Annotated in this window: 56 protein-coding genes and 2 pseudogenes (1 of these 58 cut by a window edge); 27 read left to right on the forward strand and 31 right to left on the reverse strand. The window is 63.0% G+C overall.

The window, feature by feature from the left end; genetic code table 11:
- Positions 1–142: 142 nt before the first annotated feature.
- Positions 143–388 (reverse strand): hypothetical protein, encoded by a 246-nt coding sequence (locus tag X760_RS61185; protein ID WP_023720508.1) that lies wholly within the window; start codon positions 386–388, stop codon positions 143–145.
- A 49-nt stretch (positions 389–437) separates the two neighbouring features.
- Entirely contained in the window at positions 438–2,438 is a 2,001-nt protein-coding gene (locus X760_RS61190) for a protein-L-isoaspartate(D-aspartate) O-methyltransferase (RefSeq protein WP_023720509.1), read from the reverse strand.
- A 299-nt stretch (positions 2,439–2,737) separates the two neighbouring features.
- Between X760_RS61190 and X760_RS61195 the strand changes: the two are divergent.
- Together X760_RS61195 and X760_RS61200 are read left to right on the forward strand one after the other, a co-directional pair.
- Positions 2,738–5,225: pseudogene (locus tag X760_RS61195) on the forward strand (phosphoketolase family protein).
- Positions 5,225–6,406, forward strand: a complete 1,182-nt coding sequence (locus X760_RS61200; RefSeq protein ID WP_023720510.1) for an acetate/propionate family kinase — start codon at positions 5,225–5,227, stop codon at positions 6,404–6,406. Before X760_RS61195 ends, X760_RS61200 begins: the two are co-directional and overlap by 1 nt.
- 48 nt (positions 6,407–6,454) lie before the next feature.
- Here the strand turns inward: X760_RS61200 and X760_RS61205 are convergent, their stop codons facing one another.
- Both X760_RS61205 and X760_RS61210 read right to left on the reverse strand, forming a co-directional pair.
- Positions 6,455–7,537, reverse strand: coding sequence for a histidine kinase dimerization/phosphoacceptor domain -containing protein (locus X760_RS61205; RefSeq protein WP_023720511.1), 1,083 nt, complete (start codon positions 7,535–7,537; stop codon positions 6,455–6,457).
- Positions 7,538–7,670: 133 nt separating this feature from the next.
- Positions 7,671–7,886, reverse strand: coding sequence for a KTSC domain-containing protein (locus X760_RS61210; protein ID WP_023720512.1), 216 nt, complete (start codon positions 7,884–7,886; stop codon positions 7,671–7,673).
- 129 nt (positions 7,887–8,015) lie between these two features.
- Between X760_RS61210 and X760_RS61215 the strand changes: the two genes are divergently transcribed.
- Positions 8,016–8,618, forward strand: a complete 603-nt coding sequence (locus X760_RS61215) for an alpha-ketoglutarate-dependent dioxygenase AlkB (RefSeq protein ID WP_023720513.1) — start codon at positions 8,016–8,018, stop codon at positions 8,616–8,618.
- Between the two features lie 55 nt (positions 8,619–8,673).
- Here X760_RS61215 and X760_RS61220 read toward each other — a convergent pair whose 3' ends face one another.
- Positions 8,674–9,138 (reverse strand): NUDIX domain-containing protein, encoded by a 465-nt coding sequence (locus X760_RS61220; RefSeq protein WP_023720514.1) that lies wholly within the window; start codon positions 9,136–9,138, stop codon positions 8,674–8,676.
- A gap of 125 nt (positions 9,139–9,263) precedes the next feature.
- Between X760_RS61220 and X760_RS61225 the strand changes: the two genes are divergently transcribed.
- The 4 genes from X760_RS61225 to X760_RS61240 all read left to right on the forward strand — a co-directional run bounded on the left by X760_RS61225 (position 9,264) and on the right by X760_RS61240 (position 12,587).
- The gene (locus X760_RS61225) at positions 9,264–10,097 is read left to right on the forward strand and encodes a Ku protein (RefSeq protein ID WP_023720515.1); all 834 of its coding nucleotides are present in this window, start codon (positions 9,264–9,266) and stop codon (positions 10,095–10,097) included.
- Positions 10,098–10,190: 93 nt separating this feature from the next.
- A complete protein-coding gene (locus tag X760_RS61230) occupies positions 10,191–11,591 on the forward strand; it encodes a PAS domain S-box protein (RefSeq protein ID WP_348633240.1) in 1,401 nt (466 codons plus the stop codon).
- Positions 11,592–11,666: 75 nt separating this feature from the next.
- A complete protein-coding gene (locus X760_RS61235; protein WP_023720517.1) occupies positions 11,667–12,038 on the forward strand; it encodes an avidin/streptavidin family protein in 372 nt (123 codons plus the stop codon).
- A 132-nt stretch (positions 12,039–12,170) separates the two neighbouring features.
- Positions 12,171–12,587 (forward strand): HD domain-containing protein, encoded by a 417-nt coding sequence (locus tag X760_RS61240; protein WP_023720518.1) that lies wholly within the window; start codon positions 12,171–12,173, stop codon positions 12,585–12,587.
- 31 nt (positions 12,588–12,618) lie between these two features.
- Here the strand turns inward: X760_RS61240 and X760_RS61245 are convergent, their stop codons facing one another.
- A complete protein-coding gene (locus X760_RS61245; RefSeq protein ID WP_245278642.1) occupies positions 12,619–12,960 on the reverse strand; it encodes a DUF427 domain-containing protein in 342 nt (113 codons plus the stop codon).
- 307 nt (positions 12,961–13,267) lie between these two features.
- Between X760_RS61245 and X760_RS61250 the strand changes: the two genes are divergently transcribed.
- The 3 genes from X760_RS61250 (at position 13,268) to X760_RS61260 (ending at position 16,281) form a co-directional block, all read left to right on the forward strand.
- On the forward strand, positions 13,268–14,026 hold the full coding sequence (locus X760_RS61250) for an endonuclease/exonuclease/phosphatase family protein (RefSeq protein WP_245278643.1): 759 nt from the start codon (positions 13,268–13,270) through the stop codon (positions 14,024–14,026).
- A 64-nt stretch (positions 14,027–14,090) separates the two neighbouring features.
- Positions 14,091–15,491, forward strand: coding sequence for a phospholipase D family protein (locus X760_RS61255; protein WP_023720521.1), 1,401 nt, complete (start codon positions 14,091–14,093; stop codon positions 15,489–15,491).
- Between the two features lie 472 nt (positions 15,492–15,963).
- Positions 15,964–16,281: a DUF768 domain-containing protein gene (locus X760_RS61260; RefSeq protein ID WP_023720522.1), complete on the forward strand. Its 318-nt coding sequence runs from the start codon at positions 15,964–15,966 to the stop codon at positions 16,279–16,281.
- A gap of 20 nt (positions 16,282–16,301) precedes the next feature.
- On the opposite strand, the gene X760_RS61265 is transcribed toward X760_RS61260, so the two are convergent.
- From X760_RS61265 to X760_RS76515, 13 genes are all read right to left on the reverse strand, one after another.
- On the reverse strand, positions 16,302–16,556 hold the full coding sequence (locus X760_RS61265; RefSeq protein ID WP_023720523.1) for an oxidase: 255 nt from the start codon (positions 16,554–16,556) through the stop codon (positions 16,302–16,304).
- Positions 16,553–17,179, reverse strand: a complete 627-nt coding sequence (locus tag X760_RS61270) for a cytochrome c oxidase subunit 3 (RefSeq protein ID WP_023720524.1) — start codon at positions 17,177–17,179, stop codon at positions 16,553–16,555. The genes X760_RS61265 and X760_RS61270 overlap by 4 nt, the downstream gene beginning before the upstream one ends.
- Before the next feature lie 8 nt (positions 17,180–17,187).
- Positions 17,188–18,825: a cytochrome c oxidase subunit I gene (gene ctaD / locus X760_RS61275; RefSeq protein ID WP_023720525.1), complete on the reverse strand. Its 1,638-nt coding sequence runs from the start codon at positions 18,823–18,825 to the stop codon at positions 17,188–17,190.
- Complete coding sequence (gene coxB / locus X760_RS61280) at positions 18,822–19,793, reverse strand: cytochrome c oxidase subunit II (RefSeq protein ID WP_023720526.1); 972 nt, start codon at positions 19,791–19,793, stop codon at positions 18,822–18,824. Before coxB ends, ctaD begins: the two co-directional genes overlap by 4 nt.
- Positions 19,790–20,542, reverse strand: a complete 753-nt coding sequence (locus X760_RS61285) for an SCO family protein (protein WP_031194452.1) — start codon at positions 20,540–20,542, stop codon at positions 19,790–19,792. The genes coxB and X760_RS61285 overlap by 4 nt, the downstream gene beginning before the upstream one ends.
- Positions 20,539–20,991, reverse strand: a complete 453-nt coding sequence (locus tag X760_RS73790) for a hypothetical protein (RefSeq protein ID WP_023720528.1) — start codon at positions 20,989–20,991, stop codon at positions 20,539–20,541. The genes X760_RS61285 and X760_RS73790 overlap by 4 nt, the downstream gene beginning before the upstream one ends.
- Positions 20,984–22,120, reverse strand: coding sequence for a hypothetical protein (locus X760_RS0138660; protein ID WP_023720529.1), 1,137 nt, complete (start codon positions 22,118–22,120; stop codon positions 20,984–20,986). Before X760_RS0138660 ends, X760_RS73790 begins: the two co-directional genes overlap by 8 nt.
- The gene (locus X760_RS61290; RefSeq protein ID WP_023720530.1) at positions 22,117–22,650 is read right to left on the reverse strand and encodes a cytochrome c; all 534 of its coding nucleotides are present in this window, start codon (positions 22,648–22,650) and stop codon (positions 22,117–22,119) included. The genes X760_RS0138660 and X760_RS61290 overlap by 4 nt, the downstream gene beginning before the upstream one ends.
- A gap of 2 nt (positions 22,651–22,652) precedes the next feature.
- Positions 22,653–23,180, reverse strand: a complete 528-nt coding sequence (locus tag X760_RS61295) for a DUF3341 domain-containing protein (RefSeq protein ID WP_023720531.1) — start codon at positions 23,178–23,180, stop codon at positions 22,653–22,655.
- A complete protein-coding gene (gene nrfD / locus X760_RS61300) occupies positions 23,177–24,544 on the reverse strand; it encodes an NrfD/PsrC family molybdoenzyme membrane anchor subunit (RefSeq protein ID WP_023720532.1) in 1,368 nt (455 codons plus the stop codon). The genes X760_RS61295 and nrfD overlap by 4 nt, the downstream gene beginning before the upstream one ends.
- A complete protein-coding gene (locus X760_RS61305) occupies positions 24,537–27,503 on the reverse strand; it encodes a TAT-variant-translocated molybdopterin oxidoreductase (protein WP_023720533.1) in 2,967 nt (988 codons plus the stop codon). Before X760_RS61305 ends, nrfD begins: the two co-directional genes overlap by 8 nt.
- The gene (locus X760_RS61310; protein WP_245278644.1) at positions 27,487–28,077 is read right to left on the reverse strand and encodes a cytochrome c3 family protein; all 591 of its coding nucleotides are present in this window, start codon (positions 28,075–28,077) and stop codon (positions 27,487–27,489) included. Before X760_RS61310 ends, X760_RS61305 begins: the two co-directional genes overlap by 17 nt.
- Before the next feature lie 159 nt (positions 28,078–28,236).
- Complete coding sequence (locus X760_RS76515; protein ID WP_156948136.1) at positions 28,237–28,401, reverse strand: hypothetical protein; 165 nt, start codon at positions 28,399–28,401, stop codon at positions 28,237–28,239.
- Between X760_RS76515 and X760_RS78065 the strand changes: the two genes are divergently transcribed.
- The 3 genes from X760_RS78065 to X760_RS61320 all read left to right on the forward strand — a co-directional run bounded on the left by X760_RS78065 (position 28,402) and on the right by X760_RS61320 (position 31,428).
- Complete coding sequence (locus X760_RS78065; RefSeq protein WP_245278646.1) at positions 28,402–28,446, forward strand: hypothetical protein; 45 nt, start codon at positions 28,402–28,404, stop codon at positions 28,444–28,446.
- A 290-nt stretch (positions 28,447–28,736) separates the two neighbouring features.
- A complete protein-coding gene (locus X760_RS61315; protein ID WP_023720537.1) occupies positions 28,737–29,708 on the forward strand; it encodes an SDR family oxidoreductase in 972 nt (323 codons plus the stop codon).
- Positions 29,709–29,712: 4 nt separating this feature from the next.
- Complete coding sequence (locus X760_RS61320) at positions 29,713–31,428, forward strand: HAD family hydrolase (protein ID WP_023720538.1); 1,716 nt, start codon at positions 29,713–29,715, stop codon at positions 31,426–31,428.
- A gap of 47 nt (positions 31,429–31,475) precedes the next feature.
- Here the strand turns inward: X760_RS61320 and X760_RS61325 are convergent, their stop codons facing one another.
- The 3 genes from X760_RS61325 to X760_RS61335 are packed head-to-tail and all read right to left on the reverse strand — an operon-like array spanning position 31,476 to position 35,397.
- Positions 31,476–33,755: a xanthine dehydrogenase family protein molybdopterin-binding subunit gene (locus X760_RS61325; protein ID WP_023720539.1), complete on the reverse strand. Its 2,280-nt coding sequence runs from the start codon at positions 33,753–33,755 to the stop codon at positions 31,476–31,478.
- 3 nt (positions 33,756–33,758) lie between these two features.
- Entirely contained in the window at positions 33,759–34,781 is a 1,023-nt protein-coding gene (locus tag X760_RS61330; protein ID WP_023720540.1) for a xanthine dehydrogenase family protein subunit M, read from the reverse strand.
- Between the two features lies 1 nt (position 34,782).
- Positions 34,783–35,397, reverse strand: coding sequence for a (2Fe-2S)-binding protein (locus X760_RS61335; RefSeq protein WP_023720541.1), 615 nt, complete (start codon positions 35,395–35,397; stop codon positions 34,783–34,785).
- A 176-nt stretch (positions 35,398–35,573) separates the two neighbouring features.
- On the opposite strand from X760_RS61335, the gene X760_RS61340 reads away from it, so the two are divergent.
- Positions 35,574–36,017: a PPC domain-containing DNA-binding protein gene (locus X760_RS61340; protein ID WP_023720542.1), complete on the forward strand. Its 444-nt coding sequence runs from the start codon at positions 35,574–35,576 to the stop codon at positions 36,015–36,017.
- 10 nt (positions 36,018–36,027) lie between these two features.
- Here the strand turns inward: X760_RS61340 and X760_RS61345 are convergent.
- Together X760_RS61345 and X760_RS61350 are read right to left on the reverse strand one after the other, a co-directional pair.
- Positions 36,028–37,287, reverse strand: a pseudogene (locus X760_RS61345) (DUF763 domain-containing protein).
- 201 nt (positions 37,288–37,488) lie between these two features.
- A complete protein-coding gene (locus X760_RS61350; protein ID WP_031194456.1) occupies positions 37,489–38,193 on the reverse strand; it encodes an MgtC/SapB family protein in 705 nt (234 codons plus the stop codon).
- Positions 38,194–38,418: 225 nt separating this feature from the next.
- Here X760_RS61350 and X760_RS77290 point away from each other — a divergent pair, with 225 nt between their 5' ends.
- Positions 38,419–38,586, forward strand: coding sequence for a hypothetical protein (locus tag X760_RS77290; protein WP_023720543.1), 168 nt, complete (start codon positions 38,419–38,421; stop codon positions 38,584–38,586).
- Positions 38,587–38,616: 30 nt separating this feature from the next.
- Positions 38,617–39,615 (forward strand): ATP-dependent DNA ligase, encoded by a 999-nt coding sequence (locus X760_RS61355; RefSeq protein WP_023720544.1) that lies wholly within the window; start codon positions 38,617–38,619, stop codon positions 39,613–39,615.
- Between the two features lie 141 nt (positions 39,616–39,756).
- Here the strand turns inward: X760_RS61355 and X760_RS61360 are convergent, their stop codons facing one another.
- A complete protein-coding gene (locus X760_RS61360) occupies positions 39,757–40,284 on the reverse strand; it encodes a ferritin-like domain-containing protein (RefSeq protein ID WP_023720545.1) in 528 nt (175 codons plus the stop codon).
- A 169-nt stretch (positions 40,285–40,453) separates the two neighbouring features.
- Positions 40,454–41,185 (reverse strand): Crp/Fnr family transcriptional regulator, encoded by a 732-nt coding sequence (locus X760_RS61365; protein ID WP_023720546.1) that lies wholly within the window; start codon positions 41,183–41,185, stop codon positions 40,454–40,456.
- A 495-nt stretch (positions 41,186–41,680) separates the two neighbouring features.
- On the opposite strand from X760_RS61365, the gene X760_RS61370 reads away from it, so the two are divergent.
- Complete coding sequence (locus X760_RS61370) at positions 41,681–41,878, forward strand: hypothetical protein (RefSeq protein WP_023720547.1); 198 nt, start codon at positions 41,681–41,683, stop codon at positions 41,876–41,878.
- A gap of 148 nt (positions 41,879–42,026) precedes the next feature.
- Here the strand turns inward: X760_RS61370 and X760_RS75030 are convergent, their stop codons facing one another.
- Positions 42,027–42,191 (reverse strand): DUF3309 family protein, encoded by a 165-nt coding sequence (locus X760_RS75030; RefSeq protein WP_023720548.1) that lies wholly within the window; start codon positions 42,189–42,191, stop codon positions 42,027–42,029.
- 275 nt (positions 42,192–42,466) lie between these two features.
- Between X760_RS75030 and X760_RS61375 the strand changes: the two genes are divergently transcribed.
- Entirely contained in the window at positions 42,467–42,778 is a 312-nt protein-coding gene (locus tag X760_RS61375) for a hypothetical protein (RefSeq protein WP_023720549.1), read from the forward strand.
- 77 nt (positions 42,779–42,855) lie between these two features.
- Here X760_RS61375 and X760_RS61380 read toward each other — a convergent pair whose 3' ends face one another.
- On the reverse strand, positions 42,856–43,086 hold the full coding sequence (locus X760_RS61380) for a hypothetical protein (RefSeq protein ID WP_156948137.1): 231 nt from the start codon (positions 43,084–43,086) through the stop codon (positions 42,856–42,858).
- A gap of 281 nt (positions 43,087–43,367) precedes the next feature.
- Between X760_RS61380 and X760_RS61385 the strand changes: the two genes are divergently transcribed.
- Together X760_RS61385 and X760_RS61390 are read left to right on the forward strand one after the other, a co-directional pair.
- Complete coding sequence (locus X760_RS61385; RefSeq protein ID WP_245278645.1) at positions 43,368–43,886, forward strand: DUF4142 domain-containing protein; 519 nt, start codon at positions 43,368–43,370, stop codon at positions 43,884–43,886.
- Between the two features lie 237 nt (positions 43,887–44,123).
- A complete protein-coding gene (locus tag X760_RS61390) occupies positions 44,124–44,366 on the forward strand; it encodes a hypothetical protein (protein ID WP_023720552.1) in 243 nt (80 codons plus the stop codon).
- 100 nt (positions 44,367–44,466) lie between these two features.
- Here the strand turns inward: X760_RS61390 and X760_RS61395 are convergent, their stop codons facing one another.
- Entirely contained in the window at positions 44,467–45,309 is an 843-nt protein-coding gene (locus X760_RS61395; RefSeq protein ID WP_348633242.1) for a DUF1236 domain-containing protein, read from the reverse strand.
- A 96-nt stretch (positions 45,310–45,405) separates the two neighbouring features.
- Here X760_RS61395 and X760_RS61400 point away from each other — a divergent pair, with 96 nt between their 5' ends.
- The 4 genes from X760_RS61400 to X760_RS61415 all read left to right on the forward strand — a co-directional run bounded on the left by X760_RS61400 (position 45,406) and on the right by X760_RS61415 (position 48,703).
- Complete coding sequence (locus tag X760_RS61400; RefSeq protein ID WP_023720555.1) at positions 45,406–45,705, forward strand: DUF1236 domain-containing protein; 300 nt, start codon at positions 45,406–45,408, stop codon at positions 45,703–45,705.
- A gap of 313 nt (positions 45,706–46,018) precedes the next feature.
- Positions 46,019–46,867 carry a MetQ/NlpA family lipoprotein gene (locus X760_RS61405; RefSeq protein ID WP_023720556.1) on the forward strand — a complete coding sequence of 283 codons (849 nt, stop codon included), beginning with the start codon at positions 46,019–46,021 and terminating at the stop codon, positions 46,865–46,867.
- Positions 46,868–47,001: 134 nt separating this feature from the next.
- Positions 47,002–48,066, forward strand: coding sequence for a methionine ABC transporter ATP-binding protein (locus X760_RS61410; protein ID WP_156948146.1), 1,065 nt, complete (start codon positions 47,002–47,004; stop codon positions 48,064–48,066).
- On the forward strand, positions 48,047–48,703 hold the full coding sequence (locus X760_RS61415) for a methionine ABC transporter permease (RefSeq protein WP_023720558.1): 657 nt from the start codon (positions 48,047–48,049) through the stop codon (positions 48,701–48,703). The genes X760_RS61410 and X760_RS61415 overlap by 20 nt, the downstream gene beginning before the upstream one ends.
- Positions 48,704–48,735: 32 nt before the next feature.
- On the opposite strand, the gene X760_RS61420 is transcribed toward X760_RS61415, so the two are convergent.
- Together X760_RS61420 and X760_RS61425 are read right to left on the reverse strand one after the other, a co-directional pair.
- Positions 48,736–50,478, reverse strand: a complete 1,743-nt coding sequence (locus X760_RS61420) for a hydantoinase B/oxoprolinase family protein (RefSeq protein WP_023720559.1) — start codon at positions 50,476–50,478, stop codon at positions 48,736–48,738.
- Between the two features lies 1 nt (position 50,479).
- Complete coding sequence (locus tag X760_RS61425; RefSeq protein ID WP_023720560.1) at positions 50,480–52,564, reverse strand: hydantoinase/oxoprolinase family protein; 2,085 nt, start codon at positions 52,562–52,564, stop codon at positions 50,480–50,482.
- A 217-nt stretch (positions 52,565–52,781) separates the two neighbouring features.
- On the opposite strand from X760_RS61425, the gene X760_RS61430 reads away from it, so the two are divergent.
- The 3 genes from X760_RS61430 to X760_RS61440 form a co-directional block, all read left to right on the forward strand.
- Positions 52,782–53,666: a ferredoxin--NADP reductase gene (locus tag X760_RS61430; RefSeq protein WP_023720561.1), complete on the forward strand. Its 885-nt coding sequence runs from the start codon at positions 52,782–52,784 to the stop codon at positions 53,664–53,666.
- Between the two features lie 163 nt (positions 53,667–53,829).
- Positions 53,830–54,879 (forward strand): deoxyribose-phosphate aldolase, encoded by a 1,050-nt coding sequence (gene deoC / locus X760_RS61435; RefSeq protein ID WP_031194457.1) that lies wholly within the window; start codon positions 53,830–53,832, stop codon positions 54,877–54,879.
- A gap of 13 nt (positions 54,880–54,892) precedes the next feature.
- Positions 54,893–56,028, forward strand: the beginning of a protein-coding gene (locus X760_RS61440; RefSeq protein ID WP_023720563.1) for an aldehyde dehydrogenase family protein. The gene runs 1,237 nt beyond the window's last position; 1,136 of the gene's 2,373 nt are visible here — the first part of the coding sequence; it begins with the start codon at positions 54,893–54,895; its stop codon lies off the right edge, out of view.

The following is a 56,028-nucleotide window of genomic DNA, read 5'->3' on the forward strand; positions in this document are numbered from 1 at the left end:
CGCGACATTTTTTGCTGAATAGCGCCGAGGGGATCAAGGCGGCGCCCTCGTCCGCCAATTTGCGGCCACGAACGCTGCATCCGTCAGATCGGGGAACGGGAACCGGCGCCATACTGTCTTAACGTTAAGCGATCCCGCCGTTTCAGCGGTCGGCGCGATGCTTGTTGTGGGCGCTTTCCTGGTGCTCGCCGCGGATGATGTTGCGGTCGTCGGGATCGGCAATGTCCTTGGGGTCCGATCTGAGCTCGGCACCGCGCCGGAACGCCTCGCGCTCTTGCCTGGTCTTTTTCAAATCCGCTTCCGCGTCGAAATCCTTGCCAGCGTTTTTCGTGTTCTCGCGCTCTTCGATGATGCGCAATTGCTGCTCATGAGTCTTCTTTCCGGCCATTGGTGACGTCCTTCTTTCGATTTTCCGCTTCCCCCAGGGTCCAAATTCGCTACAGCCCGAAAGGATAGGTCTCGGGAAGGCCTGTCCCCGCATGTTCCGGCCCAAGCGGCGTCACGGCACTGGTTTCATCGAACCAGACGAAAGCATCGAACTGGCGGGCGAGCGAGGCATCCGCATAGTGGCTGTGCAACTCGGTCTCCGGCCGGTAGATAACGCCGATAAAGCGTTCCAGCCGGCGCTCCAGAAGCCGTTGGCGCAGCGTGTCGTCGCGCTCGAAATCGAGCAGGAAAGGCGAGACGCCGCTGTCATGGCAAAGCCGCTCATAGCTGTCGTTGTGGGAAGGACGAACCGGTTTCACTTCCATGTCGCCGTCCCAGTCGGTGGCGGCGGCCACCGTCCCGGAATGCGTGCTGAGCCCAATCAAGGCAACCTCGTCGCCAAAACGCTGGCGGCAGAGCTGGCCGATGTTCACTTCGTCTCTGACGATCCCCATCTCGGTATAGCGGGCATCGCCGATATGGGAATTATGTGCCCACACCACCGCCTTGGCGGCCGGGCCGCGGGCCTGCAGCAGGTGCTCCAGTGTTTCGAACATGTGGGTGTCGCGCAGGTTCCAGGACTGCGCGCCGCCGTAATACATGGTGCGGTAATAGCGTTCGGCGGAGGCGACCAGGCGGGCGTTTTGGGTGGCGTCGAGGAAATCGATGCCGTCCTGCTGCGCATAGTCGAGCTCTCTGGAAAGCAGTTCCCGGCATTGCTCGAGCACGGCCTTCTCGCATTTCTGGTAGCCGGAGGTGAGTGCGACACGGCCATAGGTGGCCGGGTCGTTCTGCCACGGCGTCAGGCAGCCATAGCGCTCGCGTGCGATCCTTGCCGCCTGCGGATCGATCCGGTCGAGATATTGCAAGACCGCCGCGATCGACCCGCCCATATTGTAGATGTCGAGGCCATAGAACCCGGCCCGCCGGGAGGATATCCTGATCCGCTCATTATGCTCTCGCATCCAGTCGACGAACGCCGCGACGTCGGTGTTGCGCCACATCCAGGTGGGAAAGCGCTGGAACGGCGGATCGGCGCCCGGCCGCGGTGGCCGGTGACGGACGTAGCGGTCGATCGCCGCGGCATCGGGCCAGTCGGCCTCGACCGCGACGATGGTGAAGCCATGCTTCTCGATCAGCCTGCGAGTGATCGCGGCGCGCGCGCGGTAGAACTCCGACGTGCCGTGGCTGGCTTCGCCGAGCAAGACGACGCGGCGGTCGGCAAACCGGTCGGACAGCGCACCGAAGGCGGGATCGTCGAAATCCGGAAGCGGTTCGGCGGCGGTCGCTATCATCTGCGGCAGGCTGCTTCTGCGCTGATGCCGGTGCGGAAGATCGGCCGCTATTTGGCTGTCGCTGCCTGGCTCGCCCCAGCCTTGCTCGCCGATCAGTGGAACAAACCGCACGCCGCCGAAATCCTCCTCGGTGTAAGTTGCTGCGCCAGTCCGGGTGACTTTGAGCAGGCGCTGCGAGTCGAATTCGTCGCCGACCGGGATGACAAGCCGGCCGGCGACGTCGAGCTGTTCTTGCAGGGCGAGCGGTGCGCCGGGCCCGGCGGCCGCAACCAGGATCGCATCGAAGGGTGCCGCCTCGGGCCAGCCCTTGGTGCCGTCGCCGGTGCGGACTTCGATATTGTCGTAGCCAAGCTTTTTAAACCGCTGCCTTGCCGTTTCAGCCAACGCGGCGTGGCGCTCGATCGTGTAGACGCGTTCGACGATCCGGCTCATTACGGCAGCCGCATAGCCCGAGCCGGTGCCAACCTCGAGGACGTGGTCACCGGCTCCGATCTCCGCCATTTCGATCATCAACGCAACGATGTAGGGCTGCGATATCGTCTGACCTTCGGCGATCGGCAGCGGCCCGTCCTCATAGGCAAATTCTTCAAAACCAGGCTCGACGAAAGCCTCGCGCGGCACCTCGCGCATCGCCTGAAGGACATTGCGGTCGCGAATGCCACGGCGGCTTAAGTGAATGTCGACCATTTGGTTGCGGGCATGGGAGAGATCGAGCATTTTTCTGCTCCTCCTATGGGCCTCCGCCACAATCGCCCAAGCTGCTCAAACGGCACTTTGGCCGGTCCATGTCCCAGGGCCTCGGCAGTCCGCCTGGATTCATACAATGCGGTGCACCTTCCTAACCGTTGGCAAGCCCCGAGGTTCCCCAAAGACCGACCCGCTTTTGTCGGGCTCGCCAGGTTGCAGGATCGGCAAGCGGCGCTGGCGGCCGCCCTAACTTATTTCGAGGCAAATCCTTTCTCCGGCGCGACGCCACCCCAGATAACGACGGACGAGGGTATTCCGGAGGCATTTCTATGAACGACGAGGCCCGCACCACTGCGCAAACAACCGGCCTTGACCAGATCGATGTGATGGACCGCTACTGGCGCGCCGCGAACTACATTTCGGTTGGCCAGATCTATCTGCTCGACAATCCGCTCTTGCGCGAGCCTTTGCTGCCCGAGCACATCAAGCCGCGGCTGCTCGGCCATTGGGGCACGACACCCGGCCTCAATTTCATCTATGTGCATCTGAACCGGATCATCCGTGAACGTGGTCTCGATGTTCTGTTCATCTGCGGTCCGGGTCACGGCGGCCCGGCAATGGTCGCGAACACCTGGCTCGAGGGGACCTACAGCGAGATCTATCCCGAGGTCGGCAAGGACGAAGACGGCTTGCGAAAGCTGTTCCGGCAGTTCTCGTTTCCCGGCGGAGTGCCGAGCCACGCGGCTCCGGAGACGCCCGGCTCGATCCACGAAGGCGGAGAGCTCGGTTATGCACTGGTCCATGCCTTCGGCGCCGCCTTCGACAATCCGAACCTTGTGGTCGCCTGCGTCGTCGGCGACGGCGAAGCCGAGACCGGTCCGCTCGCCGCGGCCTGGCATTCCAACAAGTTCCTGAACCCGGCATCCGACGGCGCCGTCCTGCCGATCCTGCATCTCAATGGCTACAAGATCGCCAGCCCGACGATCCTCGGCCGCATGGAAGACGAGGCGTTGCGCAGCCTGTTCCTCGGCTATGGCTACGAAACCTTCTTCGTCGAAGGTCATGAACCTGCTGCGATGCATCGGGAGATGGCCCGCACGCTCGATACCGTGCTCGACCGGATCCACTCCATCCAGGAGCCTGCACGAGCCGCGGGCTGGAAGGGAGAGCGGCCGCTGTGGCCGATGATCGTGCTGCGCAGCCCAAAGGGCTGGACTGGGCCGAAAGAGGTCGACGGTAAGAAGGTCGAGGATTTCTGGCGTTCGCACCAGGTACCGGTATCGAACGCACGCGGCGATGCGGCGCACCGCCAGATCCTCGAAGACTGGATGCGCAGTTACGAGCCGGAAAAACTGTTCGATAAAGGCGGCCATCTCCTGGCGGAGCTCGCGGCGCTGGCACCTACGGGGTCACGACGCATGGGCGCAATCCCCTACGCCAATGGCGGCCTGCTGAAACAGGACCTCGTGCTTCCCGACTGGAAAGGCCTGGCGCTCGACGTACCGCGTCCGGGCGGCACTGTGGGAGAGGCGACGCGCACGGTCGGAAGCTATCTTCGCGACGTGGTCCGCTTGAACGCCGAGGCCAGGAATTTCCGGCTGATGGGACCGGACGAGACATCCTCCAACCGCCTCGACGACGTGTTCGAGGTTACGGACCGCGTCTGGATGGAGCGGATCGAGCCCTACGACGTCCATCTTTCCCGTGACGGCCGCGTCATGGAAGTGCTCAGTGAACATCTTTGCCAAGGCTGGCTGGAGGGCTATCTGCTGACCGGCCGCCATGGCCTGTTCTCGTGCTACGAGGCGTTCGTCCACATTGTCGATTCCATGGTCAACCAGCACGCCAAATGGCTGAAGACCTCCGGCGAACTTGCCTGGCGCAAGCCGGTCGCCTCGCTCAACTACCTGCTGACCTCGCATGTCTGGCGGCAGGATCACAATGGTTTCAGCCATCAGGACCCGGGCTTTGCCGATTTCGTCGCCAACAAGAAGGCCGACACGGTCAGGCTCTATTTCCCGCCCGACGCCAACACGCTGCTGTGGATCACCGACCATTGCCTGAAAACCTACAACCGCATCAACGTCATCGTCGCCGGCAAGCAGCCGGCGCCGCAATGGCTGTCCGCCGAAGACGCGGAAGCGCACTGCAAGGCCGGTGCCGGCATCTGGGAATGGGCCGGGACGGTTGCCAAGGGCGAAGATCCGGATGTGGTTCTCGCTTGCGCCGGCGACGTGCCGACGCTGGAGACGCTTGCCGCAGCCGACATCCTGCGCTCAGGCATTCCGGACCTGCAGATCCGCGTCGTCAATGTCGTCGACCTGATGATTTTGCAGTCGAATTCCGAGCATCCGCATGGCTTTGCCGACGACAGATTCGACGCGCTGTTCACCAAAGCCAAGCCGGTCATCTTCGCCTATCACGGCTACCCCTATCTCATTCACCGCCTGACCTACCGGCGCGCCAACCACGACAACATGCATGTGCATGGCTTTCGCGAGGAAGGCACGACGACGACGCCGTNTGACCTACCGGCGCGCCAACCACGACAACATGCATGTGCATGGCTTTCGCGAGGAAGGCACGACGACGACGCCGTTCGATATGGTGGTGCTCAACCAGCTCGACCGCTATCATCTGGCGCTCGCCGCGATCGCGCGCGTGCCGGGGCTGGCCGAGCGGGCGAAGGATCTTGCCGCGGCGCTGCATGGGAAATTGGCTGACCACACGGCCTATGTCCGCGAACATGGCGAGGACATGCCCGAGATCCAGAAATGGTCCTGGCCACAGGACAGCGCGACGAGGGCCGGCGATTGATGCGACGATCGATCCTTGCGTTGAATGCCGGCTCGTCGAGCATCAAGTTCCGACTTTACGATCTTGCAGCGTCCGCCGAGCTGGATCTTGCCTCGCGCGGTTCACTGGATCTGGGCGATGCGCCAAGGCTGACCGCGAAAGCCGCCGATGGGGAGCTGCAGTGCGATCGGCCACTTGCCGCAGACGCATCACGCGACATGGGCATCGGCCAGATGCTGCAATGGATCGAGAACGAACTTGGCGGAAGGAAACTGATCGCCGCCGGACATCGCATCGTCCATGGCGGACGCGAGTTCGTCGAACCTGTCCGCCTGATGCCGACAATTATCGAGGCTCTCGACAGGCTGACGCCGCTTGCGCCACTGCACCAGCCGCGCAGCCTCGCGCCGATCCGGGCGCTTGCCGCGTTGCGACCCGACCTGCCGCAGGTCGGATGCTTCGACACGGCCTTCCATCGGACCATCGAGCCTCTGGTCAGCCGTTTCGCGCTGCCGCGCCACTATGAGGCAGACGGCATCCACCGCTACGGCTTTCACGGGCTTTCCTACGAATATGTCGCCGGCCGGCTCAAGCAGATATCGCCCGATCTGGCGGCGAAAAGAACCATCGTCGCCCATCTCGGCAACGGGGCGAGCCTGTGCGCCATGCGCGACGGGCGAAGCGTCGATACGACGATGGGCTTTTCGGCGCTTGACGGCCTGGTCATGGGCACACGCTGCGGCGCCATCGATCCGGGCGTGCTTTTGTACCTGCTATTGGAAAGAGGGATTTCGGGAGAGGCGCTGCAAGACATGCTCTACGAGGAATCCGGCCTGCTCGGCGTGTCCGGCATTTCCGGCGACATGCGCACGCTGGAAGCCAGCGACGACCGCCGGGCGCGCGAAGCGGTGGAGCTTTTCGCCTTCCGCGCCGCCAGGGAGATTGCCGCCCTCGCCAACACGCTGGGCGGGTTCGAATGCCTGGTGTTCACCGGCGGCATCGGCGAGCACTCGGCTCCGGCCCGCAAAGCGATTTGCGACAGGCTTGGCTGGCTCGGCGTGGCGATCGACGAGGCAGCCAACAGCTCCCATGCCGCGCTGATGAGCCAGGCGGAGAGCAAGGTCGAAGTCCGCGTCGTGGCGACCGACGAAGAAGGTGTCATCGCCCGCCACACGCGCAAGGTAATGGAGGGGCCCGGCTGATGCGGATGGCCTCGAATGACCCCGCTTGCGGCAGCCCTGCTCGTGCGGCTACGAAGCGAGCGCGGCCGATCTGTTGAAGACGATGGTCACTCGCGTTCCTTTGCCGGGGGTCGAGTCCACCTCGAACCGGGCTTTGGCGTTCTCGGTCAGCGATTGCGCGATCAACGCTCCGAGCTTGCCGGGTTTCGGCCAGGTCTCGCCTTCGGGCAGGCCGATGCCGTCATCGGCGACAACGATGCGAAAGCCGTCGCCGTCGACAACACTGCGCAGCGTGATTGTCCCGCCTTCGCGACCCAGAAAGGCGTGTTTCAGCGCGTTCGTCAAAAGCTCGTTGACCACCAGGCCGGTTGGCATCGCCACGTTGATGGACACGGGATAGGTGTCGACCTTCATATCCAGCCGGATGCCCTGCACGGCGTGCGACGTCATCACTGCGGAAGCGATCTGGCTGAGATAGACGCCGAGGTCAACTTCGGCCTTCTGTTCGTCGGCCGACAGCGCCTGATAAAGAATTGCGAGTGCATCGACGCGGCCGGCGAGACGCTCGAAGCGTTTCTGATCGGGTGACGCCGCGCTGCGGGCCTCCAACCTGATGAGAGCCGTGATCATCTGGAGATTGTTTTTCATCCGATGCTGCAATTCGCGCAGCAGCATGTCCTTTTCACGGATGCGTTGTTCGAAGGCCTCGCTGTCGCTTGCCTTGTGCGCGGTGACATCGACAAGGGCGACCAGTCGAAAGGACCGTCGCCCGCGCTCGTCCTCGATCAGGTTCGAATAAACGTCGACCATGACCGGCTCTGTGCCGGCACGTTGCATCCTGAAAGTCCCCGCGCGATCGATATCCTCGACGATGGCCCGGGCCAGCGGCCGGTCCTTGTATTCGCCCAAGCCTTGTCCGCTCAGCGCAGCCCAGTTGCGGCGCTCCAGCTCTGCGACGGAAACGCCTGACAGTTTCTGGAACTCGGAATTGACGTAAACAACACGTTCATCGCCGCCCAAATCGGAAATTGCGATCGCAATCGGCAGCTGGTCGAGGAACCTTTTATAACTGTCACTGTCCAGGGCGCCCGCCAGGTCGAGGTTGTCGAGCAATTGCTGGAGCTGCTCGGTTTTTTCGGCTTCGGCGGACATTCCAGGCTTTCGATGTTTCGGGTAGGACCATGGTCAATATCAGGTCGCTCGCCAACTGCGAAGTCCGCTCGTTGCCACCGCGCGGCGAGGCATGGCGGAAAGCCGAGATCGTGGTTGAGAAGCGGCTGAAGGCTCAGCTCGAATGGCTCTGCTCGACCAGATGGTATTTGTACCGGTCGCGAATATGCTCGTTGAAGAACCGGCCCTTCGCCGAGGCTTTGCGGAACGCGGCGTGGACTTGCGGCGGCACGTCCTCGTAATCATAGCGGCTTCCGCTCGGGACGAACCATACGGAGAGTACCCTCGTCGCCGGCTGGTAATCGATGTTTCTGATCGCAGTTGAAGGCATCCTCGACAGGTCCAATGCTCGGCAGTGCTCAATTCCATGCCGTCGTGGGAATAACCCTGCACGGAGAGCGAGGTTCCTTGCTGCCGAAGCAGCCTTGCCGCTACGGGCTGGCTTCACCAAATACGGTTGATGCCATCGCCCAAGACATCGGCTGCAGCCCGCCAGGGCGATCTCTTTGCCGCCGCCGCCGACCTGCCGGAAGGATTCCGCTACCGGCCCGAACTGATCACGCCGGACGAAGAAGCAGCGTTGGCAAGCCAGCTCGCAACCCTGCCTTTTCAGGCCTTCGACTTTCACGGCCATCTCGCAAACCGGCGGGTGGTCGGTTTTGGGCTGCGTTATGATTACGACCGGCGCGAAGTCGTCGAGGCGCCGCCGATACCCGGCTTTCTGCTGCCGCTCAGGGAAAAGGTTGCGGATTTTGCCCGCTTGCCCGCCGAGACCTTCGTGCAGGTTCTGATCAATGAGTACCGGCCGGGCGCCGGTATCGGTTGGCACCGCGACAAGCCTCACTTCGAGGCGGTCGCCGGCGTTTCCCTGCTGGCCGCGTGCAGCTTTCGCCTGCGCCGGAAAAACGGCACGCGATGGGACCGCAAGACGGTCACCGTCGAGCCAAGATCGGCCTATCTGATGACGGACGCCGCGCGCAGTGAATGGGAGCACAGCATCCCGCCGGTTGCCGAGCACCGCTATTCGATCACGTTGCGCACGCTGCGGCCGCAACGCGCTTAAAGCAGAGCGGTGAGGAAGCCCAAGCACTGCCCTTAAGAACTGGGCTGAAACAAATTCATCCGTCGCCATGCCGACTGGCAAAGTCCGCCAACATGGCGCGCTGGCCTTTCAGGATCTTATGGTTGGCTTCAGGCAGGGAGAACCAGCCCGCTCTGTCGACTTCGGCGAATTCCTTCATCGAGCCGGACCTTGGCGGCCATTCCATGACGAAGGTGTTGCTGCTGATGGCGTCGCTGTCGAAATCCGCCTCGACGCACCATGCGATGACGAGCTTGCCGCCCGGCTGCCGGTAGCTGCCAAGGTGTTCGAAACCTCCATCGATGGCGACGCCGAGTTCCTCTTCGGCCTCGCGTTTTGCCGCCGCTAGCTCGTCCTCGTTCTCGTCGATCAAGCCCTTCGGGATCGACCATGCGCCGTCGTCCTTCTTCGCCCAGAATGGGCCGCCCGGATGCACCAGCAAGACCTGGAAATGTCCTTCGCTTCGGCGAAAGATCAGCAACCCTGCGCTGCGTTTGGCCATTGCGCTATTCCCCTGACGAAAATGAAACGAACGTTCTCGTCCGGGCGGGCCTGTGGAATAGCCTGCCACGGCGGAACGATTTCCGCTCGCAGCCGTTCCGTCCGTTCGGCAAATGAGTGATCGACATGGCGACGCCACGAGCTGCCTGGAAGGGCTTTATGAAAGTCGGATCTGTTTCCTGTGGCGTCAAGATCATCGGCGCCGTCAGCGAGGCCGAGAAAGTGCATTTCAGGATCCTGAACCGCAAGGACGGTCTTCCGGTCAAGAGCGCCTATATAGACGAGGAGACCGGCGACACGGTCGAGGCGGCCGAGCAGGTAAAGGGCTACGAGGTCGAAAAGGGCGAGTTCATCCGCATTGAGCCGGACGAAATCAAGAAACTGAAGATGGTATCGCAGCATACGCTCGAGATCGGCGAGTTCGTGCCCGCCGCCGAAATCGACGCACGCTACCTCGAAAAACCCTACTATCTCGTTCCGGCCGACGCGCCCTCCACGGAGCCTTTCGCGGTGATCCGGGACGCCATGGCCAGGAAAAAGGTAGCAGCCCGCTCCTGCGTCGTACTGTACCAGCGTGGCCGAGAGGTGCTGATCCAGCCGCTGGGCAAGGGCATGGTGATGACTGAATTACGCAACCACAATGAAGTGGTCGCGGCGGACGCGGTGTTCGAAGGGCTGAAGGATCGCAAGGTCGATCCGGAGATGCAGGAAATCGCGCAATTGCTGATCGACAAGAAGCCGGCCAAATTCGACCCGTCGAAGTTCGAAGATACTTATGAACAGGCGCTGGTTGCGATGATCGAAGCCAAGCGCAAGGGCAAGAAACCGCCCAAGCCGGCACCCGAGCCGAGGACGAACGTCGTCAATCTCGCCGATGTTCTGCGCAAGAGCCTGGCGCAAGAAGGCGGCAAGGCTCCGAGCAAAGGTCCGGGAACGGCCGCGAAACGCAAATCAGCCTGAATGTCCGAAAGCAGACCGAACGGAACCGAAAACGCTCGCGCGCATTTAGATGACGAAGCAATCCGTCGGCAAGCCAAGCGGAGCGGGGGACTGGTGGACGTCGTTGAACTAAAGACTGGCGGAATCCCGCAAGTTTCCTCCGCCGATCTGATGCAGGCGTTGCCTGTGGCCGTCTACACCACCGACAGACAAGGCTACATCACCTTCTTCAACGAAGCCGCTGCCGATCTTTGGGGATATCGTCCGGTTATCGGCCAGGACCGCTGGTGCGGTTCATGGAAGCTTCGCCACCTCGACGGGCGACCGATGGCGCACGACGAATGTCCGATGGCCGTTGCCTTGCTGGAAGAGCGGGACGTTCGTGGGGGCCGGGCGATCGTCGAGCGGCCGGACGGCCAGTTCATCCCGTTCAGCGCGCACCCGGCCCTGCTTCGCGATGCGACCGGCGAGGTCGTCGGCGCCATCAACACCTTGCTCGACCTCCGCACCCAGGCGCTGGCTGACGACGTCGGCATAAGGCTCGCTGCCATCGTCGAATCCTCGATGGACGCGATCGTGTCGAAAGACCTGAACGGCATTATCACCAGCTGGAACGACGCCGCACAACGCCTGTTCGGCTACACGCCCGCCGAGGCGATCGGCCGCCCGGTGACGATCCTCATCCCGCCCGACCACCTGGATGAGGAAGCCATGATTATCAGCCGCATTCGCGCCGGCGAACGGATTCCCTCATACGAGACTATCCGGCAGCGCAAGGACGGCACCCTGGTACCGGTTTCGCTCACCATCTCGCCGATACGCGACGGCATCGGGCGTATCATCGGCGCCTCCAAGATCGCGCGCGACATCAGCCCGCATAAGGAGAGCGAACGGCGCATCCGCACACTCATGCGCGAAGTCAACCACCGCGTCAAAAACCAGTACTCGGTGATCGTCTCGATGATCCGCGAGACCAGCAAGCTGGCGGGGACGCCAGAGGCTTTCCTTTCACAGGTCCGGGAACGCATCATGGCGCTTTCGGAATCGCACGATCTGCTGGTCGATGCCGAATGGCGCGGCGCGACTATCGGCGAATTGATCCATGCCCAGACCAAGGCCTTCGCGACACAGGCCCGTCTGTCGATGAGCGGGCCGATGATCATGCTGCAGCCGAACGCCGTGCAATATCTCGGCATTGCCTTTCACGAGCTGGCCACCAATTCGGTAAAGCACGGAGCGCTGTCGCGCCATGACGGACGGGTCGAGGTCGAATGGACCGTGATGCCAGCCGCCGATGGCAGCGACGGCTTCCGCCTTGTCTGGCGGGAACTGGACGGGCCATTGGTGGATGAAAACACGCGACGCGGTTTCGGAACGGTTGTGCTCAAACGCGTCACGCCGCAGGCGCTCAGCGGCACCGGACGCCTGGAATTCGACAGGAGCGGCATCACCTGGACGCTGGAGGCGCCGCTGCACTTCGTGCAGATGTCGATGACTGGCATCGCGGCTGATTGAAGGCCGCTACACCGGCCGCGGCTTGGCGGCCGTGTGGCAACGCAATCCCTGTGGAGGCAATCAGGAGGAGCAACGATGAGTTGGCTGGGCACCTGGCGGAACCAGTACGGGTCGGTGGTCGAAATAACCGGCGAAGAAGGCGGACGGATCAGCGGAACCTTCAGGACGGCGCTGGAGGACAGCGCCTTCTTCGGCATGACGGTGCCGCTGTTCGGTGCCTGCCATGGAGACGTCATCGGATTCACCTGCGCGGCCGAAGGGCGGGTCGGAGCCGCAGCGGTGAGCTATACCGGCATCCTCAGGAACGGGAAGCTGGAGATGCTGTGGCACACTGTTGCCGATGCCGCTTTGTCGGCGGAAAAGGAAGGGGCGCCGGCCCGAGCCAGGAAACTCCCCGCCTGGCGCGCCTTTGGAACCAGCCTCGACAGTTTTGAACGCGTCTCCTGACGTGTCGCGCCTGCTGCGGCGGCATTCAGCACGCAAGTGAGGGAGCAGGGCGTCCCGTTGTGCATCGGAACTCGCGCTGACTATGGCGCGTTGGTGCGCCAGGAATGCGCTGTTCGTTACGGGGTCGATCCGATGAGCGTGCTGTATCGCGCGGCAAAAATCGCCGAACAGGCCCATGCCGCACAGGCGGACAAGACTGGAAGGCCTTATATCGAACATTGCCGCCGGGTCGTCGATGCCGTCGAAACGCTCGACCAGAAAGCCATCGCCTATCTTCACGACGTCATCGAAAAAGGCGACGGCTGGAACCGCGACCGGCTTGAGGCGGCCGGGTTTGGACCGTCCATCGTATCTGCCGTCGATGCCATGACGCGGCGGCCGAACGAGGACGATGCCGCCTTCGTTCGCAGGGCCGCGGCTAACCCGCTAGCATTGCCGGTCAAGCGCGCCGATCTCGCCGACAATCTATGGCAGGCACGGCAGATCGGTGCCTCGACGGCGAAATACGAAGACGGCCTGCGCATCCTCAAGGAAGAGTTCCCGAGCTGACGGAAAGCTGGCGGCTATCGCCGATGTGGGTCTACTCGGTGACGTGCGGCGTGTGCCGCTTGTCTTCCGCGGGATCGGCCTCGATCCGCGCCCGGTCGGGATCGAACGCACCATGGCGGGCGATCGCCAATGCCGGGGTGTCGGGCGTCTCGTAGGCCCACATGAAGTCTTCTGCCGACGAACCGACCGCATGAACACGCCAATAGCTTGCCGTGCCCTTCAGCGCGCCGTGGCTCGTTGTGTTCGTCTTCTCCAACAGGTCGAAATAGATGTCCTCGAAGGGGATGTAGAAAACCGGATCATGGCCGTCTTCATAGAGCAGCTTTGCCCGCTCGCTCGACGCGATAATGGCATCGGAGAACCGAACGGTCACAGTTCCATCGAACGGGACAATCCTGAGCGGGCCTGGGCGGGGGGCGGAATCTGCGGCTAAGGACTGCATTCGACTTCTCCGTTGACTGCGCTGCCTTCCCGAAACGTGTTGTTGCCCGTCTGAGTTCCAGACCGCGGGCGCGCCGAGGCCGGTGGTGGAACGGTTTTGCAAGGTCGTCGTTGTTTCAGACCTCCGCACGCGCCATAATCGCAATGGCCGCCACTCGCCGACTCAACCGCAAATGGACCACATGCTGGATCGATCGCCTACCCTCCCAAGGTCGCTTGGCGCTGCGCTGCGAAGGGAAGTGCCGCGGTTTACGGCACCCGGCAGTGAAATTTCATGCACCACGGTCGCATCCTACAATGTGCATAAATGCGTCGGCACCGACGGCAGGTTCGATCCGGAGCGGGTCGCGGCCGTGGTCAAGGAGCTCGATGCCGATATCATTGCTTTGCAGGAGGCCGACGAAAGGACCGGAAGCAGGCAGGGATTGCTGGATCTCGCAGCACTCGAGCGCGACAGCGATCTCGTCCCCACACATGTCCCGGAAAACCGCCGCAGCCATGGCTGGCATGGAAATCTGATCCTGGCGCGACGCGGCGTGGTCGAAAGCGTGAACCAGATCCGGCTGCCCGGCCTCGAGCCGCGCGGCGCGGTTATCGCGGACCTGGAGCTGAAGGGCGTCTCGCTCAGGATCATAGCCGCGCATTTCGGCTTGCTGCGGCGCTCGCGCTCGCAGCAAGCCAACGCGCTTGTCGAAGCCACGCACCCGGTTCTGCGGCCGACAATCTTGCTCGGCGATCTCAACGAGTGGCGCGTCCGCAACAGGTCTTCGCTGCTGGCCCTGCTGCCGCATTTCGGTCCGATCGATGCGGTTCTGCCGAGCTTTCCGTCGCGCTTTCCGCTGTTTGCGCTCGACCGCATCCTGGCCAGGCCGCCGCACCTCATTTCCAGCATCGAGGTGCACAAGACGCCGCTGGCGCAGCGCGCCTCCGACCATCTGCCCATCAAGGCCCGCCTGAACCTGGACGCGATAAGGCAGCCGCGACTGCAACCAGAATGAACCTGAAGGGTTGTTAGTCAGATTTTCAGATCGTTTGCTTCGCTGACGTTCGCCGGTGCATTTCATGGATACAGCCATTTCGCGGTTTGCCCAGGACAAGATCGCGGCCGGTAATAGCGGACTGCTGCTGATCGCCGACAATTATGACGCGTTTGCCGCGCGAATCCTTGCCGCGCGCAGTGCTACCAGCAGCCTCGACCTGATGTACTATCTCTGGCACGACGACCATAGCGGCCGGCTGCTTATGCAGGAGGTCGTCAAGGCGGCGGAGCGCGGTGTCCGCGTCCGCCTGCTGCTGGACGATATCAATCCGCGCAACAGCGACGCCGCTTACCTGGCGCTCAACAGCTACAAGAACATCGAGCTGAGGCTATTCAACCCCAGCGGCATGAGGAACGGCAGCATCTTTCGCTCGCTGGAGATGGTCGCCCGGCTGTTTGCGATGACCCGCCGCATGCACAACAAGGCCTGGATCGCCGACGAGAGCCTGGCCATCGTCGGAGGAAGAAACATCGGCGATGCCTATTTCGACGCTGCGGAGACGAATTTTCGTGATCTCGACCTGTTGCTTCTCGGTCCTGCCGTAGGGCAGACGATGCAGATCTTCGAGGCGTTCTGGAATTGCGAGGCGGCAAAGCCGATCCAACTGCTCAATCCGGCTACGGCGGGCTCGCGCGCCGATTTCCTCGACAATCTCGATGCGACCGCGGACGGCCAGCTTTTGAACAGCCTGCGTGCCTGGCGCACGATCACGGAGTTCATTGTAGCGCACAGCGACGTCTGCTGGACGAAAGGCGTTCGCGTCATTTCCGATCCGCCGGAAAAGGTGCGCGGCAAGAGCCGCAGGAACTGGCTGACAAAGGAGCTGCTTCCCGCTATCGCGGCGACCAGGCAGCGCCTCGAAATTGTCTCGCCCTATTTCATCCCCAGCCGCACCGGGTTGGCCATCCTGTCGAAGCTGGTGGACCGTGGCGCCGAGGTTGCAATCCTGACCAACTCGCTCGCCGCGACGGACGTCGCCGCCGTGCACGGCGCCTATGCCAAATACCGCCGCAAGCTGCTTAAAAAGGGTATCCAGCTTTTCGAATTGCAGCCATTCGACCGCCAGGCCAACATCTCCGTTTTCGGCTCAAAGGGAGCCAGCCTCCACACCAAGGCCTTCACGGTCGACGACACGTTGGGGTTTGTCGGTTCCTTCAATTTCGATCCGCGTTCGGTGTCGTTGAATGCGGAAATGGGCGTGCTTTTCCATGATACCAATCTGGTGATGGAGTTGCGCCGGCGGTTCGAGCGCGAAAAGTCGGCGCAGACGAGCTACCAGCTGGTCTTGGACAAAGGCGCCTTGCGGTGGCTCGGCATGGCGGATGGCGAGATGCGGCAATACTCGCATGAACCCGAGGCCAGTCTCTATCGGCGCATCGTTGCAGCGCTGGTTGGATGCCTGCCTATCGAATCGCAATTGTAGAGGCGACGGATTTGCCGGAACGGAACTCTTTGCTGGAACGGAACTCCGGGATGACGAGTTGTAACCGTTGTCCGGAGCATGCCGATGAAGACAACGATATACAGTTTTCTTGCCGAGCTCTTGCCATTCTGGATGGCGCATAAACGCAAAATGCGCGCCGACCGTGTCGCTGAGCGGCCGACACGATCTGCCGCAGATGACGATGTTCGGCCGTCCGGCGACCCGAATCGCGCAACACCAGCGCGACGGCGCAACGCGTCTTAGGGCGGGATGCCTTCAAATTACATCCCGCTCCAACTGTCTGGTTAGCCGCATTTCTGCGACGCCAAATGATTTCCCTGGCTGCAAAACTCTAGCTCCTTGGCGATCACGCTATTGTCAAGTATCGCTATTCGAAATCCGGCGTTGCCAAGCATCCATTTTGCAGCACGTACGTTAATGGCACTACAGTTTGCCGCTACAGGTGAGCCCCATGAGTGATAGTGCGATAGAATTCTTGCAGGACTGGATTCACGAAAACGTTCATGTGCCGCCGCCTCCGATCAGGCTTGAAAGAGAGGCGGAAATCCTCGCCAGGGAATGCGAGGAAGAGGCGGCCGACGCCGGCGTACCCATCGAAGACATCGAGGAAGAGGTTGGCGACCTCAAGGATCTGCTCGTCGCCAAGCTTGAAGACGCAGCCGAGGACGAGGCCCGGCATCTGAATGGCGATGGCCAAAGGGCTTCCATGCCGGCGGCCGAGCAAAAGCCGTCCGTGCAAAGCCGTTCCGGAGCCGCTGTAAGGGTATGAACGAGGTGCGCCGCTTCGGCCTATTGTCCGATCAGCGTCAGCCCGAACAGGATCATCAGCCAAAGCCCGGCAGCAGCGACCGCAAGACACGGCAGGACGCCGGCGCTGGCCAGATGCATGAACAGGATGGCGATGACGGCAGCCTTGGCCGCGGCGATCGTCAGGTTGAGTGCCGAATTGAAGGCGCCAAGCGCCAGGAAGGACGAGCCGACAGTCAGGGCCAGCAAGGCCAGAAGCCCGACATAGGCAAGCGTGAGTTTGCGGAACTCGCTCATCTGTTGATCAGATAGAGGACGGGGAACAGGAAGACCCAGACGATATCGACGAAATGCCAATAGAGGCCGATTGCCTGCACGCGGCGGAACCGGCTGGCCTCGATCGTGCGCGGCCACAGAGCGAGGATGCCGCCGATGACGATTACGCCGCAAATCAGATGCAAGGCATGCAGTGAGGTCATCGCGAAATAGAGGCCGAAGAAGAATTCGGCATGGACAGGATCCGGGCCCTTATAGATGAAAGGCGCGCCGAGCACCGGCGCCAGCCCTTCGCCGAATTCCCTGGCGTACTCCGTCGCCTTGATCGCCAGGAAGACGACGCCGAGCAGCGCCGTCGCAGCCAATGCCCGGCCGGCGGCGCGCCATCGCCGCGCGGCCGTGTACATATGGGCGAGCGCCATGGCGAAACTGCTGGTGATCAGGACGACGGTATTGGCCGTGCCCAGTGGCAGCGACAGATGCTTCGCCGCGCCGGCGAAGGCGTCGCCATAACTCAACCGGGCAAACATGAAGACGAGCAGGATGGCGCCGAACAGCATCGCCTCGGAGCCGATGAACACCCACATGGCAAAGCTGGCGGCTGCCGTTTCGCGAGCCGGCGGGTCGAAGGCGATGCTTGTCATCGGTGACTTCAAACCAGATCCTCCACCGGGTCCGACCGTTTCTCGGTCAGGCCTTTCATCGGATAATCGTAGGCTGGCCTGGTGACGGTCGGCATGCGATCGAAATTATGCGCCGGAGGCGGCGAGCTTGTTTGCCATTCGAGCCCGGTGGCTTGCCATGGATTATCCGGCGCCCGCGCGCCTCGAAACAGCGACCACGCCAAATAGAGCAGCGGCATCAGATAGCCGATCGCCAGCACCACGGCGCCTGCCGACGACAGGATGTGCCAGAAAGCGAATTCCGGCGGATAGGTATGGTAGCGCCGCGGCATGCCCAAAAAGCCGAGCACATATTGCGGAAAAAAAGTCAGGTTGAAGCCGATGAAGGTCACAGCCGCGGCTATACGGCCCCAAATCTCCGAATACATGCGGCCGGTGAGCTTCGGCCACCAGAAATGCAGCCCGGCCATGTAGGCGGTCACCATGCCGCCGACCATGATGTAGTGGAAATGGGCGACGACGAAATAGGTGTCGTGAACGTGGACGTCGACGGCGAGGGCGGCAAGGAAAAGGCCGGCCAGCCCGCCAAAAGTGAATAGCGCCAGGAAGAACAGGGCATAAAGCATCGGCGTCTCGAAGCTGATTTCGCCCTTGCGCAGCGTCAGGCTCCAGTTGAACACCTTTATCGCCGATGGGATCGCGACGCAGAAGGACAGGAACGAAAACACCACGCCGGCATAGGCCGACTGCCCGCTGACGAACATGTGGTGGCCCCAGACGAGAAAGCCGAAGACGGCGATCGCCATTGAAGCCAGGGCGACGGCCTTGTAGCCGAACAGTGGCCGGCGGCTGAAGCACGGCAGCACTTCCGAGACCACCCCCATGCCCGGCAGGATCATGATGTAGACGGCGGGGTGCGAGTAGAACCAGAACAGATGCTGGAACAACAGCGGATCGCCGCCGAGGTCGGGATTGAAGATGCCGATGCCGAAGACGCGCTCCAGCACGATGAGGATCAGCGATGCTGCAAGCACCGGCGTTGCCAGCACCATCACCAGGCTGGTGGCGTACAGCGTCCAGACGAAGATCGGCAGCCGGAACCAGGTGAGGCCGGGCGCCCGCAAGGTGTGGACGGTAACGATGAAATTGATGCCGGTCATGATTGTCGAAAAGCCGACGATGAAAACGCCAAATGCCGCGGTCGAGACAAAGCCGTTGGCATAGAGCGTCGACAGCGGCGTGTAGAAGGTCCAGCCGGTGTCGACGCCGCCCAAAAGCACCGAGGCGAGCGCGAACAGGCTGCCGAACATGAAGACATACCAGCTGGCCAGGTTGAGGCGGGGAAAGGCAAGATCGCGCGCGCCGATCATCAGCGGCAACAGGAAATTGCCGAGCGTCGCCGGGATCGACGGCACCAGAAAGAACCATACCATGATGATGCCGTGCAGCGAAAACAGCCGGTTGTAGACATCGTCGGAGACCAGGTCGCCGGCCGGCGTCGCAAGCTCGATGCGCATCAGCACGGCAAACGCACCGCCGAGGAAGAAGAAGGCCGTCAGCGAGACGAGATAGAGCCACGCTACCCGTTTGTGGTCGGTTGTCAGCAGCCAGGCGCGCGGCCAGGCACCCTCACTGAGATAGTTTGCCGGCGCCAAATCGCGATTCATTGCGGCGCCTCGCTGTTTGCCGCCGGGAACGAGGGAAATTGGAACGAAAGCGACTTGAGATAGGCCATCAGCATCTGCAACTCGGCTTCATCGACCAGACCGTCGAAGCTCGGCATCACCGGCTGGTAGCCGGCGGCGATTTCCTTGTTCGGGACAAGGATCGAATCGCGCAGATAGCGTTCGTCGGCGATGACCGTCTGCCGGTTCGCCAGCGCCACCGGCCGGCCGAAAATCCCATCGAGGCCGGGCGCCCGCACCTTACTGGAATTGCCATGACAGCCGGAGCAGCCGAGCGCGCGGAACAGTTTCCCGCCGCTCGCGGCGAGGCTTTCGCCTTCATCTTGGCTGCCCAGCCACGACGCATATTGCTCCGGAGCCAGCACCGTTACCCAGCCGCCCATTTCGGAATGCTGGGTGCCGCAATATTCGGCGCAGAACAGATGGTAGCGGCCCGGTTCGGTGGCAATGAACCAGACGTTGGTGGTGCGTCCCGGCACCGCATCCTGCTTCACCCGAAAGGCCGGCACATAGAAGGAGTGGATGACGTCCTGCGATGCCAGCGACACCACCACCGCCTTGCCGACCGGCACGTGCAGCTCGTTGATCTCACGCTGGCCGCCGGAATGGCGGAACTCCCACATCCATTGCTTGCCGAGGCCGGCGATCTCGATAGCGTCCGGCGGCGGATGGTCGCGCCGCACAAACAGGACTGCGCCCCAGCCGAAGAAGATGAAGGCCATCACCAGGCTGGCAATGCTCCATGTCATCTCCAGCGGCAGGCTGCGGGCACGCGCCCCGGTACGGTCGGCGGCGGAGCCGACGCGATATTTGACGGCGTAGCCGACCACGAGAACGGTCAGGAACAGGCCGAGCGCGGCCGCGAAGGCCAGCAATGTATAGAACAACGCATCGATGCTGCTTGCGATCGACGAGGCTTCCGGCGGGAAAAACCGGATACCGAAGCTCACGCCCGCCTCCTGCGCGCCAGCTGCAGTATGGCCGTCGCCAACCCCACCACCATCACGATGCTGGCGAGCTTCAAGGCAGCCCAAATCGCCGGCGTATATTGCCCCTTAGAGGTATCGAAGCCGGCGCAGAGCAGGAAGGCATGATCGGCGATCGAGCCGAGCTTGCCGGAAGATGCCTCGACAAGGGCAAGCTTAAGATCGCGCGGCGTGAAGCTCAGCGCCGGCAGCACCTGCGCTATCCGGCCTTTCGGCGTCAGCGCGATGACGGCGATCGGATGGGCGAACTGGTCGATCCTGGCGCGTGTGTCGAAGCTGATGCCAGCCTCCGCCGCAAGGGCGGCACCGGCGCCGTCGGCACTGGTCAGGAACCGCCATGCCGACAGGTTCCTCGCGTCGGCCACAGCGGCGACGGTGGTTTGCGCATCGCTCGCATCACCGGCCGTGTCGGCGGCATCGATCGAGACGAACAAAGCGCGATAGGTTTCGGGATCGAGCGACGTCTTTTTCAAATCCGAAGCGACCGCCTGTTGGGTCACACCACAAAGGTTCGGACATTTGTCATAGCCGAAAATCAGCAGCGCCGGCCGGCCCGCAAGCGTTTGGCCGATCGTGCGCTGCACGCCGGATGCATCACGAAACACCCGGTCGAGGCTGAGCTGTGCGCCGATTTCGGGATCGAAGGCCGGGCGTGCGACGGCCGTGGCGGGCAGCGCCACGAGGAGGGAAAAAGCGGTTAGCCAAGCCTTCACGGCCTGCCTCCCTGGCCTGGCGCGGTCCGGCAGCGAGCGGCCTGTGGCGCGCGTGGTATCTCGGCCTCGACCAATCCGCAGTCGGCGCCGGCGGCCGCCGGCGGCTGCCCCCAGTTCGGCAAACCGTGGCTGACGATCGCCCACATGGCGTCCTCGATCGGAATGCGGGCAATGCCGGCGGTGCGGTCGACCCAGCCGACTTTGTTCAGTGCCTGCTCCTCCGCCTTGCGGAAGGCGGCTAGGTCGTCTTCCGGAAAGCGCTGCAAGGCGGGACTGGCTCGGTTGCCGGCCGACGATGGCCCCGGCAGCGGCCACAACGGTCTGGTGTCGAAGACGAGCCCGAGGACGATGGCTGATGCCGCCAGGAACAGCAGCAAGCCGGCCGCGAAGGCAAGCAGCGCGCCCGGCCAGATATCGCGCGTTTCGGGATGGCGGGCCGCCCTAGCCATGCGCCGGCCCCCGGCGCCAGAAGCCGATACCGTCCGGCCGGCCAAGCACGAAAAGCAGCAGCGCAAGCCAGAGGCCGCCGGCTCCTGCCAGCGCGGCAAGGTCGCACCAGAACGCTGTCACACCGCCACCGGCAAGCGGCGGTCTGATCCGCCACAGGACATCGACATAATGGCCGGCCAGCACGATGCCGCAGATCCACAGAAGGCCGGCATGGCTGCGCTTTAGATCCCGGCTGAGCAACCCGGCAAAGGGGATCGCGAATTGCAGCGCAATCAGCAGCCAGAGCAGATATTGCCAGCCATTGCTGCTGCGAATGAGGTACCAGCGGATCTCGTTCGGCAGGTCGCCGCCCCAGGTCACCAGCCATTGCATGAACGACAGGTAGGCCCATAGCAGCACGAAGCCGAACAGCATGTTGGCCAAATCCTCGCTCAGCGCGACATCCTCCTCGCCGCCCGGCATGACCTCGATCGAGCGGTTCGCACACAGCACCGTCATTGCCAGAGCGTAAGCGCCGACGACTTCGGCGGATGCTTCCAGCAGCGCATAGATCGTCGAGGAGAACTCCGGCTCGAGCGAGAGCATCCAGTCGATGGCAAAGATCGTCACCGTCAGCCCATGCGCAATCAATCCAGCGGCATAGGCCTTGCCGCGGCCGGCGCTGCCGCGGCCGCTATCGGTCGTTGTCCAGTCGAGCACGCGCCACGCCAGCACCAGCCAGATCGTAGCGCAGGCGGCAAAGCGCAACAAAAAGAACGGAACGTTCAGATAAGAGAATTTCAGGCGCACCGTCTCGGGCAATGCAGCCGCATCGGCACTCGCCCAGGGAAAGACCAGGTCGAGCCTGGGCAGAACCGGCAGCAGCAGAAGCAGCGCCAGCGGCAGCGTCGTGACCAAGCCGCGTAGCGGCTGGCGGATTGCCTCGCCCCAGCGGCCACCGGTCAGCCCATGCACCATCAGGATGGTCAGCGCACCGAGCGGCAGGCCGAGCAGGAACAGCGCCGCAGGCAGCCAGCCGGCCAACATGGCTCTGAGGTCGAAGGCCAATCCCGCGGCGCAAAGCACAAGTCCGGCGGCGGCCACGGCAAGCGCCGGCAAAATCAAACGTTCGGTGGCAAGCCGCATCATCGATCTGGCTCCGCATTGAGCTCGGCGCGGAGGCTTTCCGGCAGTTCGGCAATTGGCGCCTCGCGCGAATATTGCAGGGCGCGGATATAGGCGACGATCGCCCAGCGGTCGGCAGGCGGGACGCGCGCCGCGTAGGAAAACATGGCGCCATAGCCGTAGCTGATGACCTCATAGAAATGCCTGTCACTCGCCTTGCGCAGCGCGTCCTGATGATAGGTGGGCGGCGCTGGAAAGCCACGCTCGACGACTATGCCGTGGCCGTCGCCGGTGCGGCCGTGGCAAGGCGAACAGAAGATGTCGAAGCGCTGCCGGCCTCGCCGCAGCAGCGTCATGGTGACCGGATAGGGAAACGTGTCCGGCACCGGCGAAAGATCGGCATCGCGTGCGACCGTGTCCTCGGCCGGCGCCCGCGCCGACATGCCGTTGGCGAACTGGTTGCTCTTTTCGAGCGGATCGTAGCGCGGCTGGTCCTCCATGTCCTGCCGGCAGCCGGCGAGCAGCAAGGCTGCCGCCAGCAGACTCGTGCGCATGTTCACGCCTCCACCTCCTCGACGGTTTCGGCGCCAAGCCGGGTCAGCTGGCCCTTGGTCACGCCCTTGCGGAACTTCGGATCGGCGGCTTCGACGAGCAGGTAGAACTTGCCGCCGCGCGCGTAGGTGAAGCTCGTGGCATTGAAGACCGGGTGGTAATATTCGGGCAGGCGATTGGCGGCCAGCCCGCCGAAGAATGCGGCCAGCGCGGCGCCAAGTATCGCCGCCTCGAAGGCAATGACGAGAAAGGCCGGCCAGGAATGCAGCGGCCGGCCGCCGACATTGAGCGGATAGTCGATCTCGACCGAATAGAGGATCAGCCTGTAGACAAACACCGCGCCAGCGACGGCGCCGCCAAGGATGGCCCACGGCAAGCGCGTCTTGCGCATGCCGAGCATCTCGGCCAACCCACGCACATGGAATGGCGAGAACGCGTCCATGCGCCGGTAGCCACGCGCCCGCATGGTGCGGACCGCCTCGGTCAGCGCTTCGGGATCGGCGAAAGCCGCGATGACGCCGTAAAGTCTCATCCTGCGCTGCCCCTTTCCTCGGCCAGCTCCTCGACCTCGAAGATGGTGATGGCCGGGAGGATGCGGATGAACAGGAAGACCAGTGCTAAGAAGGTGCCGATCGAGCCGAACAGGATGCCGAAGTCGAGCCACCTCAATGACTGCTCGCCCCAGGACGACGGCAGGTAATCGCGGCTTGGCCCGGTGACGACGATGACATAGCGCTCGATCCACATGCCGACGTTGATGATGAGTGCAATGGCGAACAGCCCCGGCATGTTGAGGCGCACCCGTCGGAACCAGAGCAATTGCAAAACTGCGCCGTTGCAGGCGAGCATGGCCCAGAACAGCGGCGCATAAGGTCCGAAGGCGCGCTGCCACATCATCGTGCGCTCGTAGATCTCGCCCGAATACCAGGCGAAGAAGGCCTCGGACGCGTAGCCATAGATGACGATCATGCCGGCGGCGATCATCAGCTTGGCGGCATTGTCCATGTGCCGCAGCGTGATCAGATCCTGGACCGAAAACGCCCAGCGCAGCGGGATGGCGATGGTGAGCACCATGGCGAAGCCGGACAGCAGCGCTCCGGCAACGAAATAGGGCGGAAAGATCGTCGAGTGGAAGCCCGGCGGGATGGCGAAGGTGAAGTCGAGCGAGACGATCGAATGCACCGAGACGACCAGCGGCGTGGCCAGTGCCGCCATCAGGAAATAGACCGTCTGATAGCGCGCCCAATGAAAGGCCGAACCGCGCCAGCCGATTGCCAGTATGCCGTAGAACAGCTGCGCCGGGCGCGATTTCGCTCGGTCGCGCAGGACGGCGAGATCGGGCAGCAGGCCCATATACCAGAACATCAGCGAAACGCTGGCATAAGTGGCGATCGCCGCGAAATCCCAGACCAGCGGGCTGCGCCATTGTGGCCAGTGCATATGGGTGTTGGGCAGCGGCAGCAACCAGTAGAAGAACCACGGGCGGCCGAGATGCAGGATCGGGAAAAGCCCGGCCATTGCAACGGCAAACAGCGTCATCGCCTCGGCAAAGCGATTGATCGAGGCGCGCCATGGCTGGCGCAGAAGCAGGAGCACGGCCGAGATCAGCGTGCCGGCATGGCCGATGCCGATCCACCAGACGAAATTGCCGATCATCGTGCCCCAGACGACGGGGACGTTGATGCCGTAGGCGCCAACGCCGACCGAGATCAGATAGGTGATCGAATAGAGGAAGATGAGGACGAAGACGAAGCAGGAAAAAAAAGCTGCCCAGAAATAGCGCGGCAGCCTGCCGTCGAGGACGATCGCACTGATACGGCCGCTGATCTCCGGAAGGTCGTGCCTGCCACGCAGAACGGGCAATGCGCCCGGTTTTGCAGCAAAAGCCTCAGCCATCGGCTTTCCCGCCCGACGAGAGACGGCCATTGATATTTTTGATCTTGCCGAGATAGGTGGTGCGCGGTCGCGTATTCAGCTCCTCGAGCAAGGCGTAGTGATGCGGTGCCGCTTTTTCCTGCGCCACCCTGGCGCCCTTGCCGTTGAGATCGCCGAAGACGATCGCCTGCGTCGGGCAGGCCTGCTGGCAGGCGGTCACCACTTCGCCGTCGGCTATGGCGCGGTTTTCGGTCTGAGCCTTGATGCGCTTTTCGGAAATGCGCTGGACGCAGTAGGTGCATTTTTCCATCACGCCGCGCGAACGGACGCTGACGTCTGGATTGTGCACGGCCTGTTCGGGTCCCGCCGCATCCTTGTCGAATTCCTGGAAGTCCAGGAAGTTGAAGCGCCGCACCTTGTAGGGGCAGTTCTGCGAGCAATAGCGCGTCCCTATGCAACGGTTATAGACCTGCGCGTTGAGCCCGTCATGGGTGTGGGTGGTGGCGTTGACCGGACAGACGACCTCGCACGGCGCCTTCTCGCAATGCATGCAAGGCACCGGCTGGAAAAAGACCTCTGGATCGTCGGGCGGGCCGGAATAGTAGCGGTCGATCCGCAGCCAATGCATCTCATGGCCGAGTGCCGACTCGTCCGGCCCGACGGTGGCGATGTTGTTTTCCGCCTGGCAAGCAGAAACACAGGCCATGCAGCCGATGCATGCCGACTGATCGATCGACATGGCCCAGGCTTCCTGGCTGTATTGCCAGTCAGGATAGAGCGACTCGCTTGGCGTCGGCGGCACGCCGTCGCGCACGAAGTGCGGATTTTTGCGAAAGGCATCGAGCGAGGCATGGCGAACGATCGCCCTGCCCTCCATCGCCTGGTGGTGTTGTGTGGTGATGACCCGTGCGCTGCTGTCGCGCGGCGTGATCATGGCGCCATCGACGATCCAGGGAGCCTCAGGGCTTCGCAGCCTGTACGCGTCGTGGCCGTCAGCGAGTGCTGCCACCGAACCGAGCTTCCGGCCGAAACCCAGAGCAAGCGTCACGGTGTCGTCGGGATGGCCAGGCATGATCCAGACCGGCGCATCGATGTCCATGCCGTTCGAGGCGATGTTGACGACCCGGCCGTTTTCCACCTGAAGCCGTCCTGATGTCGCCGGCGACATCAGGGCTGCGTTGCCCCAGACGATCTTGCTCAGCGGCCGCGGCAGCTCCTGCAGCCAGGACGAATTGGCATTGCGTCCATCGCGCAGCCAGGGATCGGCAACGAAACGGATTTCGACGCCTTTTGCCGCTTCGATGCGCGGCTTCAGGCCGCGCAAATCCGGGGGCATCGCGACATCGGCTGGAATGCTGGCACTGCCGGACACAAAGCCGTCGCGAAGCGCCTTTCGCCACGCAGGATCGTCCAGTGTCTGCGCCCAGGTCCGGCGGACGAGCTGCAGCGCAGAAACAGCTAATTCACCGCCAAGCACGGCGAGGAGTTCATGCACGGTCCGCCCCCGGTAAAGCGGCCTGATCAGCGGCTGCACGATCGACGCGGTTCCGTCATGGGCGCGCAGGTCACTCCAGCTCTCGAGATCATGCGCAGCAGGGATATGCCAGTGTGCGACGAAGGCGGTTTCGTCGCGGTGGAGACCCCAGTGGACAAGAAGCTTCAGCTGCGAAAACACGTCGTGGACATCAAGTCCCGCAGGCGCAGTGTGGAGAGGATTGGCGCCAAGTATGACAACGGTGTCGATGTCCCGCGCGGCGATCGCCTGGCAAAGTGCCGCGAGGTCGCCCTCGATGGGCATCGCGTCGGGCGGCTCGATCAGTTCCACGGTGTTGCCAAGCGCACCAAGCCGCGCATTCATGGCAAGAGCGGCGGCATGGACGAACGGCGTTTGATGGGCGCCCGGCACGATCAGCGCCGAGCGGCCGGCCGCCTTCAGGTCGTTCGCGGCGGCAGCCAGCCAGGTCGGGTCCAATGCCAAGGCGCTTGGCGCCGCTTCGCCGCCAAGCACGGCGCTCAGCGCCGCTGCGACGGTTTCGACCTCGCTCGGCCGCACCGGCCGGCGATGATCGGCGGCAGCGCCGGTGATCGTCGGCGTCGACTCCACCGCATAGAGCCGGCTCATCGTATCGTCCGCCCGGCGCACGCGGCGTCTTGCAGCGAAATCACGGGCGTAGGCGAGACGACCGGGGCCTTCGCCCAGGAAATCCGCGTCGAGACTGAAAATCACGTCGGCGCGATCAAACCGGCAGACCGGTGCAAGCGCCCTGCCGAACAGGATCTGTGTGGCTTCGGTGCCGGACGGCGTCGCCAGGGGATCGTGCCGGAACAGCCTCAGCCTGGGATAGCGCGCGCGCAGCGCCTCGAGCTGCGCCTTCATGGTGGGCGAGGTCGTTGCTTCGATCAGCAGCGCCGTGCCAGCTCCAGCGAGCCGCGAGGTGAGCTCGGCCATGTCGGCAAGGAAGTCGTCATAGGCTGCGGGTTCGCCATGCTTCAGCGGCATGCGCGAGCGATCGGGGTCGAACAGCGACAGCACCGCCGCCTGCATGACAGCGTCCGTCGCGCCGCGCGAGGCCGGATGGTCGGGATTGCCTTCCACCTTGGTCGGCCGGCCCTCATGGCTTTCGACCCCCGCACCGATGCCGTAGCCGTCGCTCGACAGCGTGGTCGCGTAATAAAGCGGCCGGCCGGGAACGATGTTTTCCGGCTGGCGGATATAAGGCAGGATGTCTTCGGCCCGGCTGCAGGCGGCAAGCCCGGCCAGCGACAGCGATGCACCCATCAGCTTCAGCAGCGTGCGCCGGTCGAGCCGCGCCGGGATGCGCTCGGCGATCGAAGGAAATTCGGCATCGACGAAGCGGCGGAATTCCGGTGTATCGGCGAGTTCGTCGAGGCTCCGCCACAGCTCCGGACCAGGCGAAAGCCGTTCGCGCAGGCCGGCCATGTCTGGAGCCGCAATCGGCTTGTCAGCGGTGGCAGACATAACAGTCGGTCATGGTCTCGGGGTGGATATCGAGAAGGCTGATGAGCGACCGGCGGATTTCGGCGATGCCGGCCGGCGGCTTCCAGTGCATCAGGAACACGTCCTGCGGCGGACGCAAATTGGGCTCGGGATCGCGATGGCATCCCAGGCACCATTCCATCGACAGCGCGTGCGCCCGCCGTATCAGCGGCATGTCGTCGACCTCGCCATGGCACGTCTCGCAGGCGACGCCTTTGGCGATATGGATCGAATGATTGAAATAGACGAAGTCGGGCACACTGTTCACCCGCTGCCACTGCAATGGCTGCCCGGAGGCAAGGCTCGCCCGTACCGGCGCCAGCATGTCCGCGTTGGTGAAGAGCTGCGAATGGCAGGTCATGCACACCTCCGTCGCCGGCAGACCAGCCGATGACGAAGTCTCGACGCCGCTATGGCAATAACGGCAATCGAGGCCGAGCTCGCCGACATGGTGCCTGTGGCTGAACGGCACTGGTTGCGCCAACGGCCGGCCAACGCCGGTGACGAAGTCCGAACGCAGGATGGCGGTACCGCCGAGAGCCGCAAAGATGGCCATGAAACACGCGCCCCACAGAGCGAAGCGTGAAATGCCGTTGGCGCTCCTTGAAAAGACCTGCGGCATCCCCTCGCCGATTTCGCATCCAGCAAACCGTATCCACCCCCCAAGCCCCCTAACGGCGGCTGCGGGGGTAAGTTCCGGCTGGGGGAGCCGAGATCACAGAATGGTTACCCCGCCCTGGCCCTTCAGGTCGGGCTGACCGGAAACCATCGAACCCTCCATGCGTTCGGATGAGGTCACCTTTTGTTCACCCGGATAAGCATCATGACCATCCACGATCCCCAACCCACTCGCCGCCGGTCCTGAGGCGATGCCGCCCATGTGCATTCGCCGCTGGGCGCGCGCGGCATGAATCTCGGCATCTAGGACGCCGCATCATTCGCCAGGCGTTTCGTCGAAGGCACGCTGGCCGGCTACACAAGCGAACGCCACCCGATAGGGCGACGGTGGATCACCCTCAGCGAGCGCATCCTGTCAATGGCCCAGTCGGACAACGGCATCATGCAAAGCTTCAGGAACGCGGCCTTCAGCGTCGGCCGTCTGCCGCGGCTGCAACGGCCGCTGCTGGAGCGGGTCGCCGGGCTGAAGGAATGACGTGGTCGCATAAACCTTTTCGCCGGACGTGCGTTGTTGGGTTTCAAGCCAGGGAGATGACCATGCAGATGAAATCGGAAATCGCCGGCGAGGCCGCCAAGCAACGGCACATCCAGCGCCGTATCGACGAGAAGGACAAGTCCAGGTCCAAAGGCAAGCCAAAAGGCGCCATGCAGGCCGGTGCCCGCAAATATCCCGAGCCGCCCTTCCCCGAGCAGCACCAGCCGAAGCCGGGGCATGAATGGGCGATCGAGCCGGCGCCGCTTTACGATGCGCCATTTTATATCGGATCGAAAAAGCTCGACGGCAAAGTGGCCGTCGTTACCGGCGGCGATTCAGGCATCGGCCGCGCGGTGGCCGTGCTCTATGCACGTGAAGGTGCCGATGTGGCGATCGTCTATCTCTCGGAGGACAAGGACGCCGAAGAGACCAAAAGGGCCATCGAAGCCGAAGGCCGGCGATGCATCCTGATCAAGGCCGACGTCAGCGAACGCGACCACTGCCACAACGCGGTGGCTGAGATCGTGCAGCAGTTTGGGCGGATCGACGTGCTGGTCAACAACGCCGCTTTCCAGATCCATTCCAGCGATTTCAGCGAGCTGACGGAGGAGCATTTCGACACCACGCTGAAGACCAACCTCTACGGCTATTTCCACATGGCGCAGGAGGCCGTGCCGCACATGAAACCCGGTTCGGCGATCATCAACACCGGTTCAGTGACCGGCATCGAGGGCTCGAAGCAACTGGTCGATTACTCCATGACCAAGGGCGGCATTCATGCCTTCACCCGCGCGCTCTCGGGCAACCTTGTCGACAAGGGCATAAGGGTCAACGCCGTGGCACCAGGCCCGGTTTGGACGCCGCTCAACCCCTCGGACAAGGAAGCCGGCGATGTTTCGAAATTTGGCGCCGACACACCGATGAAACGACCGGCACAACCGGAAGAGATCGCGCCAGCGTATGTGTTCCTCGCCTCGCCGCACTGCTCGAGCTACATCACCGGCGAGATATTGCCAATCGTCGGCGGCTACTGACGACATGTATTTCATAGCCTTGGCCACGGACTACGACGGCACGCTGGCGCATGAAGGGATTGTCGCGGAAAAGACCCTTGCGGCGCTTCAACGCTTCAAGAAGAGCGGCCGCAAGCTCATTCTCGTCACCGGGCGCGAGCTGCCCGACCTGAAACGCGTCTTTCCCGAAGTCGCGATCTTCGACAAGGTGGTCGCGGAAAACGGGGCGCTGATCTACACACCGGCCAGCGAGGAGGAGCGGACGATATCTCCGCCGCCCGCCCCCGAGTTCATCGCCAAACTCAGGAAACACGGTGTCAAACCGCTTTCGGTCGGACGCTCGATCGTCGCCACCTGGGAACCGCATCAGGTTACCGCGCTCGAGGTCATCAAGAAATTGGGGCTGGAGCTGGAAATCATCTTCAACAAGGGCGCGGTGATGATCCTGCCCAGCGGCATCAACAAGGCGACCGGGCTGACAGCCGCGCTTCAGGACCTCAGATTGTCGCCGCACAACGTCGTCGGTGTCGGCGACGCCGAAAACGACCACGCCTTCCTGCGCGCCTGCGGCTTCAGCGTCGCCGTCGACAACGCACTGCCGGCAGTCAAGGATACGGCGGATCTCGTGACACGAGGCGCGCGCGGAAAAGGCGTCGAGGAACTGATCGCCAAGGTGGTCGAGCGCGATCGCGAGCTTGTGCCAAGCCGCGATGGCATTCTGCTTGGCTCGGACGATGGCAAGGAGGTGTATCTGTCGCCAACCGATACGGTGCTGATCGCCGGCAGCTCGGGCATCGGCAAATCGACCTTGGCGACCGCATTGACGGAGCGTTTTGTCGAGAGAAAGTTCCAGTTCTGCATCTTCGATCCGGAAGGCGACTACGATGGCCTCGAGGGCGCCGTCCGGCTGGGCGACGGCTCGAACGCGCCGACGAAGACGCAGTTGCTCGATCTCCTGGAGAAGCCGGACAACAATCTGGTCGTCAACGGCCTGGCGCTGCGCGTCAACGAGCGGCCGGACTTCTTTGCCGACCTGCTGCCGGGCCTAGGCGGTGTTCGCTTCCGCACCGCGCGACCACACTGGCTGATCATCGATGAGGCGCATCACCTCTTGCCGAAGCGGCGCGACGACACGCCAATGGTTCTGGCGATGGAATTGCCGGGCACGATCCTGATCACCGTTCATCCGGATGCGATCTCAACCGAAGCATTGCGGCTGGTCACCGCCGTCATCGCACTCGGCCCCAAGGCGAAAAAGGTCGTCAAGACGTTCTGTCGCGAGACCGGCACCGAACCGCCAAAGGACAAGGATCTGAGCTCTCCAAAAGACGAGCACGTGCTGTTCTGGCGGCCGCAGGCGCACAAGAAACCTGCCATGGTCGAGCCGATCGAGCCGCGGCAGTCGCTCAAGCGCCATAGCCGCAAATATGCCGAGGGTCAGCTCGACGAGAAGGGCAGCTTCTATTTCCGCGGCCCCGACCATGCGATGAACCTGCGCGCCCATAATCTGATGATTTTCGCCCAGATCGCCGAGGGCATTGACGATAAGACCTGGGAACATCATTTGCGCGCCGGCGACTATTCCAAATGGTTTCGCCACCAGATCAGGGATAAGGAGCTGGCGCGCGAAACCGCCGAAGCGGAGAAAGACGACACACTTTCGGCGCAGGAGAGCCGCAACCACGTCCTGGACGCAGTGCGCCGCCGCTATACCGCGCCCGCCACCGCGCCGAAGGAATAGATGCAAACTGCGCCTAGCCGGTCCGAAGCCGGGCTGAGTTGGAGAGGTCAGACGATCAGGTGATCGATCCTGATCGGCAGGTCGCGAATGCGCTTGCCGGTGGCGTGGTAGACCGCGCTCGCGACCGCCGCGGCGGTCCCGACATTGCCGAGTTCGCCCAAACCCTTGACGCCGGCCGGGTTCACCTCGTGGTCAATCTCCGGAACCAGTATCACTTCCAGCTGCTTCACGTCGGCGTTGACCGGCACGAGATAGTCCTGCAGGTCGCGATTGACGTAGCGCGCATGACGCTTGTCGATTTCCGTCGCCTCGTGCAAGGCTTGGCCGATGCCCCAGATCATGCCGCCCATCAGCTGGCTGCGAGCGGTGCGGGTGTTCATGATGCGCCCGGCGGCAAAGGCGCCGACGATGCGCGGGACGCGGATCTCGCGCGTATGGCTGTTGATGCGCACCTCGACGAATTCCGCGCCAAAGGCGTATTTCACCGAATCCTTGTCCTGGTCGCCGCCGTGGAACTCCGATTGCCCGGCATAGAGCTTCTTCAGCGCCTCCGGTGACGATCCCTTTGGCGCGAATTCGGCATATTCCTCGATCGCACCGATCTGCATCGTCTTGAAAACATCCGACAGCTTGGCCGATTTGCCGTTGTCCGCGACGATTTTCTCTTGGCTCATTTCAAGCTTGGCGTTGCCGGACCCGGCCAGCGGCCCGGCTTCGGCGACGGCCGCGGCGAAAAGCTTTGCGCGGACGGCATCGCAGGCCTTCAGCACCGCCGAGCACACGCTTGCCGTCGAAATCGACCCGCCGGACACCGGTGCCGGCGGCAAGGCGCTGTCGCCCATTTCGACGCTGACCTTGTCCATTTCTATCCCGAGCCGTTCGGCTGCCATCTGCGCTGCCACCGTGCGCACGCCGGTGCCGATCTCATGCGAGCCGCATTGGACGCGAACCTCGCCGTCAGTGGTCAGGCGGACGCGGGCGGCGCATGGCGCAGCCGCCGTCGGATAGATTGCGGTGGCGCAGCCCATGCCGACCAGCCAGTCGCCGTCACGCATCGAGCCAACCGCGGCCTCGCGCTTGGACCAGCCGAAGGCCTCGGCGGCCTGGTCGTAGCATTTCACGAGCGAGCGGCTGGAGAAGGGCTTGCCGCCGATCGGCTCCTTCTGCGGCTCGTTGACGCGGCGGAACTCGACCGGGTCCATGCCGAGCGCCACCGCCATCTCGTCCATGGCATTTTCCAGCGCATAGACATAGGGCGTCTCCGGCGGCGAACGCATGTAGCCAGGCGTATTGCGGTCGGCATGCACCAGCGAGACGTGGGTCAGCACCGAGCCGTAATCGTACATGCGTCCGGTGGCCGAAGTGCCACCGACGACATAGGGATCGGGCCGCGACGTGACTTCCCAGCCTTCGTGTGCAAAGGCGGTGATGCGGCCGTCCTGGTTTGCGCCGATGCGGATGCGGTGCCGGGTCTCCGCCCTGTAGGTCTGCGTGCCGTACGCCTGAATGCGGCTGACGACGCAGCGCACCGGCCGGCCGACGCTGCGGGCCGCAACGGCAACGATCGCCGTGCGGGCCGTCATCGGCCCCTTGGAGCCGAAGGCGCCGCCGACATAGGGACTGACGATCCGCACATTGGCCGGATCGATCTTCAACTGCCGGGCGAGCTCGGCCTTCCAGCCGGTGACGTTCTGGCTCGGTTCATAGACCGTGAGCTGATCGCCCTGCCAGACCGCCGTCGTCGAGAACAGCTCGATCGGGTTGTGGTGCTGGGTCGGCGTCGAATATTTCTCGTCGATCTTCACTGCGGCTGCGGCATAGGCAGCATCGAAGTCGCCGGCTTTGACGTCCTCCTTGAACAACGGACTCTTGCCGGCGGCCGGCTCCATCTCCGTTCCCCTGGAATCGAAGCCGGCGCTGGGCGTCTCTTCGGCGTAGTCGGCGCGGATCAGCGCCGCGGCTTCCTCGGCCGCCTCGAATGTTTCGGCCACCACCAGCGCGATGATCTGGCCGTCGTGGAAAATGGCCTTGTCATGCAGCGGCGCGATCGAACTTGCACCGGTGTTGCCGAATTTCGGCTTGTCGATGCCGTCCATGTCGCCGACGCTGACGATATCGAGAACGCCGGGCACCTTACGCGCCTTTTCGAGCCGGACGGCGGTGATGCTGCCCTTGGCGATGCTGCTGGTAGCAAGTGCGCCATAGGCCATATTGGCGGTTGGAAGATCGGCCGAATAGCCGGCCTGTCCGGTGACCTTCAGGCGGGCATCGATGCGCGGAACGGGATTTCCCATATTCTCTTTCGGCGCGGGAGCAGCTTGGTTCATGGGTCAGACCTTCATGTCGCGCGTTTCGAGCAGGGCCCGCACAAGCGTGCGCTTGCCGAGCGGTATCTTGAACGCATTGTGTTCGCGCGGTTTCGCCTCGGCGAACGCGGCTTCGGCGGCAGCTTCGGCCGCCTCATCGTCGAGTGCCTTGCCGCTGAGTGCTTCCTCGGCCGCCCTGGCCCGCCATGGCACGGTTGCCACGCCGCCAAGCGCGATGCGCGCCTGGCTGACGGTGTCGCCGTCCATGTCCAGAGCCACGGCCGCCGAGGCCAGCGCGAACGCATAGGACTCGCGGTCGCGGATCTTCACGTAGCGTGAGCGGCGGCTCCAGGCGCCAAGCGGCACCTCGATGGCCGTGATCACCTCGTCAGGGGCCAGTTCGGTTTCAACGTTGGGCGTATCTCGCGGCAGGCGATGTAGCCTCGAAAACGCTATCTTGCGCATACCGCGCCTTGCCTCGACCTCGACCGTCGCGCCGAGCGCGATCAGCGCCTGGGCGAAATCGCCGTGATAGGTGGCGATGCAGGCGTTGCTGGTGCCAAGGACCGCATGTTGCCGGTTGAACCCTTCCATGGCCGCGCAGCCGGAGCCCGGCTCGCGCTTGTTGCATGGCCAGGAGGTCTCGCGAAAATACTCGCACCGCGTCCGCTGCAGCACATTGCCGGCCAGGCTCGCCATGTTGCGGATCTGGCCGCTGGCGGCGAACTTCAGGCTTTCGGCAAGCATCGGGCAACGGCGCTTGATCTCGCCTGTGTCAGCCGCCTCGCCCATGCGGACCAGCGCGCCGAAGCGGATGCTGTCGTCGCCGACCTCGATCTGTCGCAGGGCCCTGTCACCGAGACCATTGAGATCGACCAGCCGTGCCGGCTGGGCCACGCCAAGCCTCATGTAGTCGGCCAGATTGGTGCCGCCGGCGATGAATTGCGCGGCGGCCTCGGTAGGCGGAACACCCTCTGCGGCAAAACGGGAAGCAATGGCGGCCGCCGCGGACACGCTGGCCGGTCTCTCGTAAACGAAGGGACGCATCTCAGGCTTTCCTTGTTTCGTCCTGGGCCTGCATGATGGCCGCGACTATGTTGGGGTAGGCAGCACAGCGGCAGAGATTACCGCTCATATACTCGCGGATATCGCCCTCGGAGCCGGCATGGCCTTCGTTGATGCAGCCAATGGCGGACATGATCTGGCCGGGCGTGCAGTACCCGCATTGGAAGGCGTCATTGTCGATGAAGGCCTGCTGCATCGGATGCAAATTGCCGTCGGCGGAAGCGAGCCCTTCCACCGTGGTGATCTCATGGCCCTTGTTCATCACGGCAAAGCTCAGGCACGACAGTACCCGCTTGCCGTCGACAAGAACGGTGCAGGCTCCGCACTGGCCATGGTCGCAGCCTTTCTTGGTACCCGTCAGGCCGACATGGTCGCGCAGCGCGTCGAGCAGGCTGGTGCGATTGTCGAGGGCGAGATTGTAGGGCTGCTTGTTGATGCGCAGTGAAATCGCCGACAGATCGCGCGGCTCGGCCGAAGCGGCAGGTTGCGGGGCGGCAGCTTTTGCCGACGTGGCCATGAGCGGCCCTGCCGCAGCCGCCGAAACGGATCCGGTCATGAAACTGCGTCGGCTCAGGCTGGCAAGAGGGGTTTCGGACATGGCTGGCTCCCGGCTGGCTGGGTCTCAAGCCGGCCGAACCAGTCACGCAAGGCAAGGTTCCTCCGCCTCACGTGGCTGTGATCCTATGTTCATCCGAACCGTGCCGGGGAACTCTCGAGCCGGCTTGCCGTTCAACCCCGATCGGACAGAACCGAAATGGCGTCTGGAGCGAGATCATGAAGTCACAGATTGTTGCCGAAAGCGCCGGCCAAAGAACGTTCGTCGTTGTGCTTGATCCCGGCGAAGAGGCGTTTGCGCAGCTGACCTCGTTTGCGGCCGACCACGGCGTTGGCAGCGCGTCGCTGACCGCGCTCGGCGCTTTCGAAAGGGCAACTGTCGGCTGGTTCGACCCTAGGGAAAGGACCTACCGGAAAATTCCCATCCGGGAACAGTGCGAGGTGCTGAGCGCGATTGGCGATGTTGCCATCGGCGACGACGGCAAGCCCAGCCTGCACGTCCATGCCGTGCTCGGATTGAGCGACGGCAGCACAAGGGGCGGCCATCTGCTGGACGCCATCGTTCGCCCGACGCTCGAGGTCACGCTGGTGGAAACGCCTGGTCATCTCCGCCGCAGGCACCGTCCCGAGCTCGGTGTCGCGTTGATCGACCTGGAGGCTTGATCCGAGCCGATCACTTCGTTGATTTAACTGCGGTCGTTTCGGGGGCGACTTCCCAACCGAAGACGCTGCGGCCGCCGAGCAGATGCGATTGCTCGAACTCCCCGGCGACGATTTCCTTCAGGCTCGGCCCGGTGGCATAGCGCTCGACTTGCCGCGACTGGTCGTCCAGCCGCCGCAAGGCGCCGATCTCTTCCTCACGGCCGAGCCTGCCCTTCTGGACAGCCGACTTCAGCACGCCGATCGTCTCGTCATAGACCTTCAGCGGCACAGGGAACGGATGCCTGTCCTTGCCGCCATGCGCCAGCGAGAAACGTCCTGGATCGGAAAAACGGCATGGCGCGCCATGCACGACTTCGGCGACCAGCGCCAGCGCCCGCACCGTGCGCGCGCCGACGTTGGGCACCAGGAGAAGGCCGGCGAAATCCGTCGGGCCGCGCTCGGCCGCCGCCGCGATGTTGCCGTGCAGGCGGCGCATGACGACATCGCTTTCGCGTACATCGTGGTGCCCCGGCATCACCAGATGCGGCAGCAGCTTCTGTGCCGGCTCCGGCACTGGCGCCGAACCCCGCTCCAAAGCGGCAAGCTCCCTCACGATGCGATCCGGTCCAAGATCGTGCAGAAGGTCCAGTTGTCCCTGGCGCGACGCTTCGGCGCGGCGGTCGGTCAGGTTGACGATCTCGCCCTGGTTGGCGCCTTCGATGGCGGCATGCGGCTGGTCGACAAAGCTCTTCAGGCCCTCCGACAGCCAGTGATAGCGGCGCGCCACCTTGCTGTCGCCGTTCATGCCTTGCTGCACCACCACCCACTGCCGTCATCGGTGACGATGAAGCCGTGCAGATAGAGATCGAAACCGTCCTGGACCGCGGCGCTGTCCACCTTGGCGACAAGCCGGCTGGCAGTCGCCAGGCCCTGCCCGTCGAGGCCGACACGCTCGCCGATCAGGGCAAGCTCGTGCGGGGTCTTGCGCGAATGCGCGCCGCGGCCGCCGCAAACGTGAATGCCGAGCTCGCTGGAAAGCGGCGACAGGCCGCGCTTCAAGGCACCGACGACGCTGGTGGTGATGCCGGAGGAGTGCCAGTCCATCCCCATCACGGCGCCAAAAGACTGGAACCAGAACGGATGCGCCAGCCGGCGCAGCAATTCATCGGCCGTAATGGTGGATGATCGCCTCGCACATGACCGCGCCAAGCCGCGTCATGCGGTCGCCGAGCCATTTCGGCACGCGCCCGCCGTGAAGTGGAAGGTCAGCACTTCCCGATCGCTGTGCCACGCTCTTTTGCTTGCTCCTTGAGTCCTGCCTCGACAGATAGGTATCGAAAGTGCCGCGAAGAAGCGATGGCCTGATTCAGGCCGCGATCGTTGCGAGCCGCTAGAGCACTTCCAGGAAAAGTGTGAAACGGTTTTCCGTCCGGAATTGCGCAGAAACAAAGCGATAGAGCGGTTCGGCGTTTCCGTGAAACGATGAACCGCTCTACCGGGCAGGCTCGCTGAGGAGATCAAACTTCTGGATCTCGCAATGCTCGCCCACCGATGCCAGCAGATCCATTGGCGGTGCGCCAGTGTCGGGCCGCCTCCAACTGATCTCGAACGAGAACACAGGGTCCTTGAGATCTGGGCGCCTCTCTATTGCGACGAGGCGTGCCTGGTAGCCAAGCGGCCCGATGAGCGCATCGAGCTCCTGTCGAGCCGCGGCCTTCCACGTCAGTGCCAACTGGGCATGGTGTTCGCGCGACATTCGAAGGTCCACCCATTTCAGGACCAGCAAAGTGGCCAGCGTCAGCGCCGTGCCGGCCGCGCCCAAGCCGTATTGGCCACCACCGAAAGCCAATCCGATCGCCGTCATCACCCACAACGTGGCCGCTGTGGTGACCCCGCTGACAAGATTGCCGCGGCGAAGAATGGCGCCACCGCCGATAAAGCCGACGCCGGTCAACACGCCCAGCGGAAAGCGCAGGACGTCCATCGATGCAAACGAATCCGGGTGCTTGCCAACGGTCTCCAGCAGAATACTGGCCTGGATCATTGTGATGGCGGCGGCCAATCCCACCAGCACGGTGGTGCGTAGCCCCGCCGCGTGCCCGCGCGCCTCCCTGTTGAGGCCTATCAAAAGGCCTGCGAGCGCGGTCAGAAGCAGCCGTGCCGCGATGTCTTGCCAAACCGGAACAACGAGGAGCATCGCGGTCACCCGTCAGGCCAAGCGCTGCTGGCCTGGATTGGCGCCAGGGTCAAAGCGAACAAGGGTAACAGCGTCTTCATCGCAAATTCTTTTCGTCGATAAGCAACAAACGATGCGCTTAGGTTTTGGTTGCGCAGCCGACGATTCACCTCGGCTATGGGCAGCGACGGAACAAAACCTTCGGCCCGGGGTTGGTGGGTTCACGCCAACGAAGGATTTTCAAACATGGTCCGCTTGCTGGTTGCCGGAGCCGTCGCTTATCTGGCCTATCGCATTACCAAGGAGATCGGCGGGTCCGACGAAGTCGATCCGCTGTCGCCTGCGCCCGACCAGACCGGCCGCAAGGTGGCGAGGCGGCAAAGCAGGGCCCAGGGGAATGGCCGACGGCGGTAGCGAATGCCTCAGCGGCGGCGCGGACCAGCCATGACCGCATTTCCGTTGCCGCTCGACCTTCGTCCGATGGAAGCCAAAGCCGCCGACGCAATTCCTGGCGGCGACGGGCTTTGGCAGTACGAACCGAAATGGGACGGGTTTCGGTGCCTCGTGTTCAAGGGTGACGATGCCGTCGATCTGCGTGCAAAATCGGGCAAGCCGCTTGGCCGCTATTTTCCCGAACTGATCGCGGTGCTGCGCGATGTGAGGTCGCGACGGTTTGTTGCCGACGGCGAGATCGTCATCGAGGTCGACGGATCGTCCTCGTTCGAGGCCCTGCAAATGCGCCTTCATCCAGCCGAAAGCAGGATCCGCAAGTTGAGCCTGGAGACGCCTGCCATGCTGGTCCTGTTCGATATGCTGGCCGAACCCGGCGGCAAGATTATCATCGAACAACCCCTCACCGACAGGAGACGGGCGATCGAGGCCTTTGTCGCGTCGGCGGGACGGCGCGAACTGCGCCTGTCCAAATGCACGCACGATGCCGCTACCGCCGAGCGCTGGCTGCAAGGCGCCGGCCATGGCTCGACCGACGGTGTTGTTGCAAAACTGATCGCCGAGCCATACCAGCCCGGCGAGCGCGCCATGGTCAAGGTCAAGCGGCTGCGCACTGCGGATTGCGTGGTCGGCGGCTTTCGCTATCTCGCCGGCAGCAACGAAGTCGGATCCCTGCTGCTTGGCCTCTACAATAACGAAGGCAGGTTGGACCATGTCGGATTCACCTCGACCATCGGCAAGGACGACAGGGCGGCGCTGACCAGACGGCTGGAAAAACTGCGGGCCAAACCGGGTTTCACCGGCGAGGCGCCGGGCGGGCCAAGCCGCTGGAGCACGGAGCGCAGCGCACAATGGGAACCGATAAAGCCTGAACTGGTGGTCGAGGTTCGTTTCGACCATGTGACAGGCGACCGGTTCCGGCACGGAACCAAGCTGTTGCGCTGGCGGCCGGACAAGGAGCCCCGGCAATGTACGTTCGAGCAGATGGAGTAAGTCCCGCCGGAGGCAACGCTTCAAGGCGCTCTTGGTGTTCCGTTCTGCCGCCTACGACGGAACCGATGCAGAATTCACTGGTTCGCCGCACTAGCCGAGCCTCGGCAATCCATTGCCGAGGCTCGGGATGCAGTCTGAAAATCAAGCGGCTTCTTGCATTGCGCGTTCGTTGACACCGCTTTCGCCGAGCTTGGAAAGCGCTTCGTCGGTCGCGACCTCTTCCTTGAGTGTTGCCCTGAGCAGTTCGACAACGTCGCTCTTGCCGAGTTCTTCCGCCCATGCGATCAAAGTGCCGTAACGAGCGATCTCGTAATGCTCGACGGCCTGCGCCGCGCCGACAAGCCCGGCGTCGAGCGCAGGAGCACCGTTATACTCCTCGAGCACTTCCGAGCCCTCTTCGATGATGCCGTCAATCGCTGGACAGGTCTTGCCGCGGGCCGGCTTGCCGAATTTCTCGAACACCTCCTCCAGGCGATCGACATGTCCTTCGGTTTCCATGTGGTGTTTCTCGAAGGCGGCAGTCACTTCTTCCGACTCCGCGCCCTTGGCCATTTTGGGCAACGCTTTCAGTATCTTCTTCTCGGCGTAGTAGAGGTCTTTGAGCCCGTCGAGGAACAGGTCCTCGAGGCCCTTGCTTGCCGCCTTCGCGGCCTTTTTCGTAGTCGGCATGGTCGTCTCCCGGGAGTTGGTGGCAGCCTCGCAAAGTAGAGGCGTCCGATAACCCTCCGATGGGAAACAAGTTCCCTGACGGTTCAGGAGCTTTGAAAATTTTTCCGACGGCACTTGTGTCGTATCGCAAGGGGCCTCGACCTGCGGTAGCAACAGGCGAGAAAAGCACTCAGCGCTCGCCGGTATGTCCGACCAGGCGGATATATTCGGCCTCGGCCAGGCCGTAGCCGCCATCCGCTAGCGAAACGAGACCATCGCGGTCGCGGATAATGATTTCGCCGCGGCGGGACCGGATGAGCCCTCGGCCCTCAAGCAGCTGGAGCGCGACCGTGACGCCCGGACGTCTTACGCCGAGCATGATCGACAGGAATTCGTGGGTGATCGTCAGCCGGTCGCCGGCCACCCGATCGTCACACATGAGCAGCCAGCGCGCCAGCCGGTCTTCAAGCTTCGATCGCGCGTTGACCAGCGCGGTGTAGCCGGTCTGGATATGCAGACACTGCACGTAGCGCAACAAAAACAGCCGCAATGTCGGGCTTTGCGTCAGCGCTGCCTTGAATGGCTCGGCATCTATCCTGGCGGCTTCTCCCGCCAGTTGCACATAGCAATCATGGACCATGCGGTCGTCGCCCATCACCAAGGCCGAGCCGGTCATACCTTCCAAGCCAATGAGGCCAACTTCCGCATCGCTGCCATTCGGCATTTTCGCAACCACTGAACCAATGCCGTCCTCGACGAAATAGATGGCCTCGATCGGTGATCCGGATACTTCGAGCGATTGCCGCAACTCCAGCGAACAGCGCTCGATGTGCGGCTCGAGAAATGCAAAATCGCCGGCGCTCATCCGGCGCAACAGCTTGTTTTTGAATAGATTTTGATTGGAAATAGCTGGATCAGACATAGCTGGGCCCAAAACAGGGCAAGAGCTTTTTGATCTCCCAGCCGTCCGCGCCCGGTATAACCTGCTGACGATACGGCTTATATAAGCGCTGAAAGGTATGGAGCCTACTAAATAAATGAATTCGATGCACGGCAGTTTCTCCTGCCGCTTGCCTACGAAAACATCTGACTGAAAGTTAGAGTTGAAAACGTACCAAAGGTGCTTGGTACGAAATCGATAAATCAAAAATGTCGGGCGCGAAAGAGCCCGTCGCGAGGGATGCAACGGGCTCCATTCGGGCGTCGTGGGCTACGCCCAGTGATCCAAATGAGGGTGGCTTGGATCACTACAATAATGCAGGTGAAAGGCAGTCGTTCCCGATCTGTCCGCTCGGTAATTTCCGTACATTGAGTTTGGAGGCAAGCGGCGCTAATTGAATTTGAGTCATCCACACAGGCATGGCGAGTGGATGCTTGAAAGACGCTTCGCGCTTTCGCCCTTTTCAGGGAGGATGGCATGTCGATGCATGGTGCAGCAACTCCAGCCGAACTGAGCGTGCTGAGAAAAGCGCTCGACGACTGCTGCCGCGAGTTGGGTGTTGCGGACGACAGTCCGGTCCGCGAGCGGTTGGCCGCCCGTATCATGTCGCTGTTCAACGAGGGCGTGCTAAGCGCCGATCTAAAGGAAGCACTGGCCGCCGATCGCCAACACTAAAGCTGCTGCTATGGCGGGGTCCTCGGTGTCGAAGGGTCCGACGCCAGGTCGGCCTTTTTAGCCAGAGTCCTAGAGACTTTTCGTCTATTCACGACAAAACGCCCGCCGCTTATTACCCGGCGGCAGGCGTTTTGTCGTGAGCGTGACGCTAAATGCGCCCAAGCACGACCAAGATGATGACGATGAGCAGCACCAGGCCGAGGCCACCGCCACCGTAATAGCCGGTGCCGTAGAACGGTCCGCCGCCCAAGCCGCTGAAGCCGCCAAGCAAGGCAAGGACCAAGATGATGATGAGAATGGTTCCAAGGCCCATGATGTCTGCTCTCCTTGTTTGCGCTGCCGCCATTCGCATCAGCGCGTTCGCATTGTACAAAGGTATGAACTCGCAAGGAGCATTCCTGTTCCGGCGGGACAGCAAGGCGCACGCTCATGCAGCGAGGAAAACGCCGGGCTGTGCAATGGCGCGCCGGCCACCTTGAACACCTGAGAACATGCTGAATTCATAGGAAATTTGTCGGAACCTTCGCCCGCCCGAACGGTTGTTTTCGTAGTCGCAACGCGACGACCCTCGTAAAAAGGAGAAGCATCATGCTCACGAAAATTCTCGCAGCTTCGGCGCTTACGATCGGTCTGGCCACGTCAGCGATGGCCCAGAACGTCGGCGACCCCTCCGGAGCCGCTGCCGACGGCAGCGGGCGGACGGTCGTAGTCCCGGATAATGGCGGCCCTGACACCGGCACGGATTCGACCATCACCAACAGCATTCGCGATTTCTCAACGACGAATTCGAATGCCGACCGGAATTGCCCGCCGGGCCCGCAGGGGGCTCTGCCCGATGCGACCGGCAAGGCTCCGGGAACGATGGCGCCGACGGTGAACGATAACCACTGCGGCAAGTAAACGCCCTGTGATCATAGCCTGACGAGGCTGCGGAGCGTGCGCTCCGCAGCCTCGTCAGTTTGCCATGAATCAGCCGCCTAACGGCCGCGGTGGTCGAAGCTGACGGCGATCTCCCGACCGTCCAGCGCCCGAACGATGAAGCCAACCAGCTCCTCGTCGGTTTGCCGGCACCAAGGAAAGCGTCTGCGCAAATCGGCTATGACGACGGTGGTCGAGAGAATGTCGCCGGAATGGTAGTCGGCCATGATGGTGTGAACGGCAGCGTCGGTATCAATACCGATTCCTAGCGGCGACCTGATCTGCCCCACGGAAGCCTCCACCCATCTCTCCCAGCCAACGATAGCAAGACTGCGGCAAAGCGAAAGAGCTTGTACGATTCCGTACGATCTCGCGGCTTGCGTTGCACTTTGCGCGACGCGGCCGGCGTCCTTTGTTTTGCCTTTCCAAACCATTGTTTGGCGTCGCAGCGGCTCTGGCCGCCGCGACCAGGCAACCTCGCCGCAGCTTCCGCGTTGAGCCATCGGAGGGATGACATCAGCCTCGGAGAACTTCCATGAAAACACTTCTATCCATCACTGCGGCAGCGCTGATGGCCGGCGCGCCTTTGGCTGCTTTTGCCCAATCGGCGACGCTGACACCTCTGACGACCGACACCATGAGCAAGGTTGACACGGCGACGTTCGTGAAGACGGTGCCCATCGCCAATACATTTGAAATCGAGTCGAGCCGACTTGCACAGAAGCAGGCGACGGCCGACGATGTGAAGGCCTTCGCGGCGCAAATGGTCACGGACCACACCAAGGCCGGCGAGGACTTCAAGGCGGCGCTCAGCAAAGGTCAGACAACTTCGGCCACCACGCCGGCCGGCCCGCCGCTGGACACCAAGCACCAGGCGTTGCTCGACCAACTCAAGGAGGCCAGCGGGGACAGCTTCCAATCGAAATATATCGACATGCAGACCCAGGCGCATAAGGAAGCGGTGGCGCTGTTTTCCGCTTACTCAAATTCCGGCGACGATCCGGCGATGAAGGAGTTTGCCAAGAAGACGCTGCCGGTGCTGCAAATGCACGAACGTCACGTGAAGGATCTCGCTGCTGCGCATCAATGAGGGCGAAGACCGCCTGCGGTCTTGCCAACGGAAACGCCCCGGCATGAATGAAGCGGCTGTCGTCCGGCCCGGAACAAAGCACCGAGAGTGCCGTTATTCACTTGGCTTATTCCGGGGAGTATCCAATGGAAGGCGGCATTCGCGAGGCGCCAAGGGCATTAGCGCTGGGTTTCGGCGCCATCCTGGTCGCCGCTGTCACAGGCTGAAATCGCTTTCCGAACGGGACAGGCTGCCTTCATGCGCTACGGCGAGATATTTGCAAATGTTACGGCACTCATGTTGCTGGCCTTGATGATTGGCGGCGTCTTCGTCCTGTTTGGAGAGCCGCTGTGGCCGCGGCACTACGCGAGAATGGTGCTAGTTACGGATATCGAGGGCATGACCACCGCGTCAGTCCGAACAAGCTGCGTGCCCAGTCCATGCCTGCCCGACACCATCGATCACACCGTGCTCACTCCTCGCCCCGAGGACGGACCGTGATCTGCGATTTGCAGCAGACGCGCAGCGAGGAGATGCGGAAAGGGCCGCCACGCGACCTGCGCGACGGACGCTTTGGTTCAATCAAACCGTCTGGCCGCGACTAGGTCAGGATAATCACGATCTTGTAGGTATTCGGGTCGACGATGACGATCCGACCATCGGCGAGCACGAAATACTCATAGCCTTCGTAAGCCGGAACGATCTTGACGATGCGCGCCGGCAGACGATGCAGCCGGACCTTCTTCCGCGGAACCTCGATGCCGACAGAGATGTCGAAATCGACGCTGGAAACGGGTTGGACGTTGGTCTCCTTGATGACCTGAGTGATCTGGGTTTTCTGTTCAACGGTCACATTGCTGATGGAAGCGGTCGAACTCTGGTCCTGCGTCTGCGTAGAAGCATTGCCCTGAGTCTGCTCGGTGGTCGTGGTCCCAGTCTTGCCCTGAGCCTGCTCCTCGGTCTTCATTTTCGTGTTGCCTTGGGCCTGCTCGGTAGTGGTGGTTCCGGNAGTCTTGCCCTGAGCCTGCTCCTCGGTCTTCATTTTCGTGTTGCCTTGGGCCTGCTCGGTAGTGGTGGTTCCGGTTTTGCCTTGGGCCTGTTCCTCGGTCTTCATCTTGGTGTTGCCCGTGGCCTGCTGGTCGGTCGTGGCGCCGGCCTTGCCTTGGGCTTGCTCGTCGGTCTTCAGCTTCGGTTTGCCCTGCGCCTGTTGATCAGTCGCAGCGCCGGCCTTGCCCTGAGCCTGCTCGTCCATCTTGGCGCCATTCTGGCAATTGGCAGCGCCGGCNCCGCAGCTGACGCTGATTGCTAGCAAGCTGGTGATCAGAACGCCTTTCATGAGAGATCTCCTTGGAAAATGCGTCCCTTCACCGCGTAAAACTGCGGCTAAAAAATTTTGTTCCAAACCAATGGAGCGAAACGGCAAGCGATCCGAGCGGCGGAACAAGCTCCACCTGATGACGTTACCCGCCTATAGCGACCCCGCTGCGAACAGCATGACGCGGCGCAGCGCAGAGGTGGCCCACCACGAAAGGAGACAATCATGAGCATGCATCTTTCGGCAGCCGCGGCTGGGTTCTTGCTGCTTGCGGGTATTGGCGCCGCTGCCGCTCAGGACGTGGTCATCGAACCGCAGCAGGAGACGATCGTACGCGAGTATGTGAAAAAGCAGCCTCTGGCGTCCGTCCAGCTTCCCGGCGTGGAGCTCAATGTCGGCTCGACCGTGCCCGATACCGTCGAGCTTCATGAGGTTCCCGACGTCAAATACCGCTATGTCGTCGTCGACAACCAGACCGTCCTGGTCGATCCGGGCACACGCAGGATCGTGAAGGTCATCCAGTGAGCAATGCGCGTCGTTTTTTGAAGGGACATGCGGCGCGTCCTGCATTGTCGACATCCCAAACTGGTGCCCGTGCCTGGGCATTCGGACGCAGAAAGGCCCGCCGTTCCGACGCACGGCGGGCCTCATAGCGGAGTCAGCGCGCTAGGCGGCAGCGTCCTGTGCTCGCTAGGCCAGAAACTTTGACAGAATATTCCAGGCTCCTCATTTGGCGGGAAATACCGTTCTTTGATCTGGCGATCAGCATTTCCGATGATGCCCGCAAGGCTTCGCATTCCGCTTGGCCGCAATGATTTCAAAACCGATGGGATTGACCATGCCTGGGACTATCAACACTTTGCTTCCATTCTTCTCAGCAACTATAAACCGGCGCGCCGGTCTGGCTGTACTTTTCGCGTCGGCGGTTGCGATTGTCGGCCTTGCTGCGCCGTCGTTCGCCGAAGACAAGACGGCGGTCAAGGTCGGCATCATGAGCGGCGAGGACGAGGATGTGTGGCGGGTCGTGACCGCCCAGGCGGCGGAGAGGGGGCTGACGATCGAGACCGTGGTGTTCAACGACTACACCCAGCCGAATGAAGCACTCGAGCGTGGCGAAATCGACGCCAACGCCTTCCAGCACAAGCCCTATCTCGACAACCAGATCAAGACGCAGGGCTATCACATCGTCCCGGTCGGCTATACCGGGGTCTGGCCGATCGGCCTCTATTCCAAGAAGTACGCGAAGATTGGCGACTTGCCCGAAGGCGCCGTCGTCGGCGTGCCGAACGATCCGTCCAATGAAGGGCGCGCGCTGCGTGTCCTGCAGAGCGAAGGTCTGATCAAGCTCAGGGAAGGAACCGGCATTCTGGCTACGACGACCGACATTGCCGAAAACCCGAAGAAATTGGTCGTCAAGGAGCTCGACGCTGGCATTGTCGGGCGCTCGGTGGAAGATCTCGACGGGGCCGTGGTCAACACGGATTGGGCGCTTAAAAGCGGCCTCACATCGGAGAACCGCATCGCCCAGGAGGCGGTGGCCGACAATCCCTACCGCAACTTCATCGCGGTCAAGGCCGGCAATGAAAACCAGCCCTGGGTAAAGACATTGGTCGCCTCCTACCAGAACGAAAAGGTGAAGGCCGAATTCGACCGGGTCTACAAGGGAACCGGCATCAGCGCCTATTGATACCGAGCTCGACTTGGCGCTGAAGCCCGGCATGATAAAGCGGTCCGCGCTCCAACGCGGACCGCGATCGCGTTTTGCGGGACACCAATACAGGAACTTTCATGAACCAGCATTTCGCCCCGGTCACCGAAGTCATGCATCCCGTCGGCAGCCGTTCCGCGGGACCGCACGATGTCGTACGCCTCATCGAGCTGAAGCGCCGCTTCGGCGCAACAGCGGCGCTGGACGGCGTATCGCTCAGCGTGCGCCAGGGCGAGATCCTCGGAATCATCGGCCGGAGCGGCGCCGGCAAGTCGACGCTGATACGCTGCCTAAACGGCCTGGAGCGGCCGGATACAGGACAGGTCTTCATCGAAGGCCGCGACATCAGCCGGCTCGGCGAGCGCGAATTGCAGCCGCTGCGCCGGCGTATCGGCATGATTTTCCAGCATTTCAACCTGCTGTCCGCCAAGACGGTCGAAGACAATGTAGCGCTGCCGCTCAAGATCGAAGGCCGGCCCAGGGCCGAACGCCTGGCGCGCGCTGCCGAGCTGCTCGAGCTCGTCGGCCTGTCGGAGAAGGCGAAAGCCTATCCGGCGTCGCTGTCGGGCGGACAGAAACAGCGCGTCGGCATTGCCCGGGCGCTTGCGGCGCGCCCAGCGCTGCTGCTGTCGGACGAAGCGACCTCGGCGTTGGACCCGGAGACGACGCGCTCCATCCTTGCCTTGCTCAGAGACATCAACCGGCAGCTCGGCCTGACCATCCTGCTCATCACCCATGAGATGGAGGTGATCCGTTCGATCGCCGACCGGGTCGCGGTGATCGACGCCGGACGAATCGTCGAGCAAGGGCCGGTGTGGTCGGTGTTTGCCGATCCGAAGTCGGCGATCACACAAAGCCTGCTCGGCGGCATCAGGCCGCAATTGCCGGCGGAGATCGCAAGCCGGCTAACGCAGAACGCCGGCGTGGAGGCGATCCTCAGGATCGACGTGGCGGGTGAGGCCGCGCGAAGCCCGCTTTTGTCCGATCTTGCCTCGGCAGTTCCCGGCTCGTTCCGCCTCGTTCATGGAGGCATCGATCACGTCCAGCAGCAGCCTGTCGGGACGCTGTTCGTCGCGGTCGCCGGTAGCAATGAAGCTCACCTGGCACAGGTGATCGCGTTCTTGAAAGCCCGCAATGCGCGGGTGGAGGTGCTTGGCCATGTCGCCAATTCTGTTTGAACTCCTGCTTCGATCCATCTGGGAAACGATCCTGATGACGGCCGCCTCCGGCCTCATCTCGCTGGTTTTCGGGCTGCCGCTCGGCCTGGCGCTGGTCGCCACCGACCGCGGCGGCATCGCCGAAAACCTGTGGGTGAACCGTGCGCTCGGCGCGGTCATCAACGGTTTCCGCTCGGTGCCTTTCATCATCCTGCTGGTTGCGCTGATCCCGGTGACGCGGCTGATCGTCGGCACCTCGATCGGCACATGGGCCGCCATCGTGCCGCTGTCGATCGCGGCCACGCCCTACTATGCCCGGATCGCCGAAGTGTCGCTGCGCGAGGTCGACCACGGGCTGATCGAAGCGGCGCGCGCCATGGGCGGCAACCGCTGGACGATCATCCGCGAGGTGCTGGTGCCGGAAGCGCTGCCCGGCATCGTCGCCGGCTTCACGGTGACGCTGGTGACGCTTATCGGCGCCTCGGCCATGGCCGGCGCCATCGGCGCCGGCGGGCTGGGCGACCTCGCCATCCGATACGGTTACCAGCGCTTCGAAACGTCAGTCATGATCGCCGTGGTCATCGTCCTGATCGTCCTGGTCTGCGGCATCCAGTGGGCCGGCGACCGGCTGGTCGCGAGGCTGGATCATCGGAACTGAGCGTGGCACAGCGGAGATGCTGGCCAGCATCGTCAGCCGGCGCGCTTCTTTTCGGTCGCTGCCCGGTCAATCGCCAACCCGTTCGCCGACAGCGCGACGCCGAACTTTTCGCCGGCTTCTGCGGGTGTGTAATAGCCTAGGGCGATATCCCGAGCGACCAATTCCGGATCACGCTGCCAGGGATTGCCGTAGCCGCCGCCGCCCGGCGTGCCAACTCGCACGCGGTCGCCGGCCTTCAGCGCGATGTCCTGTTCCTTGGAGAGGTGCGGCGGCACATGGGCCTCACCGTCGCGGAACACGGTCACCGTGTTGACCGCGCCGTCCTTGCCGCCGAGCGCGCCTTGCGGGCCGAAACGGCCATGGTCCATGACGAAGGAGGCGCGGGCGTCGCCACGCAGGATCTCGACCTCATAGGCGAGGCCAAAACCGCCGCGATGCTTGCCGGCGCCACCCGAGCCTTCGCGCAAGGCATAGTGGCGATAGAGCACAGGGAAAGCCTGTTCCATGATCTCGACCGGCGGCGATTTGGAAATGCCGATGGTCGAGCAGCCATTGGTCAGGCCATCATGATCGGCATTGCCGCCATAGCCGCCGCCGGATATCTGGTACATGACGTAGTCGCGGCCACGGAGCGGATCGTTGCCGCCGAGCGCGAAATTGCCGCTGGAGCCGGCGGGAGCCGCAGTCACCCTGTCCGGCAGCGCCTGCACCATGGCCGCGAACACCGCCTCGGCGATGCGCTGCGAAACCTCGGCCGCGCAGCCCGATACCGGCCGCGGATATTTGGCATCGAGGAAGGTGCCTTCTGGCCGCTTGACGATGAGCGGCTCGAAGGCGCCGGCGCTGATCGGCACGTCGGGGAAAATGTGGCGCATGGCGAGGTAGACCGAGGACAAGGTCGTCGCCAGCACGCTGTTCATCGGCCCGGCGCAGGGTTTTGACGAGCCTGAGAAGTCGAAGCGGAGCGTGTCGCCTTTTTTCTCGACGGCAAGCGCAATGGTCAGCGGCTCGTTCACCACCCCATCGGAATCGACGAAGGCCTGCGACCGGTAGATGCCATCGGGAATTGCCGCGATGTTGGCACGCATCTGTTCAGCGGCCCGGCGGCGCAATTCGGCGATTGCTTCGACGACTGTTTCGTCTCCGTAACGATCCGAAATGCCGTTGAGCCGGTCCTGGCCGATCAGCAGTGCTGCCGCTTGCGCGCGGATGTCGCCGATGCGCTGGTCGGCAACCCTGATGTTCGAGCAGATGATGGCGTAGATCTCAGGGTCGAGCACGCCCTTCTTGAACAATTTCACCGGCGGCAGCCGCAAGCCTTCCTGCTCCACCGCAGTCGCCGAGGCGGAGAAGCCGCCCGGCACCGAACCGCCAATGTCGGGCCAATGGCCGGTGTTCGACAGCCAGCAGAATATCTTGCCGTCGCGATAGACCGGCATGGCGAAGCGCACATCCATCAGATGGGTGCCGCCGAGATAAGGATCGTTGACGATGTAGATATCGCCCGGCTCGGGCGGCAGGCAGCGTCCGTCGGCGATCATCTCGATCACCGTTTTGGTCGAATACTGCATGACGCCGACGAACACCGGCAGGCCTTGGCTGCCTTGCGCGATCAGCGAACCATCGACTGCCGAATAGATGCCGTCGGAGCGGTCATTGGCCTCGGCGATGACGGGCGAGAAAGCGGCGCGCGAAAACGTCAGGTCCATCTCGTCACAGACCTGCTGCAGCGCCGCCTGGAGGACCGAAAGGGTGATGGCGTCGAGCTTTTGCATCTCAGGCCTCACCAATGTCGATGATGATGTTGCCGTCGGCATCCGAGCGCGCCCGGTCGCCGGGCTCGAGTACGGTTGTGGCATCCATCTGTTCGAGGATCGCCGGGCCTTCGATGATGGCGTCGAGCGGCAACTTTTCCCTACTGTAGACCGGCGTGTCGTACCAGCGCCCGCCATACCAGACCGGCCGGATCTCGCGCCGCGCCTCTTCGAGCGTTTTGGCGCGGCCAGCCGGATCGATCAGCCGCGACAGATCGATCGCCGGCCGCACGCCGGTCACCGAGGTGTTGAGATTGACCAGATTGGCGCGGATTTCCGGCAGCTCGACCTTGAAGCGGGCGAAATAGGCCTTCTCGAACAGTTGCTGCAGGACCTCGCGCGTCACCGCAAACGACGGCAGCGGCACGTTAATAATATGCGTCTGGCCGACGAACTGCATGTCGGCGGAATGCGTGACGCGGATCGTCTCCGGCTTCACCGCTTCCTTGCTGATCAACTCTTCGCCTTCGTTTCGGTGCCGTTCCAATATAGCGTGGAGCTGGGCTTCATCGAGCCCCGCCACCGGCTGGTTGACCGTGTTGACGAAGTCATGGCGCAGATCGGCGACGACGCAGCCGAGCGCATTGGTAATGCCCGGCCGCGCCGGCACCAGCACCCGCGGCAGGCCGAGCTCGCGCGCCAGGGCGGTCGCATGCAGCGGCCCGGCGCCGCCGAAGGCGAACAGCGCGAAATCGCGCGGGTCGTGACCGCGCGACACTGAGACCATGCGGATGGCGCCGGCCATCTTCATGTTGCCCAGTCGCAGCACCGCTCCCGCCGCCTCGACGCCGGACAGGCCGGTTGGTCGGCCGATCCGGTCCTCGAATATGCCGGTGACATGCTCGACGGTGACTGGGTTCTCGACCGCCAGCAGCTTCTTCGGCGCCAGCCGGCCGAGCACCAGATTGGCGTCGGTGATGGTCGGCTCGACGCCGCCGCGTCCATAGCAGATCGGGCCGGGATTAGCACCGGCGCTTTCCGGGCCGATCTGGATCAGGCCGGCCGCGTCGACGCGGGCGATCGAGCCGCCGCCGGCGCCGACCGTGTGCACCGCCACCATCGGCACGTGGATCGGCATCGCATATTCGATCTCGATCTCGTTCGACACCGCCGGTTCGGCCTTGCGGATCAGCGCCACGTCGGTCGAGGTGCCGCCCATGTCGTAGGTGACCAGGTTTTCGAAGCCGGCGCGCTTGCCGGTATAGGCCGCGGCAATGACGCCGGAGGCGGGGCCGGACATAACGGTCTTGGCCGATTCACGTGTGACAAAGCGGGCCGATATCATGCCGCCATTGCCGTTCATGATCAGGAAGTCGCGGGCGTAGCCTTTTGACGCCAGCTCCTTGCGCAGCCGTTCGACGTAGCGTTCGAGGATCGGTTGCACCGAGGCGTTGACCGAAGCGGTAACGCCGCGCTCGAATTCGCGCGCTTCCGAAAGCAGCGCATGGCCTGTCGTGATGTAGCCGTTCGGCCAAAGCTCGGCGCCGATCTCGGCCGCGCGCCGCTCATGCGCCGGGTTGGCGTAGGAATGCAGGAAATGGATGACGAGCGATTCGCAGCCGGCTTCGATCAGTTGTGAAATCGCTGCCCGCATCTCGGCCTCGTCGAGCGGTATGCGCACCGCGCCCGACGCCTCGACCCGCTCCGACACTTCGAGCCGCAGATTGCGCGGAATGATCGGCACAAAGGTGCCTGTCATGCCATAGGCTTGCGGCCGTGTCCGCCGGCCAAGCTCGATGACGTCACGAAAGCCGCGCGTGGTGATCATGCCGGTTTTGGCCAGCCGGCGCTCCAGCACCGCGTTGGTTGTGGTCGTCGTGCCGTGCACGATGAGGTCGATGCCGTCCACGGGAAAGCCGGTGGCACCAAGAGCTGCAACGACGCCGAAAGCCTGGTTGTCGACCGTGGTCGGGGTCTTGGCGATATGCACCCGGCCACCGTCGCGGCCGTCGATCAGAAGCAGGTCGGTAAAGGTGCCGCCGACATCGATACCGGCGACGACGCTGCCCGTCGAATCCAGAGCTTGCGCCGAAAAATTCTGTTCCATTGTCGAAACCCGAAATGCCCGAACTGCTTACATGCCTCAGTTTGGAAAGCTGTTTTACGGCGGCGTCTTGACGCAAATATCGTTTGTATACTAATAAATTCCGGACACAAGAGCTTACCGCTTCGGAGTGTGCAAGGGCACGCAGGAACCTGACCGGTTCGGGCGCGCAGGTGAAGATTTGGCGCGGGCGCTGAGCTGGCCCAGAAGGTTAGGTTTGATGAACACCACATCCGCGTTCAACACCGCCGGCGCGCGGCCGCTGCAGTTTCCGATACCGGCCAATGTCTATGCCGAAACCGTCGTCTCGGTGAAGCACTATACCGACCGGCTGTTTTCGTTCCGCATCACCCGGCCGCAGTCGCTGCGCTTCCGCTCCGGCGAGTTCGTCATGATCGGCCTGCCCAATGCCGAGAAGCCGGTGTTCCGCGCCTATTCGATCGCCAGCCCGTCCTGGGACGACGAGCTGGAATTCTTCTCGATCAAGGTGCCGGACGGCCCGCTTACCTCGGAGCTGCAGAAGATCCAGATCGGCGATACCGTCATCATGCGGCAGAAGTCGACCGGCACGCTGGTGGTCGACGCGCTGACGCCGGCCAAGCGCCTGTTCATGATCTCGACCGGCACCGGCATTGCGCCCTTCGCCAGCCTGCTGCGCGATCCCGACACCTATGAGAAGTTCGGTGAAGTCGTGCTGACCCACACCTGCCGCGACAATGCCGAGCTCATCTACGGCCAGGAACTGGTGGCCGCGCTGGAGAACGACCCGCTGATCGGCGAACTGACCGGCGGCCGCGTCACGCTCTATAATTCGACGACGCGTGAGACGTCCGAACGCATGGGCCGCATCACCGCGCTGATCGGCTCGGGCAAGTTCTACGCCGACCTCGGCATCGAGAAGCTCAATCCGGAGACGGACCGCATCATGATCTGCGGCTCGATNCTCGGCATCGACAAGCTCAATCCCGAGACCGATCGCATCATGATCTGCGGCTCGATGCATATGCTGAAAGACGTGAAGGAACTGGCCGAAAGCCTCGACTTCCAGGAAGGCTCGCTGCATCATCCGGCAAGCTTCGTAGTCGAGCGCGCCTTCGTCGGCTGAGACGCGGCAGTTCAGCGTCCACTGCTTTGAGACCCTGATTTTGACCGGACGGTCAAAAATCGGCTGCCTTGACTGTCTTTTTCCGCTATGACCGCCTGAAGGACTCGTGAAGCGCTGCTTCACGGTCTATCTTCGGCATAAGTCGCTGAACAAGGGGCAGGAGATGAGCAGCACAATCCGCGAAACCGATCTCGGCACGTCCAAGATCACGCCGCTGCCGGCGCGCGCCGCCGCCAATGCGCCGATGCCGCAGGCCCATGCTATTGCTCGCAATCCCGGCATGAGGCTCGATCTTGGCTTCATGGAATCGATGCGCAGCGTCAACCGCTCGGCGCTGGAACGCCGCGTCGCCAGCCTGACCAAAAGACGCTCGATCAAGGCCGATAACCAGGCTGCCTGGCTGCTGCGCGCCGTCGCCTGCATGGACCTGACGACGCTGAACTCGAACGATACGGAAGAGCGCGTGCGCCGGCTCTGTGCCAAGGCGGTCAACCCGTTCCGCCGCGACATTGCCGAGGGGCTCGGCATTGCCGGTGAAAACATCCGTCCGGCGGCGGTCTGCGTCTATCATCCCTTCGTCGCCACTGCCGTCGAAGCACTGCGCGGCAGCGGCATCCGTGTCGCCGCCGTTTCCACGGCTTTCCCGCATGGCCTTGCCCCGCTTTCGACGCGTCTGCAGGAGATCGAAGCATCGGTCCGCGACGGCGCCGACGAGATCGACGTCGTCATCCCGCGCGGCTTGGTTTTTGGGGCGAAATGGCAGGAGCTCTATAACGAGATCGTCTCGATGCGGGCCGCCTGCGGCGAGGCGCATCTGAAGGTGATCCTCGGCACAGGCGACCTCGCCACGCTGCGCAATGTCATGCTCGCCTCGATGGTGGCGATGATGGCGGGTGCGGACTTCATCAAGACCTCGACCGGCAAGGAAAGCGTCAACGCGACACTGCCGGTTGGCCTTGCCATGGTGCGCGCCATCCGCGCCTATTTCGAGGAAACCGGCTATCTCATCGGCTTCAAGCCGGCCGGTGGCATTTCCACGGCAAAAGCCTCGCTCGATTGGCTGGTGCTGATGAAAGAAGAGCTGGGCCGGCCGTGGTTGGAGCCGGAGCTGTTCCGCTTCGGAGCATCGAGCCTTTTGACCGACATCGAGCGCCAGCTCGAGCATCACCTGACCGGCCACTACTCGGCCAATCATCGCCACGCAATGGCGTGATTCGGAGCGCTTCATGAACATTCTCGAACGCTATCACGCCATGGATTACGGCCCGGCGCCGGAGGCCCGCAACGAGGCCGATGCCTGGCTGACGACCCGTGATTTCTCGAAAGCCCTGTTCATCGGCGGCGACTGGAAAGCAGCTGCAAATGGAAAGACCTTCGACACCAGCGATCCCGCCTCCGGAAAATTGCTGGCCAAGGTCTCGGATGCCGGTGCTGCCGATATCGATGCGGCGGTTTCGGCCGCCACAAAAGCGCTGCCGAAATGGAGCGCCAGCACCGGTTATCAACGCGCCAAAGTGCTCTATGCCATCGGCCGCGCCATGCAGCGCCACCAACGGCTGTTCGCGGTGCTGGAATCGATCGACAACGGCAAGCCGATCCGCGAAAGCCGCGACATCGACGTGCCGCTGGCGATCCGTCATTTCATCCATCATGCCGGCTGGGCGCAGGCGCTGGACAGGGACTTTCCAGCCCATAAGGGCATCGGCGTCGTCGGCCAGATCATCCCGTGGAACTTCCCGCTTTTGATGCTGGCCTGGAAGATCGCGCCGGCGCTCGCTGCGGGCTGCACCGTGGTGCTGAAGCCCGCGGAATTCACGCCGCTCACCGCCATCCTGTTTGCCGAGATCTGTGAACGCGCCGGCGTGCCGAAGGGCGTCGTCAACATCGTCCAGGGCGGGCCGGAAGCGGGTGGGGCAATCGTCAATCATCCCGGCATCCAGAAGATCGCCTTCACCGGTTCGTCCGAGGTCGGCAAGATCATCCGCAAGGCCACCGCCGGTTCGGGCAAGAAACTTTCGCTGGAGCTTGGCGGCAAGTCGGCCTTCGCCGTTTTCGAGGATGCCGATCTCGACAGCGCCGTCGAGGGTCTGGTCGACGGCATCTGGTTCAACCAGGGCCAGGTCTGCTGTGCCGGCTCGCGCCTTCTGGTGCAGGAAGGCATCGCCGACGCCTTCATCGCCAAGGTCAAGACGCGGATGAGCCGGCTGCGCGTCGGCAGCCCGCTCGACAAGAACACCGATATCGGCCCGCTGGTCGATTTGACCCAACTCGACCGCGTCAAGGGCCTGATTGCCGAAGGCGCCAAGCAGGGCGCGATATGCTGGCAGCCGGACTCGGCACTGCCCGCCTCGGGCTATTACCA

This window comes from Mesorhizobium sp. LSHC420B00 (assembly GCF_000503055.1).
Lineage (GTDB): Bacteria > Pseudomonadota > Alphaproteobacteria > Rhizobiales > Rhizobiaceae > Mesorhizobium.

Coding starts and splice junctions, on each gene's coding strand:
- X760_RS61185 (WP_023720508.1), bottom strand. CDS start 388: ATGGCCGGAAAGAAGACTCATGAGCAGCAATTGCGCATCATCGAAGAG.
- X760_RS61190 (WP_023720509.1), bottom strand. CDS start 2,438: ATGCTCGATCTCTCCCATGCCCGCAACCAAATGGTCGACATTCACTTA.
- X760_RS61200 (WP_023720510.1), top strand. CDS start 5,225: ATGCGACGATCGATCCTTGCGTTGAATGCCGGCTCGTCGAGCATCAAG.
- X760_RS61205 (WP_023720511.1), bottom strand. CDS start 7,537: ATGTCCGCCGAAGCCGAAAAAACCGAGCAGCTCCAGCAATTGCTCGAC.
- X760_RS61210 (WP_023720512.1), bottom strand. CDS start 7,886: ATGCCTTCAACTGCGATCAGAAACATCGATTACCAGCCGGCGACGAGG.
- X760_RS61215 (WP_023720513.1), top strand. CDS start 8,016: ATGCCATCGCCCAAGACATCGGCTGCAGCCCGCCAGGGCGATCTCTTT.
- X760_RS61220 (WP_023720514.1), bottom strand. CDS start 9,138: ATGGCCAAACGCAGCGCAGGGTTGCTGATCTTTCGCCGAAGCGAAGGA.
- X760_RS61225 (WP_023720515.1), top strand. CDS start 9,264: ATGGCGACGCCACGAGCTGCCTGGAAGGGCTTTATGAAAGTCGGATCT.
- X760_RS61235 (WP_023720517.1), top strand. CDS start 11,667: ATGAGTTGGCTGGGCACCTGGCGGAACCAGTACGGGTCGGTGGTCGAA.
- X760_RS61240 (WP_023720518.1), top strand. CDS start 12,171: ATGAGCGTGCTGTATCGCGCGGCAAAAATCGCCGAACAGGCCCATGCC.
- X760_RS61255 (WP_023720521.1), top strand. CDS start 14,091: ATGGATACAGCCATTTCGCGGTTTGCCCAGGACAAGATCGCGGCCGGT.
- X760_RS61260 (WP_023720522.1), top strand. CDS start 15,964: ATGAGTGATAGTGCGATAGAATTCTTGCAGGACTGGATTCACGAAAAC.
- X760_RS61265 (WP_023720523.1), bottom strand. CDS start 16,556: ATGAGCGAGTTCCGCAAACTCACGCTTGCCTATGTCGGGCTTCTGGCC.
- X760_RS61270 (WP_023720524.1), bottom strand. CDS start 17,179: ATGACAAGCATCGCCTTCGACCCGCCGGCTCGCGAAACGGCAGCCGCC.
- ctaD (WP_023720525.1), bottom strand. CDS start 18,825: ATGAATCGCGATTTGGCGCCGGCAAACTATCTCAGTGAGGGTGCCTGG.
- X760_RS73790 (WP_023720528.1), bottom strand. CDS start 20,991: ATGGCTAGGGCGGCCCGCCATCCCGAAACGCGCGATATCTGGCCGGGC.
- X760_RS0138660 (WP_023720529.1), bottom strand. CDS start 22,120: ATGATGCGGCTTGCCACCGAACGTTTGATTTTGCCGGCGCTTGCCGTG.
- X760_RS61290 (WP_023720530.1), bottom strand. CDS start 22,650: ATGCGCACGAGTCTGCTGGCGGCAGCCTTGCTGCTCGCCGGCTGCCGG.
- X760_RS61295 (WP_023720531.1), bottom strand. CDS start 23,180: ATGAGACTTTACGGCGTCATCGCGGCTTTCGCCGATCCCGAAGCGCTG.
- nrfD (WP_023720532.1), bottom strand. CDS start 24,544: ATGGCTGAGGCTTTTGCTGCAAAACCGGGCGCATTGCCCGTTCTGCGT.
- X760_RS61305 (WP_023720533.1), bottom strand. CDS start 27,503: ATGTCTGCCACCGCTGACAAGCCGATTGCGGCTCCAGACATGGCCGGC.
- X760_RS61310 (WP_245278644.1), bottom strand. CDS start 28,077: ATGGCCATCTTTGCGGCTCTCGGCGGTACCGCCATCCTGCGTTCGGAC.
- X760_RS76515 (WP_156948136.1), bottom strand. CDS start 28,401: ATGGGCGGCATCGCCTCAGGACCGGCGGCGAGTGGGTTGGGGATCGTG.
- X760_RS61315 (WP_023720537.1), top strand. CDS start 28,737: ATGCAGATGAAATCGGAAATCGCCGGCGAGGCCGCCAAGCAACGGCAC.
- X760_RS61320 (WP_023720538.1), top strand. CDS start 29,713: ATGTATTTCATAGCCTTGGCCACGGACTACGACGGCACGCTGGCGCAT.
- X760_RS61325 (WP_023720539.1), bottom strand. CDS start 33,755: ATGAACCAAGCTGCTCCCGCGCCGAAAGAGAATATGGGAAATCCCGTT.
- X760_RS61330 (WP_023720540.1), bottom strand. CDS start 34,781: ATGCGTCCCTTCGTTTACGAGAGACCGGCCAGCGTGTCCGCGGCGGCC.
- X760_RS61335 (WP_023720541.1), bottom strand. CDS start 35,397: ATGTCCGAAACCCCTCTTGCCAGCCTGAGCCGACGCAGTTTCATGACC.
- X760_RS61340 (WP_023720542.1), top strand. CDS start 35,574: ATGAAGTCACAGATTGTTGCCGAAAGCGCCGGCCAAAGAACGTTCGTC.
- X760_RS61350 (WP_031194456.1), bottom strand. CDS start 38,193: ATGCTCCTCGTTGTTCCGGTTTGGCAAGACATCGCGGCACGGCTGCTT.
- X760_RS77290 (WP_023720543.1), top strand. CDS start 38,419: ATGGTCCGCTTGCTGGTTGCCGGAGCCGTCGCTTATCTGGCCTATCGC.
- X760_RS61355 (WP_023720544.1), top strand. CDS start 38,617: ATGACCGCATTTCCGTTGCCGCTCGACCTTCGTCCGATGGAAGCCAAA.
- X760_RS61360 (WP_023720545.1), bottom strand. CDS start 40,284: ATGCCGACTACGAAAAAGGCCGCGAAGGCGGCAAGCAAGGGCCTCGAG.
- X760_RS61365 (WP_023720546.1), bottom strand. CDS start 41,185: ATGTCTGATCCAGCTATTTCCAATCAAAATCTATTCAAAAACAAGCTG.
- X760_RS61370 (WP_023720547.1), top strand. CDS start 41,681: ATGTCGATGCATGGTGCAGCAACTCCAGCCGAACTGAGCGTGCTGAGA.
- X760_RS75030 (WP_023720548.1), bottom strand. CDS start 42,191: ATGGGCCTTGGAACCATTCTCATCATCATCTTGGTCCTTGCCTTGCTT.
- X760_RS61375 (WP_023720549.1), top strand. CDS start 42,467: ATGCTCACGAAAATTCTCGCAGCTTCGGCGCTTACGATCGGTCTGGCC.
- X760_RS61385 (WP_245278645.1), top strand. CDS start 43,368: ATGGCCGGCGCGCCTTTGGCTGCTTTTGCCCAATCGGCGACGCTGACA.
- X760_RS61390 (WP_023720552.1), top strand. CDS start 44,124: ATGCGCTACGGCGAGATATTTGCAAATGTTACGGCACTCATGTTGCTG.
- X760_RS61400 (WP_023720555.1), top strand. CDS start 45,406: ATGAGCATGCATCTTTCGGCAGCCGCGGCTGGGTTCTTGCTGCTTGCG.
- X760_RS61405 (WP_023720556.1), top strand. CDS start 46,019: ATGCCTGGGACTATCAACACTTTGCTTCCATTCTTCTCAGCAACTATA.
- X760_RS61410 (WP_156948146.1), top strand. CDS start 47,002: ATGCATCCCGTCGGCAGCCGTTCCGCGGGACCGCACGATGTCGTACGC.
- X760_RS61415 (WP_023720558.1), top strand. CDS start 48,047: ATGTCGCCAATTCTGTTTGAACTCCTGCTTCGATCCATCTGGGAAACG.
- X760_RS61420 (WP_023720559.1), bottom strand. CDS start 50,478: ATGCAAAAGCTCGACGCCATCACCCTTTCGGTCCTCCAGGCGGCGCTG.
- X760_RS61425 (WP_023720560.1), bottom strand. CDS start 52,564: ATGGAACAGAATTTTTCGGCGCAAGCTCTGGATTCGACGGGCAGCGTC.
- deoC (WP_031194457.1), top strand. CDS start 53,830: ATGAGCAGCACAATCCGCGAAACCGATCTCGGCACGTCCAAGATCACG.